This window comes from Kitasatospora sp. NEAU-CNBT7, from assembly GCF_057220535.1.
In genome coordinates, this window is record NZ_JBXQQB010000025.1 from 1 (window position 1) to 56,787 (window position 56,787).

Here is a 56,787-nt window from a genome sequence, read left to right on the forward strand (position 1 = left end):
GGGGTGGAGTTGACCGGTACTAATAGGCCGAGGGCTTGTCCTCAGTTGCTCGCGTCCACTGTGTTGTTCTGAAACAACGACCCCACACCGCAGGTTGCGTGGTGTGGTGCGGTTGACAGTTTCATAGTGTTTCGGTGGTCATAGCGTGAGGGAAACGCCCGGTTACATTCCGAACCCGGAAGCTAAGCCTCATAGCGCCGATGGTACTGCAGGGGGGACCCTGTGGGAGAGTAGGACGCCGCCGAACAATTTTTCAGTAGAAGCCCCTCCGGGTGTCCCGGAGGGGCTTCTCGCATTTCCGGGCCATTGCTGCGAAATGGGCTCCCTGCGGGTCGGTGAGCCGGGCGGTGCGGCCGAGGCCGGGGCTCTGCCTGGCCGCTTCCCGCAGAACGGCGCCGAGTCGCAGTGCCCGGTCGATGAGACCGTCGAGGTCGTCGACCTCCAGGTACGGCAGCCAGTGGGAGCCCAGGCCGGTGGCGGCTTCGGTGGCGTGCAGCTGCCGGATGCCGCCGGTGCTCTCCTGCGGGCCGGCCGCGAGCACCGTGTAGGTTCCGCCCTCGAACGGGATGTCCTGGCCGGTCCAGCCGAGGGCCGCGCAGTAGAAGGCCTTGGCTGCGGTGGTGTCGACGCTGAGGAGTTCGGTCCAGGGCCGGGCGGCGGGGGTCGGGTCGTCGGTCCCGGGGTGGTGCTCCACGGTGAACTCGGCGCCGGTCGGGTCGCCGAAGAGGCCGGCGCGGACGGTGCCGCCGGCGGCTCGGATGCCCCGGGTGACGGTGTCCGGGTCAGGGGTCAGGAAGGCCGGTGTCCAGGCCGCAGCGGCGTGCCCGGCCGGGGTCGGCCGGATGGCCGGCGGGGCGCGGTGGCGGCCGAGCAGGACGCCGTAGAAGGCGGCGGAGGCGGCCGGGTCGGGACTGCGCAGGACCGGCGGGCCCAGGGTGACCATGGCGGGTGCTCCCTTGCGGGGTGGCTGGGCGGCGACCGGGCGGTGACCGGGCATCGGGCGGGCGTTGGGCGGGTGGGTTCCTCCTGCATCGTCGGTCGGGTTGATCGCCGTGGCCACCGCTGTCGGCGCGGGGAGGTACGGTGCGTAGCGGACGGTCACCAGTAGCGAGAGGGGGCCCAGTGGCCACGCAGCAGCGGCAGGCGGCGCAGCCGCAGGGCGGTCGGGCCTCGGGTCAGGGTCCTGGCCAGGTTCCGGGTCAGGCCCAGGTCCAGCGTCAGCTGGCGCAGGTGGACGGCGTGCTGGAGCGGATCACCTATGCCAACGAGGAGACCGGCTACACGGTCGCCCGGGTGGACACGGGCCGTGGGGCGAACGATCTGCTGACGGTGGTCGGTGCGCTGCTGGGGGCGCAGCCGGGGGAGTCGCTGCGGCTGTTCGGGCGGTGGGGGTCGCATCCGCAGTACGGCAAGCAGTTCACTGTGGAGAACTACACGACGGTGCTGCCGGCGACGGTGCAGGGTATCCAGCGGTATCTCGGGTCGGGGCTGATCAAGGGGATCGGGCCGCGGTTCGCGGAGCGGATCGTGGCGCAGTTCGGGGTGGACACGCTCGAGGTGATCGAGCAGGAGCCGGGCCGGCTGATCGAGGTGCCGGGGCTGGGGCCGAAGCGGACCAGGATGATCGCGGCTGCCTGGGAGGAGCAGAAGGCGATCAAGGAGGTGATGGTCTTCCTGCAGGGGGTGGGGGTGTCGACCTCGCTGGCGGTGCGGATCTACAAGAAGTACGGCGACTCCTCGATCGGTGTGGTGAAGAACGAGCCGTACCGGCTGGCGGCCGATGTCTGGGGCATCGGGTTCCTGACGGCGGACCGGATCGCGCAGGCGGTGGGGATCCCGCACGACAGTCCCGAGCGGGTGAAGGCGGGCCTGCAGTACGCGCTGTCGCAGAGCAGTGATCAGGGGAACTGCTATCTGCCCGAGGAGCGGCTGATCGCGGACGGGGTGAAGCTGCTGCAGGTGGACGTCGGGTTGGTGATCGACTGTCTGGCGGAGCTGGTGGCCGAGGAGGGGGTGGTCAGGGAGCGGGTGCCGGGGGCGGAGGGGCAGCCGGTGACGGCGGTGTACCTGGTGCCGTTCCACCGGGCGGAGGTGTCGTTGGCCAACCAGGTGCTGCGGTTGCTGCGGGCGGAGTCGGACCGGATGCCGGGGTTCGCGGAGGTGGACTGGGAGGCGGCGCTCGGCTGGCTGGCGAAGCGGACGGGGGCCGATCTGGCGCCGGAGCAGCGGGAGTCGGTGCGGTTGGCGCTGACGGAGAAGGTCGCGGTGCTGACGGGTGGGCCGGGCTGCGGGAAGTCGTTCACGGTGAAGTCGATCGTGACGTTGGCGCTGGCGAAGAAGGCGAAGGTGGTGCTGGCGGCGCCGACCGGGCGGGCGGCGAAGCGGCTGGCGGAGCTGACGGGTGCGGAGGCGTCCACGGTTCACCGGTTGTTGGAGCTGCGGCCGGGTGGGGACGCGGCGTACGACCGGGACCGGCCGTTGGACGCGGACCTGGTGGTGGTGGACGAGGCGTCGATGCTGGACCTGATCCTGGCGAACAAGCTGGTGAAGGCGGTGGCGCCGGGTGCGCACCTGCTGTTCGTGGGGGATGTGGACCAGTTGCCGTCGGTGGGGGCGGGTGAGGTGCTGCGGGATCTGCTGGCGCCGGGCGGTCCGGTGCCGTCGGTGCGGTTGACCAGGATCTTCCGGCAGGCGCAGCAGTCGGGGGTGGTGACGAACGCGCACCGGATCAACGAGGGGCTGGTGCCGGTCACGGACGGGTTGCCGGACTTCTTCCTGTTCGCGGAGGACGACACCGAGCGGGCGGCGGGGTTGACGGTGGACGTGGTGGCGCGGCGGATCCCGCAGCGGTTCGGGCTGGATCCGCGGCGGGACGTCCAGGTGCTGGCGCCGATGCACCGGGGGCCCGCGGGGGCGGGGAATCTGAACACGCTGCTGCAGGCGGCGGTGACGCCGGCCCGGGAGGGGTTGGCGGAGCGGCGGTTCGGCGGGCGGACGTTCCGGGTGGGGGACAAGGTCACCCAGATCCGCAACAACTACGAGAAGGGGCTGAACGGCGTCTTCAACGGCACGGTGGGGGTGGTGACCTCGTTGAGCGTGGAGGAGCAGCGGCTGACGGTGCTGACCGACGAGGACGAGGAGGTGCCGTACGACTTCGACGAGCTGGACGAGCTGGCGCACGCGTACGCGGTGACGATCCACCGTTCGCAGGGCAGTGAGTATCCGGCGGTGGTGATTCCCGTCACTACGTCGGCGTGGACGATGCTGCAGCGAAATCTGCTCTACACCGCCGTGACGCGGGCGAAACGACTGGTTGTGCTGGTGGGGTCGCGCAGGGCGATCGGTCAGGCGGTTCGGGCCGTCAGTGCAGGTCGGCGCCATTCGGCTCTGGACCACCGGTTGGCAACTGGATGATCGCCCAAGGGTCGGGTACGGTCGGAGGTTGTCTTGACGTGAAGAGATTTAGGGCGGAACCTGGTCTGGTGCCGATCTTGTCCGGTTCGTACCGGCTGCGGCGACAGCTTTTGTAGGACGGGCCCCTTTCCGGCCCACCCCGGGTGCGCGGCCATCCTCCGGATGGGGGATCGTAGAGACGGTCAGGCACTCGGATGAGGATTCATTTCGTCGGTGAGGAAGACGTGAGCGACAAATCGGTAGTACTGCGGTACCAGGACGACGAGTTCGAGTACCCCGTCGTCGAGAGCACTGCGGGCAACGCCGGCTTCGACATCTCGAAGCTGCTCCCGCAGACCGGTCTGGTCACCCTGGACAACGGCTTCGGCAACACCGCTGCGTACAAGTCGGCGATCACCTTCGTCGACGGTGACAACGGCATCCTCCGCTACCGCGGCTACCCGATCGAGCAGCTCGCCGAGCGCGGCAACTTCGTCGAGACGGCGTACCTGCTGATCAACGGTGAGCTGCCGACCGAGGGCGAGCTCTCGGTCTTCACCAACGAGATCACCCAGCACACCCTGCTGCACGAGGACGTCAAGCGCTTCTACCAGGGCTTCCCGCGGGACGCCCACCCGATGGCGATGCTGTCCTCGGTGGTGGGCGCGCTCTCCACGTTCTACCCGGAGAGCCACAACCCGTTCGACGCGGCCCAGCGCCACCTGTCGACGGTCCGCCTGCTGGCGAAGCTGCCGACCATCGCGGCGTACGCGTACAAGAAGGCGATGGGCCAGCCCTTCGTCTACCCGCGCAACGACCTGAGCTACGTGGAGAACTTCCTCCGGATGACCTTCGCGGTCCCCGCCGAGGACTACGAGCTCAACCCGGTGATCGTCAACGCGCTGGACAAGCTGCTGATCCTGCACGCGGACCACGAGCAGAACTGCTCGACGTCCACGGTGCGCCTGGTCGGTTCCAGCCACGCCAACCTGTTCGCCTCGATCTCGGCTGGCATCTCGGCGCTGTGGGGTCCGCTGCACGGCGGCGCCAACCAGGCCGTGCTGGAGATGCTGGACCAGATCAAGAAGGACGGCGGCGACGTCGACGCCTTCATCCGCAAGGTCAAGAACCGCGAGGACGGCGTGAAGCTCATGGGCTTCGGTCACCGCGTGTACAAGGCCTTCGACCCGCGTGCGGCGCTGGTCAAGGAGCTGGCGCACGAGGTGCTCGGCCAGCTGGGCAAGTCCGACGAGCTGCTGGACATCGCGCTCAAGCTGGAGGAGCACGCGCTCAGCGACGACTTCTTCGTCTCGCGCAAGCTCTACCCGAACGTGGACTTCTACACCGGTCTGATCTACCGCGCGATGGGCTTCCCGACCAGCATGTTCACCGTGCTGTTCGCGCTCGGCCGGCTGCCGGGCTGGATCGCCCACTGGCACGAGATGATCAACGACCCGACCAGCCGGATCGGCCGTCCGCGGCAGATCTACACCGGCACCGCGATCCGCGACTACGTGCCGCTCGACGCCCGCTGAGCGAGGCGTCGCCCCCGGGAGTGACGAAGGGCCCGGCCGCCTGGTGCGGCCGGGCCCTTCGGCGTCCTCGGGCGGTGTGTGGGCCGCCCGGGGCGCAAGCTGCGCGCACGACGCCCGGGAGTGACCGGGGCCCGGAGACGGCCGCTCAAAGCGTCCCGGACCTGGTCGTACCCCGGCGTCGTGCGCCAAGGCCGTCGATGTCGGTCGATGGTCGGTCGATGCCGACGGCCGTCCCGGGGCCCGCCGGAGCCCCGTCGGCGGCAGAGGCCGAGGGCGGGCACGGTGGTTCCACCGGTCCCGCGCACCGAAAGCTGCCGCGCTGTACAAGGTAAGACGTAACTGGGGGCGCAAAGTTACGGGTAGAGGGTGTGAGTTGGCTCTCGCCACGCTCCGTGTGCGCCTGGTGCCACCCCTCGGGCCGCCCCCGGTGTCCCCGTTCGGGCGGGCCGTTCCGGCGGCCCTTATCACACCCTACGTCGGGCGCGCTGTGTCACCCTCCTCGCAGTCATGGCAACCCAGCGTGATAGGAATCGGACCATTCCGGACGGACCGCCCCGCAAGTGCGGCGGAGCGGTGGCTGGGCAGGGAGGGTGTTGCGCAGATGACCAGGAACGTCGTGGTGACCGGTGGTGGCACCGGTATCGGGTACGAGGTGGCTCGGCGGTTCGCCCAGGCGGGCGAAGAGGTGGTGATCGTCGGGCGGCGGCGGGCGGTGCTGGAACGGGCCGCGGCCGAACTCGGCCCCCGGGTGACCCCGGTGGTGTGCGACCTCGCCGACCCGGACGCGGTGGAGGCCGTGCTGCCGTCGCTGCCGGAGCGGATCGACGTCCTGGTGAACAACGCCGGCAGCCGGGAGACCGTGATCGGCGCCGGGCCGCACGCGGTGCTGGCCCGCTGGCGCGGGGACTTCGAGCGCAACGTGCTCACCGTGGTGATGCTCACCGAGTCGATCCGCGACCGCCTCACCCCGGGCTCCGGCCGGGTGGTCACGGTCAGCTCGATCGCCGCGCTGCGCGGAGCCGGCTCGTACGGGGCGGCCAAGGCCTCGCTGCACGCCTGGAACCACTTCCTGGCGGCCCAGCTCGGTCCCTCCGGCATCACCGCCAACATCGTGGCCCCGGGGACCGTGTCGGGCACCGAGTTCTTCGGGCCGCGGCTGGACGAGGCGGAGGTCTCCCGGCGGGCGGCCCGCACCCTGGTCGGCCGGATCGGCGAGTCCGGCGAGGTCGCGTCGGCGGTCTACTTCCTGGCCTCGCCGGACGCCGGGTTCATCACCGGCGAGATCCTGCACTGCAACGGCGGCGAGCTGCTCGGACGGTGACGCCGTCCGGGGCCGCCCGCCGCCGCAGGTGCGGGGCGGCGGGTCAGGAGGCCCGGAAGTTGCGCAGTCGCAGGCTGTTGGTGACCACGAAGACCGAGGAGAAGGCCATCGTGGCGGCGGCCACCACCGGGTTGAGCAGCCCGGCCGCGGCGAGCGGGATCGCGGCCACGTTGTAGGCGAAGGCCCAGAACAGGTTGCCCTTGATGGTGGCCAGGGTGCGGCGGGCGAGCCGGATCGCGTCGGCGGCCGAGCGCAGGTCGCCGCGGACCAGGGTCAGGTCGCCGGCCTCGATCGCCGCGTCCGTCCCGGTGCCCATGGCGAGGCCCAGATCGGCCTGGGCGAGTGCGGCGGCGTCGTTGACGCCGTCGCCGACCATCGCCACCGAGTGGCCCTGCGCCTGCAGCCGCCGGACCTCGGCGACCTTCTGCTCCGGCAGGACCTCGGCCAGGACGTCCTGGGGGGCGATCCCGACCTCGGCGGCGACCGATGCCGCGACCGCCCGGTTGTCACCGGTCAGCAGGACCGGGCGCAGGCCCAGCGCGCGCAGTTCTGCGACGGCCGCGGCGCTGGTCGGCTTCACGGTGTCGGCGATCTCCAGGACGGCCCGGGCGGCGCCGTCCCAGCCGACCGCGACGGCGGTCCGGCCGGCGGCCTCGGCCGCGCGCACGGCCTCGGCCAGGGCGGGCGGCAGCGGGTGTCCGCGGTCGGCCAGCAGGGCCGGCCGGCCGACCAGGACGGCGTGCCCGTCCACCTGGCCCCGCACGCCGAGCCCGGGGGTGTTCTCGAAGCCGTCGACGACGGGCAGGGCACCCAGCCGTTCTTCGGCGGCGCCCGCCACGGCCGCCGCTATCGGGTGCTCGGAGGCGTGCTCCAGCGCGCCGGCCAGGCGCAGCGCCTCGGCCTCGCCGGTGCCGTCCGCGGTGTGCACCGCGACCAGCGACATCCGGCCGGTGGTGACGGTGCCGGTCTTGTCCAGGACGACGGTGTCCACCCGGCGGGTGGTCTCCAGGACCTCGGGGCCCTTGATCAGGATGCCCAGCTGGGCGCCCCGGCCGGTGCCGACCATGAGCGCGGTCGGGGTGGCCAGGCCCAGGGCGCACGGGCAGGCGATGATCAGTACCGCGACGGCGGCGGTGAACGCCCCGGTGGGGCTGCCGCCGGCCAGCAGGTGGGTGACCAGGGCGGCGAGCGCGATCAGGACCACCACCGGGACGAAGACCGCGGAGATCCGGTCGGCCAGCCGCTGGGCGGCGGCCTTCCCGTTCTGCGCCTCCTCGACCAGGCGGGCCATCCGGGCGAGCTGGGTGTCGGCGCCGACCCTGGTGGCCTCGACCACCAGCCGCCCGCCCGCGTTGACGGTGGCTCCGGTGACCGGGTCGCCGGCCGTGACCTCGACCGGGACGGACTCGCCGGTGAGCATCGAGGCGTCGACCGCGGAGGCGCCCTCGACCACCGTGCCGTCGGTGGCGATCTTCTCGCCGGGCCGGACCACGAAGCGGGTGCCGACCGTGAGCCGGGAGACCGGGAGCCGGACCTCGCGGCCGTCCCGGAGCACCGCGACGTCCTTGGCGCCGAGGTCGAGCAGGGCGTGCAGGGCCGCCCCGGCCCGGCGCCTGGAGCGCGCCTCCAGCCAGCGGCCGAGCAGGATCAGCACGGTGACGGCGGCGGCGGTCTCCAGGTAGAGCGTGCTCGACGCGTCCTCGCCGCCGACCGCCAGGGTGAAGCCGTGCCGCATGCCCGGCATCCCGGCGTGGCCGAGGAACAGCGCCCACACGGACCAGCCGAACGCGGCCAGGGTGCCGAGCGAGACCAGGGTGTCCATGGTGGCGGCGCCGTGCCGGAGGTTGGTCCAGGCGGCGCGGTGGAACGGCAGGCCGCCGTGGACGACGACCGGGCCGGTGAGGGCGAAGGCCAGCCACTGCCAGTTGTCGAACTGCAGGGCGGGGACCATCGAGAGCAGGACCACCGGGACCGCCAGCGCGGCGCTGACCAGCAGCCGTTCGCGGAGCGGATCGGGCTCGGCGGCGGGCCGCCCGGTGGCGGCGGCCTGCCCGGGGGCCGGGTGCGCGGCCGGTTCGGGCGGCAGCGGGGGCGGGGGCGGGGGGAGCTCCGCCGTGTAGCCGGTCCGCTCCACGGTGGCGATCAGGTCGGCCACGCTCACCGCCGGGCCGAAGTCGACCCGGGCCCGTTCGGTGGCGAAGTTCACCGTGGCCTCGACGCCGTCCATCCGGTTGAGCTTCTTCTCGATCCGCGCCGCGCAGGAGGCGCAGGTCATCCCGCCGATCGACAGTTCCACCCGCTCGGCGGCGGGGGCTATGCCCTGGGTGGTGCTCATGGCTCGGTCTGCTCCGATCGGAAGAGCCGGTGAGGGGGGAAGGCCGGGGGCGGGGCGGCCGCGGTCCACCGGGACCGCCCCGCGGCGGGACTCAGACCGCCTCGCCGACCAGCGCGAACCCGGCCTCGTCGATGGCGGCCCGGAGCTGCTCCTCGGCCAGCGGCGCCGCCGCCGACACGGTCACCGTGCCGGCCTTGGCGTCCGCGGCGACCTCGGTGACCCCGGGCAGGACGGAGACCTCGGCGCTCACCGACTTCTCGCAGTGGCCGCAGCTCATGCCGGTGACGGTGTAGGTGATGGTGCTGGACACGGGGACCTCCGGAAGTGGGGCGGCGCGGGCGGCCGCCCGCTGGTCTGACTGCGCACGTATCGTCCGACTGATCGTCCGACCGCTCACAACACCATACCCCCCTGGGGTATTCCGGGGCGGGGTGGTGGCGGGGTGGTGACTGTGCTCTGCATCGCAGCATGGCTGCCGCCGGCCGCAACTCCGGCACCGGATCGCGGGGATTCGCCCGTTCTGGTGCCCGGTCGGCCGAGCGGCCCAACCGGAGCCGCCGGCCGCCCACGCCCCCGCCTGACCGGCCGCCTGCCCGCCCGCCGGGACGCGGCGCGGGGGGCCGAGCTGTCCGATATGTTCGAAAGGTGTCCTGGAACAGCCGCGGCAGGCCCGACCTGCCCAGAGCCGGCGCGGTGCCGCAGTCCCGCCGCAGCCGGGCGCTGCTCGCCACCGACCTGCAGGACCTCTCGTTCCGGCGCCGGGCCGCGCCCGCCGCACTCGCCATCCTGATCGTCACACTGGCCGACTTCCTCTCCGGCCAGGACCGCTACCTCGCCCCGCTCATGGTCGTCGTCCCCTCCATCGCCGGTCTCACCCTGCGGCCGGTGGAGCTGCTGTCGGTCTGCGCGGTCGGCCTGGCCGCACTGATCGGCCTGAGCTACTACGACCAGGTGGCCGACCTCAACGACGGCCGCTTCCTGTTCGGCGCGATGCTCAGCTACTTCGCCCTCACCGCCTTCAGCGCCTGGGTGGCGAGCCTGCGGATGCGCCGCGCGGCGGCGTTCGCGGCCGTCAGCTCGGTCGCCGAGGCCGCACAGCGCGCGCTGCTGCGCCAGCCCGAACCCGCCGTCGGACCGCTGCGCCTCGCCGTCCGGTACGTCTCCGCGGCGGACGCCGCCCGGATCGGCGGTGACCTGTACTCGGTGCTGGAGACACCGAACGGCACCCGGGTGCTGGTGGGCGACGTCCGGGGCAAGGGGCTGGGCGCGGTGCAGACCGCGGCCGTGGTGCTCGGCGCGTTCCGCGAGGCGGCCTACGACGAGCGGCGGCTGCCCGAGGTCGCGGCCCGGATCGAGGCCAGCGTGCAGCGGCACGTGCCGGACGGGGAGTTCACCACCGCGCTGTTCGCCGAGTTCGGCGAGGGGGAGCAGGTCGAACTGCTGCACTTCGGGCACGTACCGCCGATCCGGGTCGGGCGGGACGGCGCGGTGACGGTGCTGGAGGCCGCCGACCCGTGGGTGCCGCTCGGGCTCGGCAGCCTGGCGGTCGGCGAGCCGGCGGCGATGCGGGTGGCGTTCGGCGCGAGCGACGTCCTGGTGCTGTACACCGACGGGGTGGTGGAGGCCAGGCACCACCGCACGGGTGACTTCTACCCGCTGGCCGAGCGGGTCGGCGCGCTGGTGTCGGGGGCCGCCCGCTCCCCGGCCGAACTGGAGTCGGCGGTCGGCCGGGTCTACGCCGACCTGCTGGTGCACACCGGCGGTGAGCTCGGGGACGACGCGCTGCTGATGCTGATCAGCCGCGCCGACGGGGACGGCCCCGGGCGCCCCGGCCGGTCCGGCTGACCTGCCCGGTCCGGCGCACCCGCTCCGGCTCATCCGCTCCGGCTCAGCCGGGCGGCCCGGCCGGTCGGGCCCCGGCGGCGGTGGCCAGTGCCCGCAGCAGCAGTGCGGTGGACTGGGCGCCCGGATCGCGGTGGCCGGTGCTGCGCGGGCCGAGGTAGGAGGCCCGGCCCTTGCGGGCCTGGAGGGGTTCGGTGGCGGCGGCGCCCTGTTCGGCGGCCCGGGCGGCGGCCTCGGCGGCCTGCGGCAGTCCCCGGCCGGCGGCGGCCCGGAACGCCTCCACCGCCGGGGCCAGCGCGTCCACCATGGTCTTGTCGCCGGGGACGGCCCCGCCCAGCCCCTGCACCGCCGCCAGCCCGGCGGCCAGCGCCCCGGCCAGCTGGGCGGCGTCCGCCGGCCCGTCGGGCAGCGCCGCGCCCATCGCCCGCAGCGCGCTGCCGTACAGCGGGCCGCTGGCGCCGCCGACCGTCGAGATCAGCGTGGTCCCGGCGGTGCGCAGCAGGTCGCGGGGGCTGTCCTGATCGGTGCTGTCCGGTTCGGTGCTGTCCCGATCGGTGCTGTCCGGTTCGGTGCCGGGTGGTCCCGGATCCGCGGTGGGGTCGGGGAGCAGCAGGCGGACGGCGGTGAAGCCGCGGCGCAGGTTGCTGCCGTGGTCGCCGTCGCCGATCGCCGAGTCGAGGGCGGTCAGCTCCTGTTCGTGCTCCTCGACGGCTCGGGCGGCGGCCGCCAGCCAGGCGGCGGCGAGGGCGGTGTCCAGGGTGCCCGAGGTGCCCGGGCCGTCCGGGCCGGGTCGGGTGTTCATCTGGGGTCTCCTCGGCGGTCGGGGGCGGTTCGGGCGGGTGGGCCGGCTGTCAGGACCAGCGCAGGGCCGGGGTGGCCACCGGGGCGTCCCACAGGTCCAGCAGTTCGTCGTCGGCCCGGGCCAGGGTGAGGGAGAACCCGGCCATGTCCAGGCTGGTGACGTAGTTGCCGACCAGGTTGCGGGCGATCTGCAGGCCGTGCCCGGCGAGCCGGGCGTGCACCTCGCCGAAGACCAGGTACAGCTCCAGCAGCGGGGTCGCCCCCAGGCCGTTCACCAGGGCGATCAGCCGGTCGCCGGCGGCCAGGTCGCGGTGGTCGGCGAGGATGGTGTCGACCACCTCGGCGGCCAGGTCGCGGGCGGGGCGCAGCGGCTCGCGGCGGCGGCCCGGTTCGCCGTGGATGCCGACGCCGACCTCGATCGCGTCCTCGGGCAGGTCGAAGCCTGGGCGCCCGGCGGCGGGCACGGTGGCGGCGGTGAGGGCGATGGCGAACGAGCGGGAGGCGGCGTTCACCCGGGTGGCGAGGGCGGCGACCTCGTCCAGGCCGGCGCCGCGTTCGGCGAGGGCCCCGGCGGCCTTCTCGACCAGGACGGTGGCGCCGGTGCCGCGGCGCCCGGCCGTCCAGGTGGAGTCCTCGACGGCGACGTCGTCGTCGACCAGGACGGTGCGGACCTCGATGCCCTGCTCGGCGGCGAGTTCGGCGGCGAGCCGGAAGTTCATCACGTCGCCGGTGTAGTTCTTGACCACCAGCAGGACGCCGCGGCCGCGGTCGACGGTGCGGACGGCGGTGAGCACCTGGTCGGGGACGGGGGAGGTGAAGATCTCGCCGGGGCAGGCCGCGTCCAGCATGCCGGGGCCGACGAAGCCGGCGTGCAGCGGTTCGTGGCCGGAGCCGCCGCCGGAGACCAGGGCGACCTTCGGGGGGCCGGTCCGGTCCGCCCTGGCGATCACCCGCGCGGTCAGGTCGACGGCGAGGCCGGGGTGGGCGGCGGCGAACCCGGCCAGTGCGTCCGGCAGGACCGTCGCCGGGTCGTTGATCAGCTTCTTCACGGTGGTGGCTCCCCTCGGCGGGTCCCGCGGGCCCTCGGGTCGACGGTACGCCGGGCCCGCCCGCCGTCGTGCCCGACTGCCCGGCGTGGCCCGGAGCGAACCCGAACGGCCGCAGCGCCGGGCGGAGTTACGCTCGGTCCATGGATGTTGCGGTGGCGGTCGTCCTGGTCTCGCACAGCGTCGCGCTCGCCGGGGGGCTGCGCGAGCTGCTGGCCGAGCTGGGCGGCGGGCGGGTGACCGTGCTGGTGGCGGCGGGTACGGCGGACGGCGGCCTCGGTACGGGGTACGAGCTGATCGCCGAGGCGGTGCGGGCGGCGGACGGCGGCGCCGGGGTGGTGCTGGTGCCGGACCTCGGCAGTTCGGTGCTGACCGCGCGTGCGGTGCTGGCCGACCGGCCGGGCGGCGGGGCGGTGCTGGTGGACGCGCCGTTCGTGGAGGGCGCGGTGGCGGCGGTGGTGACGGCGTCCACGGGCGCGGGGCTGGCCGAGGTGGCGGCGGCCGCCGAACAGGCCTGGCACCACCGCAAGTTCTGACGCCGGGACGGGGGCGGCCCGGCGGGACCGGCTACTTGGCGTCGGCGTAGCGCTCGACCACGGCGGTGCTGAGCGGGAAGCGGACCGGGGTGTCGCCGAACACCAGCACCCGGGCCTCCTCGCCGGCCTCGCCGACCGCCGCCGCGACCTGGTCCGCGAGGTCGAGCGGGGTGTGCACCATGACCTCGTCGTGCTGGAAGAACACCAGGTGCGGGCGGTCCTCGCCGCTGCTCAGCGCGGTCAGCCGGCGGCGTAGCGATGCCAGCAGGGCCAGCGCCCAGTCGGCGCCGCTGGCCTGGATGACGAAGTTGCGGGTGAAGCGGCCGCGGGCGCGGGCCGAGCGGCCCCCGGTGTCGGCCGCCGTCTCGGGCGCCTCGGTGAGGTCGAGCCAGGCCGCGGACGGCGGCGGGCAGGCGCGGCCGAGCCTGGAGTGCACGACGCCGCCGTCCTCGCCGGTGCGGGCGGCGGCCTCGACGTACCCCATTGCGGCCGGGTAGCGGCGGCGCAGGGTGGCCAGCAGCGGGCCGATGTCGCCGCTGGTCTGGCCGTACATGGCGCCGAGCAGGCCGAGTTTGGCCTTCTCCCGGTCGCCCTGGAAGGCGGTGGCGGCGAGCGCCTGGTACAGGTCGCCGCCGGCGGCGCTGCGGGCGAGACCGGCGTCCTGGGAGAGTGCGGCGAGCACCCGCGGTTCGAGCTGGGCGGCGTCGGCGACGACCAGGGCCCAGCCGGGGTCGGCGACCACGGCGCCGCGCAGCACCCGCGGGATCTGCAGCGCGCCGCCGCCGCGGCTGGCCCAGCGTCCCGAGACCACGCCGCCGACCACGTACTCGGGCCGGAACCGGCCGCCGCGCGCCCAGGTGTCCTGCCAGGCCCAGCCGTGGGCGGCGTGCAGCCGGGAGAGCTCCTTGTAGCGGATCATCAGGGCCGCCGCGGGGTGGTCCACCGAGCGCAGCTCCCAGCTGCGGGTGGAGCTCAGCTGGATGCCCTGGTCGGCGAAGGCGCGCAGGACCTGGGTGTGCGAGTCGGGGTTGAACGGGCGGGCGCCGAGGGCGTGCTGGAGTTCGACGGTGAGTTCGGCCAGCCGTTTGGGCGGGGTGCCGGGGATGGCCGGACGCGGGCCGAGCAGGTCGGTGAGCAGCAGGTCGTGGACGTCGGCGCGCCAGGGCAGGCCGTCGTACGCCATCTCGGCGGCCAGCAGGGCGCCGGCGGATTCGGCGGCGGTCAGCAGCCGGAAGCGGGCGCGGGCGGCGGGGTCGGCGATGGCGGCGATCCGGCGCTGCTGCTCGGCGTGGACGGCCACCACGGCGGCCAGCTGGTCGGTGCCCGGGGGGAGTTGGAGGCGGTCGGGGGCGAACAGGCTGTCCTGGTCGTCGACGGCGGCCTCGGGGAGGTCGGCGGGGACGGGCCGGCGGTTCAGCCTGGCCCAGGCGGCGCCGAGCGAGCGGGGCGCGCCCCAGTGGCCTTCGTGGCCGAGCAGCAGGGCCTCGGTGAGCCGAAGGTCGTGGCAGCGGGCGAGGCGCAGCGGCAGCAGCGGGGTGTAGCCGCTGTCGGCGGCGGCCCAGACCCAGCGGGGCTGCCCGGTGGCCTCGACCGCGGCCACGGCGGTGGCGAGGGCGGGGTGGTGGACCGGCGGGCCGAGCGGGGTGCCGGTGTCGTCGAGTGGCTGCAGGCGGCCGCCGGGGCCGTGCGGGTCGGGTGCGAGGGCGTAGCGGGGTGCGCTGGGTGGTGGTGCGGCGGGGGTGGCGGGGGTGGCCATCGGCGTTGCCTCCTCTCGTGGGCGGGGTGCGGGTGGTCCGCGGGGCGGGTCCGACGGTAGCGGGTGGGTCGGACAGTGGCGGGCAGGCCCGGTTCGGGCGGTTCGGGCGGGCGGTTCGGTCGGTCGGTCGTGGTCGGTCGTGGTCGGGCGGCCGGTCGGTCGTGGTCGGCCCGCCGGTCGCGGTCCGCTCAGCGGGCGGTCGCGGCGAGGCCCGCGATCAGGGCGCCCAGGGCGAGGTCGAAGCGGGCCTGGTGGTCGGCCGGGGTGCCGAGGCCGTCGGCGACGGCGGCGGCCAGGGTGGGGAAGCCGGTCAGGTCGGGGGCGGGCGCGGGCTCCTCGGGGTGGCCGGGGGTGGTGGCGGCCTCGGCGAGGCAGTGGCCGATCACGAAGGTGGCGACGGCGTTGACGATCCGCAGCGTGAGGAGCGGGGCCAGGCCGGCCCGGCCGAGTGCGGCGGCGGTCTGCTCGACCGCCCGCAGGGCGTCGGGGGAGCCGACCGGCCGGGTGGCGACCAGTGGGATCACCCCGGGGTGGCGCAGCAGTTCGGCGCGGAACGCGACCGCGAAGGCGCGCAGTCGGGCGGGCCAGTGCGCGGGGTCGGCGGCGGGGTCGTAGGCGGCCGGGTCGTAGGTGGCGGGGTGGTCGTCGGCGGTGGGGCTCTCGGCGGGGTCGTCGGCACCGGCCGGGAGTCCGGGCCGGACCGCGGCGACCACCAGTTCGACCAGGCCGTCCAGCAGGGCGCTCTTGTTGGGGACGTAGTGGTAGAGCGTCATGGCCTCGACGCCGAGTTCGGTGCCGAGCCGGCGCATCGAGAGCCGCTCGACGCCTTCGCGGTCGGCGAGTTCGAGCGCGGCCCGGAGCACCTTGGTGCGGTCGAGCCCGGCGCGCCTGGCGGTCGCTGCCATGGTGGTCCCCTTGACTTTCTTACGGCGTAAGAGCACAGTACTGCGCGACGGCACTCTTACACTGTAAGAAAGAGCGTGGAACGATGGGTACCGAGCAGAACAAGCGGGTGGTCGCCGGTTTCTTCACGGCGGTGAACGAGTACCGGATCGACGATCTCGGGGACTACCTGGCGGCCGACGTGATCGACCACAACAAGATCATCCACGGTGAGCCGGACGAGCCGGGCGCCGCCTTCGCCGCGATCGAGACCCAGCTGACGGCGCTCGCGCCGTACCGGGCCGAGATCGACCGGCTGACCGCCGAGGGCGACACGGTGGTCGCCCGGATCACCCAGAGCGGTGTCAGCTCCGGCGCGCACCCGCGGATGCCGAGGCCGACCGGCCGCTCCTTCCGCAACGAGGCGATCTTCGAGTTCACCGTGCGGGACGGCCGGATCAGCGAGATCCGGGGCGTCTCCGACCGCCTCGGCCTCTTCCTCCAACTCGGCTGGGACTGGCCCGCCGTCGACTGACGGGGTATCGGAAAATCGACGGTAGGCAGTGCGGACACCACCGCGTAGGGTCGGTCGAATGAGTCTCAACCCCTTCTTCGAGCCCAGCACCCTGGACTACGAACTGCCGCCCTTCGCCGAGATCCGGGAAGAGCACTACGCGCCCGCCTTCGAGCGCGGCATGGCCGACCAGCTCGCCGAGATCGCGGCGATCACCGCCGATCCGCGGCCGGCCGACTTCGAGAACACCGTGGTGGCGCTGGAGCGCTCCGGCGCGCTGCTGCGCCGGGTCGTGCTGGTCTTCTTCAACCAGTCCGGCTCCGACGCCACCGCCGCCGTGCAGGAGCTGGACGCCGAGATCAGCCCCCGGCTGGCCGCACACGACGACGCGATCCAGCTCGACCAGGCCCTGTTCGCCCGGCTCGACACCCTCCACCGGCAGCGGGAGACGCTCGGGCTCGACGCCCAGTCGCTGCGGCTGCTGGAGCGCCACCACACCCGGCTGGTCCGGGCCGGCGCCCGGCTCGGCCCGGACGAGCAGCGGCGGCTGCGCGAGATCAACACCGAACTCGCCTCCGGCGCGGCCGCCTTCCGCAAGAACCTGCGCGCCGCCGACAAGGAGCGGGCGATCGTGCTGGACCGGGCCGAGGACCTGGCGGGCCTGTCCGAGGACGCCGTCGCCGCGGCCGCCGAGAACGGCCGCGCGCTCGGCCTGGACGGCCGGTACGTGCTCAGCCTGAAGAACTTCACCAACCAGCCCGAGCTCGCCCAGCTCACCGACCGCGCGCTGCGCGAACGGCTGCTGGCCGCGGCCCTCGGCCGGGCCGCCGACACCAACGGCCCGCTGGCGATCCGGCTGGCCGGCCTGCGGGCCGAGCGCGCCGCCCTGCTCGGCCACCCGACCTTCGCCGACCACGTGATCGCCGACGAGACGGCCGGCACGGTGGCCGCCGTCGAGGCGCTGCTCGCCCGGGTGGTGGCGCCCGCCGTCGCCAACGCCGAGCGCGAGCGGGCCGAACTCGCCGCGGCCGCCGCGGCCGACGGGATCACCGACCTCGGCGCGCACGACTGGGCCTACTACGCCGAGAAGGTCCAGCAGTCCACCTACCGGCTGGACGCCTCGGCGCTGCGCCCGTACCTGGAGCTGGAGCGGGTGCTGCACGACGGTGTGTTCTTCGCCGCCGAGCTCGCCTACGGCCTGACCTTCACCGAGCGCACCGACCTGACGGCGTACCACCCCGACGCCCGGACCTTCGAGGTCTTCGAGGCGGACGGCACCCCGCTCGGCCTGTTCCTCGCCGACTTCCACGCCCGCGACACCAAGCGCGGCGGCGCCTGGATGAACGAACTGGTCCAGCAGTCGGAGCTGCTGGGCAAGCGCCCGGTGGTGGTCAACAACCTCAACATCGCCAAGCCCGCGCCCGGCGAGCCCGCGCTGCTCAGCTGGGACGAGGTGCGCACGCTGTTCCACGAGTTCGGGCACGCGCTGCACGGCCTGTTCTCGGCGGTCCGCTACCCGCTGTTCTCCGGCACCGAGGTGCCGCGCGACTTCGTCGAGTTCCCCTCGCAGGTCAACGAGGTGTGGATGACCTGGCCCGAGGTGCTGGCCAACTACGCCCGGCACCACCGCACCGGCGAGCCGCTGCCCGCCGAGCTGGTGGAGCGGCTGGAGGCCGCCGGGACCTTCGGCCAGGGCTTCCGCACCGTCGAGTACCTCGCGGCGGCCGTGCTCGACCTGGCCTGGCACACCGTGCCCGCCGGGGTGGAGATCGCCGACGCCGAGGAGTTCGAGGCCGCCGCGCTGGCCAAGGCCGGCCTGGACGTGCCCGGCATCCCGCCGCGCTACCGCACCACCTACTTCAGCCACTCCTTCTCGGACGGCTACAGCGCCGGCTACTACGCCTACCTGTGGTCCGAGGTGCTCGACGCCGACACCGTCGAGTGGTTCCGCAGCAACGGCCGCAGCGTGCGCGACAGCGGCGAGGTGTTCCGGGCCGAGCTGCTCTCCCGGGGCGGCAGCCGCGACGCGCTCGAGTGCTTCCGGGCCGTGGTCGGCCGCGAGCCCGACACCACGCCGCTGCTGGCCCGCCGCGGACTGCTCTGAACCCTGGCCGCCGCCGGCCGCTCCTGGCCGCCGGCCTCGCCGGCGGCCCTCAGCGCGGGGCGACCGTCACCGTGACGGTCGCCCCCGCCGGGGCGGCGGGCAGCCGGATCCGGGCCACCCCGGCCCGGTCCCCGTCGGGCTGCCGGACGTCCACCACCGCCGCCCGGACCCCGCCGACCGTGACCCGCACCCCCCGGGGGTACCCGGTGCGCGGCAGCACCAGCTCGCTCACCCCGCCGCCCCGGCCCGAGGTGAAGGTCAGCGTCCACACCGCACCGTCCGCCCGCTCGGCCACCGGCCGCCCGGCCAGCGCGGCCGGGTACGGGCCGAACGCGGGCTCCTCGCCGGGGGCCGGGCGCCCGTCCGGCCCCAGGGCGCAGTACCCGCCCGAACCCCGGCACCAGTACCACATCGTCCAGCCCGCGGCGAAGCCCGACATCGCGGCGACCTGGCGGCGCACCAGCTCGGCATTGCCCGGCGTCCGGGCGTCCGGCGGGCCCCACTCGCCGACCAGCACCGGCAGCCGGTGGGCCGCCGGGTAGCCGGTGATCGCGGCGGTGTAGTTCTCGATGAAGCCGCCGGCCGGGTCCCAGTCGTGGCCGCCCTCGACCGCGGTGTCGTAGAAGTGCGGTGCGTAGCCCAGCCGGTCCGGTCCCGGACGCGGGTCCGCGAGGGCCGGCAGCCGGGTCGGCACGCCTTGGCCGACCAGCACTGTCGGCTCCACGAACAGCCACGAGCGGGTGTCCGCCCGGCGGATCGCGGCGATCAGCCGCTGGTACATCGCGGGCAGCCGGCCCTGCTCCAGCTCGGCGGCGGAGGCCGCCAGCACGGCCGGGTCGGTGGGGTCCCCGTCGACCGGCCCGAACGGCTCGTTGAACAGGTCGTACCCCAGCAGGGAGCGGTGGCCCCGCAGTTCGGTGGCGATCCGGGTGTAGAACTCGCCCTGCAGCCGCCGCAGGTCGGCGTCGTCGTACAGGTGCCGGAAGGCGGCCTGCACGGCGGGCTGGAAGTAGCCGGCGAACCAGTCGTCGGGGTCCTCGACGAAGGGCAGCCCGTCGTCCCGGGTGGCCCAGAGCGGGACGCCGCGGTCGCCGCCGCCGAACTTCGGCCCGTAGACGTCCTGGTGGAAGTCGACGACGGCCAGCAGTCCGTAGTGCTCGGCCCGGTCGAGCAGCCGGTGCAGCTTCGCCAGCTCGGCCCGGTCGTAGCGGCCCCGTTCCGGTTCCAGTCTGGTCCAGGAGACCGCCACCCGGACCAGGGTGAAGCCGTGCGCGGCGATCGAGCGCAGGTCGTCCTCGGTGGTCTCGCCGTACTTGTCGATGTTGAAGCCGCGCAGCTGGAGCACCCGGCCGCGGTCGTCGGTGAACAGGGTGCGGCCGCCGGAGTCGGTGACGGTCCCGGTGGGGAACGCGGCGCGGACGGCGGCCGGGCTCCCCGCCGAGGCGGCGGTGGCGGCGGTGGCCGTGGCCGTGGTGGCGGTTGTGGTCAGCAGGGCCGCGATGGCCAGCGACAGGGCGGCGGCGAGACGGCGGACGCGCACGGGTCACCTCGGGCGGGGGCGCAGGGATGGTGGCGGTGCGCGCCGATCCTGCCCCACCGCCCTGCCCCGCACAAGAGGTGAGCATGACTCATGTTCAGTTGATCTCCGCTGGTGGCGGGCGGGTCACTCCTCCGGCGCGGCCGCCGGCCCGGGCTGCGGCGGCGTGAGGACGGCCTGCAGGGGCAGGTCGGCGGCCGCCGCCAGCCGGCCCCACAGCAGGTCGGCCAGGGCCTGCACCATCCGGGCCCGGGGGCAGGGCCGCTGCTCCAGCCACCAGTCACCCGCCGCCAGCACCATCCCGGTGACGGCCCGGCCCCAGACCTCGGAGAGCAGCGGGCCGTCGGCGCCGAGGTCGACCTGGGTCTGCACGGCCCGGGTGATCTCCTCGGCGATCTGCCGCAGGGCCGGTGCCAGCGCCCGGCCCGCACCGGTGGGGTCGCCGGCCTCCGGGTGGGTCAGCAGCCGGTAGACCTGCGGGCGGGACTCGATCGCGGCCAGGTAGGTGTCGAGCACGTGCTCCACCCGGTCCCGGCGCTCCAGCGGCTCGTTCAGCGCGGCGCGCACCGCGGCCAGCAGACCGCTGGTGTGACGCTCGGTCAGTGCGGTGATCAGGCCGTTCCGGTCGCCGAAGTGCCGGTACAGGATCGGCTTGGTGATGCCCGCCTCGGCCGCGATCGCGTTCATGCTCGCGCCGGGGCCCTCGCGCTGGACGACCCGGTCGGCCGCGTTGAGCAACTGCTCGCGGCGGAGCTCTCCGGCGGGCTGGGCGGGGGGCGTCGGCACGGCGCTGACTCCTGCGGTCGAGGGGGCGGGGCGGGCGCCGGCCGGCGTCCACGGGCGTTGACAGGCGTTACCAATCAGTAGCAGACTCCCGTCATGTTACCCCGGGTAACACGCCGATGGCGTGGGCCCGGACGGCGCCCTGCCGACGCCGGGCCCGGGGACCCGTCCGGCCGACGGCCCGGCCCCGCACCCCGACCCGACCCTCGCCGCCGCGCCGCTGACACACCGTGCGCGAACCCGTTGACCGGAGGCACCATGAGCACCTTCTCCCTCGACCCGGGCCCGGACCAGCTGGCCGTCCGGGACTGGCTGCACGGCTTCGCCGCCGACGTGATGCGGCCGGCCGCAGCCGAGTGGGACGAGCGCGAGGAGACCCCCTGGCCGATCATCCAGGAGGCCGCCAAGATCGGGATCTACTCGCTGGACTTCTACGCCCAGCAGTACTTCGACCCGTCCGGCGTCGGCATCCCGATCGCGATGGAGGAGCTGTTCTGGGGCGACGCCGGTCTCGGCCTCGCCATCGTCGGCACCACCCTCGCCGCCGTCGCCGTGCTCGCCAACGGCACCGACGAGCAGATCGGCACCTGGGCCCCGCAGATGTTCGGCACCCCCGACGACGTCAAGCTGGCCGCCTTCTGCTCCTCCGAGCCGGACGCCGGCTCCGACGTCTCCGCCCTGCGCACCCGCGCGGTGTACCAGGAGGCCACCGACGAGTGGGTGCTGACCGGCACCAAGACCTGGGCCACCAACGGCGGCATCGCCGACGTGCACGTCATCGTCGCGACCGTCGACCCGGCCCTCGGGGCGCGCGGCCAGGCCTCGTTCATCGTCCCGCCCGGCACCCCCGGACTCTCCCAGGGCCAGAAGTTCAAGAAGCACGGCATCCGCGCCTCGCACACCGCCGAGGTCGTCCTCGACGACGTCAGGATCCCCGGCCACTGCCTGCTCGGCGGCAAGGAGAAGCTCGACGAGCGCCTCGCCCGGGCCCGCGAACGGGCCGCCGGCGCGGCCTCGGCGCGCGGGACCGGCGCGGCCGGGAAGAACGCGGCGATGGCCACCTTCGAGGCCTCCCGGCCGGCCGTCGGCGCCCAGGCCATCGGCATCGCCCGGGCCGCCTACGAGGTGGCGCTCGACTACGCCGGCACCCGGGTCCAGTTCGGCCGCCCGATCATCGACAACCAGGGTGTCGCCTTCCAGCTCGCCGACATGCGCACCCGGATCGACGCCGCCCGACTGCTGGTCTGGCGGGCCTCCTGGATGGCGGCCAACAACCAGCCGTTCACCGCCGCCGAGGGCTCGATGTCCAAGCTCTACGCCGGCGAGACCGCGAAGTGGGTGACCACCCAGGCGATGCAGATCCTCGGCGGGAACGGCTTCACCCGGGAGTACCCGGTCGAGCGGATGCACCGCGACAGCGCGATCTACACCGTCTTCGAGGGGACCAGCGAGATCCAGCGGCTGGTCATCGCCCGCGCGATCTCCGGGCAGCCGATCCGCTGACGGCCCGCCGGGGCGGCCGTACCCGCGGCGCCGTGCTGCGCGGCGCCCGTACGGCCGGTCGGCCGCCCGGCGGTTGGTGGGCCGCCGGGCGGGCGGTGGCCGTACGGCCGGCGGTCGGATCGTCGGCCGCCGTACGGCCGGTGGCTGGATCGTCGGCCGCCGTACGGCCGGTGGTCGGGTGGGCGGGCGGCCGGAAGGCCGGTCAGCGGGCGGCCCAGAAGGTGAGGCCGGCCGTCAGCCCCCCGACCACGGTGCCCGCCAGGGTCTGCGCGAGGGTGTGGTCCCGCAGCACCACCCGCGACCACCCGACCGCTCCGACCAGGGGGTACACCAGCAGCCACCAGGGGCCCAGGGCCAGCGCCACGCAGATGATCGCGCCGCTGGTCACCGCGGTGTGCACCGAGATCTTCCACCACACGGTGACCGCCAGCAGCGGCACCAGCGAGGCGAACATCGCCAGCACCATCGCCGTCAGATCGGCCGGTGCATCCACCAGGACCATCGTCACCAGGCTGGTGAGCACCGACAGCATCACGAACGGCAGCACCACCAGGCGGCGTTGCCGCCGCCCGACGTGCCGGTCCTCGATCCGGCCGGCGCGCATCCCGCGCCGGATGAACCAGGTCGGCAGCACGGCGGCGAACAGCGCGGCGAAGGCCGCCCAGCCGAGACCGGCCAGGCCGTACCGGACCACCCCGATCAGCGGCAGCACCGCGATGATGACGTTCTTCGGCTCCACGCCGTCGGTGATCCGCCGGGCCCAGCGCTGTGCCCCGGAGGCCGCGGGGGCCTCCTCGGGAACCTCGGACGGGGTGCCGGTGCCGGCCTGGGTCGCGGTGTCCATCGGGAGCCGTTCTGTGAGACGGGAGTGTCGCTCAGAATTGTGGCGCACGCCGTTCCAGGAAAGCGGCCAGTCCCTCCCGGACGTCCGGCGCCAGCCGGGACTTGCGCTCCCACGGCGCCACCGCCTCCCCGGCGAGCTCGGCCGGGACCGCCAGCGCGGCCTTCACCGCGCCGATCGTCTGCGGCGAACGCCGGCTCAGCAGAGCGGCGAACTCCCTTGCGCGGGAGTCCAGTTCGGCTGCCGGGTGGACCTCCTCGACCAGCCCGTACCGCTCCGCCCGCCCGGCCGGCACCAACTCCCCCGAGAACAGCAGGTACTTGGCACGGGCCGGCCCGACCAGCCGGGCCAGCCGGACGGTCGGCCCGGCCGGGTAGACCACGCCCAGCTTGGCCGGGGTGATGCCGAACCGGGCGTCCTCGGCCGCCAGCCGCAGATCGCAGGCGACCGCCAGCTGGCAGCCGCCGCCCACACAGGCGCCGTGCACCACCGCGATGGTGGGGTGCGGGAAGGCCGCCAGCGCGTCCTCGGCCGCGACGTTGTCGGCGTGGTAGGCGTCGGCCCGGTCCGGATCCCCGTACACCGAGGCGAGTTCGGTGATGTCGGCACCGGCCGAGAACGTCCCGGCCGCACCGGTGAGCAGCAGCGCGCGGACCCCCGGGTGGGCGGCCAGCCGGTCCAGGACCCGCGGAATCGCCCGCCACATCGCCAGGGTGACGGCGTTGCGGCGCTCCGGGCGGTCCAGCACCAGGGTGGCGACGGCGCCGTCCACCTCGGCGCGCAGGCCCTCCACTCCGGTGTCGACCGGCTCGACCATCACTGCCTCCATGGGGGCTGGGGTGCTGGGGTGCTGAGGTGCAGGGGTGCTGAGGTGCAGGGGTACTGGGGGTGCTGGGGTGCTCGCCGGGGCGTGGGCGGCCCGCCACCCGCGGATCACCCTCGCACAGCGGGCTCGCCCCGGACCACGGCGATCCCTGTGATCTGCGCCAACCGCCGGCTCCTGACCGCCGGCTCCTGACCGCTGACCGTGACCGGTGGCCGCTGACCGTCGGCCGCGACTGTCGGCCGTGACCGCTGGCCGTGACCGCAGGCCGGGACGGCTGACCGTCGGGCGACTGCCGGTCGGCGGGGGCAGGTGTCGGCCTCAGCCGGTCGGGTCGGGCGAGCCGGCGTCCTCGGCCGGCCGGCGCCACTCGTGGGCCAGCAGCGACCAGATCTCGTAGTCCTGGCGGACGCCGTTGTGCAGCGAGTACTCCCGCAGCACGCCCTCGAGCCGCATCCCCATCCGCTCGGCCACCGCGCGGCTGCGGGTGTTGCCGCTGGCGGCCCACCACTCGACCCGGTGCATGCCGCGCTCGACCAGCGCGTAGTCGATCAGGTGCCGGACGGCCGCGCCGATCAGGCCGCGCCCCTGACCGGCCGGTTCGGCCCAGACCCCGATCTCGCAGTTGCCGGTGGTGGCGTCGAAGCGCGGGAACATCACGCCGCCGACCAGCGTCCCGGCCAGCCAGATGCCGTGGATCCGGCCGCTGTCGGAGGCCTGCCGGTCCGCGTAGGACTGGAGGGTGGCGCGGGCCGAGTCGAGGTCGGTCGAGCGCGCGGCCCAGGGGATCCAGGGGTCCACGATGACGCGGGCCCGGTCGATGTGGTCGAGGAACTCGGCGGCCTGCCAGGGCTCCAGCGGGCGGAGCTCGGCGTCCTCGGTGAGCGGTACGGCGTACACGGCGGCCTCCGGCCGGACAGGGGGATCGAGAGCGCTGCCAGCGTACATAACAAACGTTTGGTAGGTAGCATGTCCGGCATGACGCCAGCGCGTGGAGACCACGAAGCCCGCCGGGCCGACGTCTCGGAGGCGGTCTGGCGGGTGCTCGCCGAGGGCGGCTTCGGCGCTCTGACCCTGCGGGCGGTGGCCGCCGAGATGGGGGCCTCCACCGGCCTGCTCACCCACTACTTCCCCAACAAGCGGGCCTTGGTCCGGCACGCACTGGAGGTGCTGGACCGCCGCTCCGCCGACCGGCCGCGGCCGGCCGCCGAACGGGCCGGCGCGGGACTGGCGATGCTGCGGGCCGTCCTGCTCGACATCCTGCCGCTCTCCGCGCAGAGCGCCGCGGACAACCGGATCTGGGTGGGCTCCTGGGACGTGGCGCTGTCCGACCCCGAGCTGGCGGCCGAGCACGCGGAACGCTACCGGCGGGCCCGGCGGGTGATGGCGGAGCACGTCGCGGACGCCCGGCGGCTCGGTGAACTGCCGCCGGGGCGGGCGCCGCAGGAGGTGGCGGCGGCCGCGCAGAGCTTCGTCCTCGGGCTGGTGGTGCAGGCGCTGTTCGCGCCGCAGGAGTACCCGGCGCGGCGGCAGGTCGAGCTGGTGGACCTCTATCTGGACGGCCTCGCGGCGGCGCCGGCCCGGCCGGGTGGGACCCCTGCGGCGGATGGGCCGGCCGCCGTGCGTGATAGCGGCGGCGGGCGATAGCGCCGGGCGATTCCGGCGGTTCTGTGCAGGCGAGGTGCCCCCAGCAGGATTCGAACCTGCGACCTACCGCTTAGAAGGCGGGTGCTCTATCCGCTGAGCTATGGGGGCCGGGCGGGGTGACGGGCCGGGAAAACCGGTCGTCGACTGCGCTGAGTGAGGGACCGAGGACGCATTGTGGCGGCCGCGAGCAGGTCTCTCGGGTGCCCGGCGGGCGGGCGTCACCCGACCCCTGGCCGGGGGCTGGATGTTCCGGGACAGGATACGGGTGTCGGGATCCTCCACCGGGCGTTCAGGTGTCGGGTCGGGTGTGTCGGCCTTGGTGGAGCCGTCCGATAATCGCAGGTAGCAGCCGGACGTGCAGCGCCCTGGGGGGCCCTGGAGCCGGACGTTGTGCAGTCGTTACGGGGCTGCCTCCCCACCCGTTATGGATTCGGTGCGGAGAATACCCGGCGGTCATGTCGGGTGGGGGCCGGATTTGGGTTACTTCGGTCGGATGACATGCCCTGGACGCCCGCCCGGCCACTCGTTCGGGTCCTGGCGGGATGTGCGGTTTGCGTGATTCGTTGTCATGTCCGCGTAGGTCGAGAGTTCCCGAGTCAATTGAATTCAGGGGGGAATTCACTCGGCCGAGGTATTCGGGTTATCCACAGGCGGGAGTTTTCCACAGGAATTCGGATGCTCCTGGCGCAAGGTTGCCGCGGATTGCACTCTCATCCACGGCGGATTGTCCCGGGAATGCTCGCGGGGGATTCCGTACGGGCCCGGCCGTCCGGTGGATCCGCTCGGCCGCGGTGGGCGGGCAGTGTCCCGGGAGGCGTCCCGGGCCGACTGTCCGCGGGTTGCTGAATGGCCGTCAGCGGGTGGGGCTGCCATATGGAGGACGGGCCGGCCGGTGGGCGGCCGGGCCGGAGAGTGGGAGGGCGAGACCGTGAACGAGACCCTGGTGACCATGGTCGGCAACGTTGCCTCGGTGGTCAGCTACGCGCAGACGGCCGCCGGCGTGCCGGTCGCCAACTTCCGGCTGGCGGCCACCGAGCGCCGCTTCGACCGCGGCAGCGGCGACTGGGTGGACGGCGACACCAGCTGGGTGACGGTGGTCGCCTGGCGCTGGCTGGCCACCAACCTGGTCAGCTCGGTGAGCAAGGGGGATCCGGTGGTGGTCAGTGGCCGGCTGCGGGTCAGGGAGTGGGAGGACGAGGAGCGGCGGCGCGCGGTGGTCGAGATCGACGCCCGGGTGGTCGGCCACGACCTGTCCCGTGGCACCTCGGCGTTCCGGCGGGCGGTGCAGGCCAGGCCGGAGCTGGTGGCGGCCTCGGCGGGTCTGCCGGCCCGCGGCGGACGGCCCGAACTCCCGCCCGCCGTGGCGTCGCTGGAGGAGGCGGTGCCGGGCTGGATCGTCGAGGCGGTGCGGGCGCGTGGAGGTGCCGATCCGGGCGATGTGTCCGCTACGGCCGAAGTGCCCCGTGTGGGTGATGTGGGCGATGTGGGCGGTTCGGTGGGGGAGTTGGCCGGCGGTGGAGGTGGCGGGTGAGGCCGGTGGTGGAGTTGTGTCGGCGAGGGGGGTACTTGTCGACTAAGGTTCAAAACTGATCGATATCCCGGCACTTCGCGGGGTGCCGAGTGCAGAGTTCGGCTACTCCCGGAATCGCCGTGACATTCTGTCGAAGCGTCAACAACTGTCGATGATCAGCTGTTTGATAACGATATAGCCACGGAACTGTCCTGGTTTGCTACACGGGTTTGAACGACCCGGCCGGTCAATAGGATGCGTCTGGTCCACACAGGTGCTGTGGCGTCACAGGGGGCGCCGCATTGCAGGGGCGACCGGCTACCAGGGCGGTCAGGCCCGAAGGGATCAACACATGTTCCACAAGCAGGGGCGGGCTCTCTCCCGTATGGCGACTGTCATGCTCGCATCGAGCCTGGCCGTGGCCGGAAGCGCCTTCGCAGCGGGCGCGGCACCGGCTGCCGACGGAGAGTCGGGTTCGGGGATCACCGCAACGATCCAGCCGACCATGCTGAGCGGTCCTGTGCAGGTCGATGCCAACCACAAGATCGACGGTGGCCTCTTCACGCTGCTCACGGCCGACGGCAAGAAGATCCAGACCTACTGCATCGACGTCGACCACGGTGTCGACATCAAGGGCAACATCAAGTACCAGGAGTCGGACTGGTCCTCCAGCTCCCTGGGTGCCCCGGGCAAGGCCGAGGCGGCGGGCAAGATCCGCTGGATCCTCGAGCACTCCTACCCGAAGCTCGACATCGACGCGATCAAGAAGGCCGCCGGCATCACCGGTGACCTCGAGAAGGAGGACGCCGCCGCCGGTACCCAGGCCGCGATCTGGCGCTTCTCCGACAACAAGACCTCGGCCACCCCGCTGGACCCGGAGGCCAAGCAGCTCACCGAGTACCTCGCGGGTTCCGCCAACACCGGCATGCCCGAGCCCAAGCCGTCGCTGGACCTCGACCCCGCTTCGGTGAACGGCAAGTCGGGCACCAAGCTCGGCCCGTTCACGCTGAACAGCAGCGCCGAGTCGGTCAAGCTCTCGCTCTCCGACGACGCCTCCGGCGGCAAGGTCAAGCTGCTCGACAAGGACGGCAAGGCCGTCACCACCCTCAACGGCCCGATCGCCAAGGACACCCAGCTCTTCCTGGACGTCCCGGCGGGCACCGCGGCCGGTTCCGCGAAGGTGAACGCCACGGCGACCACCGTCGTGCAGACCGGCCGGGTCTTCCTGAGCGTGGGCTACACCCCGGAGAAGCACAGCCAGAGCATGATCCTCGCGGGTTCCGAGGAGGTCACGGTGGCCAAGACCGCCCAGGCCACCTGGACCCAGGCGAAGGGCCCGCAGCTGTCGGCCTCCGCGAAGATCGACTGCGCCAAGAACGGCGTCCAGGTCACCGTCACCAACGGCGGTGACGAGTCCGCCGACGTGACCGTCGCGCCCGGCAAGACCGTCAAGGTCGAGGCCGGCAAGACCGAGACCGTCCTGGTCCCGGTCGCCGAGGACGCGTCCTACAGCATCAAGGTGACCGGCCCGAACTTCACCAAGGAGTTCACCGGCGTCCTCGACTGCAAGGTCTCCAGCACCACCGGTGGCGGCACCGGCGGCCAGACCCCGTCGGCCTCGCCGTCCACCCCGGCCGGCAACGCCACCACCGGCGGCCCGAACCTGGCCTCCACCGGTGGCGGTAGCGGCACCGGGATCCTGGCCGGCGTGGCCGGTGCCCTGGTCGTCGCCGGCGCCGGTGCGGTGTTCGCCCTGCGCCGCCGCGGCCGCCACAGCCGCAACGCCGCCTGACCCCACCTCCGGGGCCCACGCCCCTGAGGACTGAGGTCCGAGCAACCAGGACGGTCCCGTCCCCCGCACCGAGCGGGGGGCGGGACCGTCCGCCGTCTGCCCCGCAGCAGGCTGCCGGGGCAGCCAGGGCCCGTCGGACCGGCCGCGCCGGCGGAGCCCCCCGTGGTGCCGCCGCCCCGAGCCCCGTACGCGGTCCTGGTGGCCGCTACGGCCCCTTCTCTCTCCCGCTCGGCCCCTTTCCGGCCCGGCTCTTGCGTGCTCCGTGCCCCGTGCCCCACCCGCGGCCACGCTGCGCCGATCTTCGCTCGGGGGGTTCCGGGGGAGTACCGGCTCCGGGGGAGCGCGGGGAGAGTTCCGGCGGCGTTCCCGCAGAGTTCCCGCGGGGTTCCGGGGTGCCCGCCCCCGGTCCGGTGGCGTCGCCGGGGCCGCCCGCCGGGGCCCGGCCGTCAGTGCGGCCCCGCCCGGTGCGGCACAATGGAAGGCTGCAAGCCGATTACTCACGACGACGCCGGAGCGATCTCACGTGGCGGAATACATCTACACCATGCGCAAGGTGCGCAAGGCACACGGCGACAAGGTCATCCTTGACGACGTGACGCTCAGCTTCCTCCCCGGGGCGAAGATCGGCGTCGTCGGCCCCAACGGCGCCGGTAAGTCGACCGTGCTGCGGATGATGGCGGGCCTGGACCAGCCGTCCAACGGCGATGCCTTCCTCTCGCCGGGCTTCACCGTCGGCATGCTCCAGCAGGAGCCCCCGCTCGACGAGTCCAAGACCGTCCTGGAGAACGTCGAGGACGGCGTCAAGGAGATCAAGGGCAAGCTCAACCGGTTCAACGAGATCGCCGAGCTGATGGCGACCGACTACTCGGACGAGCTGCTCGAGGAGATGGGCCGGCTCCAGGAGGACCTGGACCACGCCAACGCCTGGGACCTCGACGCCCAGCTCGAGCAGGCCATGGACGCGCTGGGCTGCCCGCCCGGCGACTGGCCGGTCACCAAGCTCTCCGGTGGTGAGCGCCGCCGGGTGGCGCTGTGCAAGCTGCTGCTCGAGGCCCCGGACCTGCTGCTGCTCGACGAGCCCACCAACCACCTCGACGCCGAGTCGGTGAACTGGCTGGAGCAGCACCTGGAGAAGTACGCGGGCACCGTCGTCGCCGTCACCCACGACCGGTACTTCCTGGACAACGTCGCCCAGTGGATCCTGGAGCTCGACCGCGGCCGCGCCTACCCGTACGAGGGCAACTACTCCACGTACCTGGAGACCAAGCAGTCCCGTCTCAAGGTCGAGGGCCAGAAGGACGCCAAGCGCGCCAAGCGGCTCAAGGACGAGCTCGAGTGGGTCCGCTCCAACGCCAAGGGCCGGCAGGCCAAGTCCAAGGCCCGGCTCGCCCGGTACGAGGAGATGGCGGCCGAGGCCGACAAGATGCGGAAGCTGGACTTCGAGGAGATCCAGATCCCGCCGGGCCCGCGCCTGGGCAGCATCGTCATCGAGGTCAACAACCTCTCCAAGGGCTTCGGCGAGAAGCTCCTGATCGACGACCTGAGCTTCACCCTCCCGCGCAACGGCATCGTCGGCGTGATCGGCCCGAACGGCGCCGGCAAGACCACGCTGTTCAAGATGCTCCAGGACCTGGAGACCCCGGACGGCGGCACGGTCAAGGTCGGCGAGACCGTCAAGATCAGCTACGTCGACCAGAGCCGCGCCAACATCGACCCGAAGAAGACCCTGTGGGAGGTCGTCTCCGACGGCCTCGACTGGATCAACGTCGGCCAGGTCGAGATGCCGTCCCGCGCCTACGTCTCGGCGTTCGGCTTCAAGGGCCCGGACCAGCAGAAGCCGGCCGGGGTGCTCTCCGGTGGTGAGCGCAACCGCCTGAACCTGGCGCTCACCCTCAAGCAGGGCGGCAACCTGCTGCTCCTCGACGAGCCCACCAACGACCTCGACGTCGAGACCCTCTCCTCGCTGGAGAACGCGCTGCTGGAGTTCCCGGGCTGCGCCGTGGTCATCTCCCACGACCGCTGGTTCCTGGACCGGGTGGCCACCCACATCCTCGCCTACGAGGGCGAGAGCAAGTGGTTCTGGTTCGAGGGCAACTTCGAGTCCTACGAGAAGAACAAGATCGAGCGGCTGGGCGCGGACGCCGCCCGTCCGCACCGGGCCACCTACAAGAAGCTGACCCGGGGCTAGACAGCCGGCCCGCCGGCCGTCCGGATCCGGACGGCCGGCGGCAACGCCGACGCAACAACGGCCCGGCATGCTGCCCGTGCGGCGCCCTGCCGGGCCGCCGCCCGTGAGCCGCGAGGCTGTGCGGACGGCAGACGGGGCCGGGTTGCCGGCCCTTCGATCGGAGGAGATTCACCGTGGCCCGCCACATCTACGCCTGCCCCATGAGGTGGTCCGACATGGACGCCTTCGGCCACGTGAACAACGTGGTCTTCCTGCGCTACCTGGAGGAGGCGCGGATCGACTTCATGTTCCACCGGGCCGCCGAGGCCGGTGCGGGCGAGTTCGCGGGCGGTTCCGTGGTGGCCCGGCACGAGATCGACTACAAGCGTCCGCTGACCCACCGGGCTGCCCCGGTGACGGTGGAGACCTGGGTGACCCAGATCGGCGGCGCCTCGCTGACGGTCGCGTACGAGATCAAGGACGTCGCCGAGGACGGCACCGAGACGGTGTACGTCAAGGCCTCGACCGTCGTCGTCCCGTACAACCTGGCCGAGGGGCGGCCGCGCCGGATCAGCGCGGTGGAGCGTGAGTTCCTCAGCCGCTACACCGACGACGCCGACCGGGCCGACAGCGCGGACGGCGCCGGTGACGCTGATGCCGCACGGCAGGTCCGGGCCGGCGAGCGCGTCCCGGCCGGCCGGGGCGTCCAGGGTGAGGCGACCGGTACCGTCAGGGCCGTCGCGGCCGTCTGATGCGGGCAGCGGTGTGCGGACCGGCTCCGCGGCGGCAGCGCCGCACCGGTTCCGCGCCCGGCCGCCAGACCCCGTGCGCTCCGAGCACCCCGTGGGCACCGGGTACCCCGTGCGCACCGAGCACCCCGCGATCCGAGTGAGCTGACCTGCGTTGACCACCACCACCCGCCTGAGACTCGTCGACACCGGTGAGGCCGCCGACCTGGCCGCCTTCCTGGTCCGGCTGCTGCGCTTCGACCGGGCGGCCGCCGTCCGGCTGCAGGCGGTGGCCGCGGCGGGCGGGACCGGCGGCGAGGGTGTGCTGGCGGTGTTCGGACGCCTCCCGCTGGGCGGCTCGGGGGTGCTCGCCATCCGTACGGCCCGGCTGGCGGAGCTGGACACCCCGGTCGACGTGACGGTGTCGGCGGGCCTGCTGCTGGAGCAGGTGGACGAGACGGACGGCTCGTTCGCCGTGCCCGCGCCGGTGACCGGCCCGGCCTGGGCGGGCCTGCTCCCGCCGCGGACCGGCTGGCAGCCGGCCGGGGAGCCGTCCGCGCACCTGGTGTACCCCGAACTGATGGCGGCGGTAAGGGAGTTCAAGGAGCGCAGCGAGCAGGTTCCGGCGCACCACCGGACCCGGCAGGTGCTCGACCAGCTGGCCGACGAGATCTGGACCCGGCCGCTCGGCGCAGCGCCCGAGCTGCCGCTGCGGGCGGCGCACGCGGCCTATGTGATCGGTTTCCTGAAGCCCGGTGCGCCGCTCACGGTGCACCGGGCGGGCAGCTGGCTGCGGTTGAGCGCCCCGGCCGGTTCGGTCGTGGTGCGGCGGGTCGCCGCGCCCGGTGCCGGGCTGGGCCTGAGCCCGCTGATCTGACTGCGGCGGGCCGGTCGGCACGGGGCAGGCGGTCGCCGCCCCGGCCCGTCTGCCCGGCGTGCCCGTCCCGGCCCGTCCCGCCCGGCGTGTGGGTCCAGGGTCATCCGGCCCGGCCCGTCGGGCCTGGGTCAGCCGGCCGTGTTGATCATCGACGCGGCGGCGTAGGTCAGGTAGTCCCACAGCTGCCGTTCGGCCTCGGCGGGCAGCTCCAGCGAGTCCAGCGCCGTCCGCATGTGCCCCAGCCACGCGTCGTGGGCGGCCCGGTCGACGGCGAACGGTGCGTGGCGCATCCGCAGCCGCGGGTGGCCGCGCTGCTCGCTGTAGGTGCGCGGCCCGCCCCAGTACTGCATCAGGAACAGCGCGAAGCGCTCCTCGGCCGGCCCGAGGTCCTCCTCGGGGTACATCGGCCGCAGCAGTTCGTCCTGGGCGACGCCCTGGTAGAAGCGGTGGACCAGCAGCCGGAAGGTCTGCTCCCCGCCGACCGCCTGGTAGAAGGTCTCCTCGCTGAGCGTCTCGCGCCGGATCTCGTTCACCCGACCATGGTCCCAGACGGCCCCGGGGGCCGTACACCGGGACTTCCGGCGTACGACCCCCGGGCGGGGCCCCTCGGGACGCCCCTCGGGACGCCCCTCGGGAGGGCCGTCGGGACAGGCCGTCGGGACAGGTCGGCGGGACCGGCCGTTACGCGTCGTCCCAGTTGAAGAAGCGCCACGCGATGGCGCACATCACGGCGGAGAAGGCGAGCAGTCCGCCCATCGACGGCAGGACGTCCATCACGCCGCCGCCCCGGCTGAGCACCGCCTGCGCGGAGGTCACCAGGTAGCGCAGCGGCAGGAAGTGCGAGACGGTCGTGAGCCAGCCCGGGGCGCCGTCGAGCGGGATGAACGCGCCGCCGAGGAACGACATCGGCAGGATGATCATCTGGTTGATGCCGTTGGCCGCCTCCTCGCTCTTGGCGGCGGCGCCGGTGACCAGGCCGATCGACATGAAGGCGATGGTCGCGCACAGCACCAGCGGTACCACCAGCCACCAGTTGCCGGTGAGCTTCAGCCCGAAGAACGGCGTGGTGGCCACCGCGAGGAAGATCGCGGTCTGGGCGAGGGCGATGGCCAGGCTGACCGCCACCCGGGCGCCGACCACGGTGCCCGGTGAGACCGGGGCCAGCCGCAGCCGCCGCAGCACCCGCTTCTTGCGCCAGCTCACCAGGGTGAACGAGGCGCCGTAGACCGCGCCGGTGGCGATCGCCCAGCCGAGCAGGCCTGGCGTCAGGTACTGGATCGGCTTGAGCGACTCGTCCTCGACCTGGCTGGGCACCAGGGTGAAGACCGGCGCCTTCCCGGAGGCCGCCTGGTTGGCGCCCTGCACCAGCGAGTTGACGATGCCCTGGACGCTGCCGGCCTTGACCTGGTCGGTGGCGCTGTAGCGGAGGTTGACCGTGCCGTCGGCGCCCTCGCTGAGCACGCCGTCGAGGTCGCCCTTGCGGAGCTTCTCCAGCGCGGCCTGCTCGTCGTCGGCCCGGCTGATGGTGAGGACCTTCTCGAGCTCGGCCCGGCCCTCGCCCTGCACCGAGTCGAGGACCCGGACCTGGCCGACCTCGGCCACCTTCACGTGCGGGGCGCCGGTGTTCTTGAACAGCGCGCCGAACATCAGCAGGAACATCAGCGGCATCAGCAGCACGAAGAACAGCGCGCCGCGGTCGCGGACGAAGCCGAGCAGCATCACCCGGGTCAGGCCGGCGAAGGCGCTGACCCGTTCGGTCCCGGCGCTCTCGCTGCCGGACTCCGGCCGGCGTACGGGGGTGGAGGTGGTGCTCATGCGCGGTACTCCCGTCCGGTCAGCTGGAGGAAGACGTCCTCCAGGGTGGCTCCGCGCACTTCCAGGCCGCGCAGGGCGTTCTGCTCGGCCAGCACCGAGAGGACCGGCGCGGGCAGCCGGGTGGAGAGCGAGAGGGTCGCGCCGTCGTCCTCCAGCCCGGTGATCTCGGCCCCGGCGGCGGCGAACAGTTCGCGGGCCCGCGCGGCGGTGAGCTGTCCGGACTCGACGCCGACCCGGACGGTGTCGTCGATCTCGCGGACCAGCGCGGCCGGGGTGCCGGTCTTCAGCACCTTGCCGTGGTCCATCACCGAGACCCGGTCGCAGAGCACCTCGGCCTCGTCCAGGTAGTGGGTGGTGAGCACCACGGTGCGACCCTCGGCGTTGATGTCGCGCAGCAGGTCCCAGAGGTTGCGGCGGGCCTGCGGGTCGAGGCCGGTGGTGGGCTCGTCCAGGAACACCAGTTCGGGGTCGTGGACGAGGGCGCAGGCGATGGACAGGCGCTGCGCCTGGCCGCCGGACATCTTGTCGGTGAGCACCCCGGCCGAGTCGGTCAGGCCGACCCGCTCCAGCATGGCGTCGGCACGCTTGGGCCCGATGCCGTAGAAGGAGGCGAAGGTGCGGATGGTCTCACGGGCCGTCAGCTTCACGAAGAAGGCCGAGGCCTGGAACTGCACGCCGATCCTGGGCAGCAGTGCGGTGTTGCGCGGCCAGGGTGCGAGGCCGAGCAGTTCGACCCGTCCCTCGTCCGGCTCGCGGATCCCTTCCAGGATCTCCAGCGTGGTGGTCTTGCCGGCCCCGTTCGGGCCGAGAATGCCGTAGAACTCGCCAGTCGCGACGGAGAGTGACACTCCGTCGACAGCCTGGACATCCCCGTACCGCTTCCGGATCCCGTCAGCGGATATTGCTTCAGTCATGACTCCAGACCCTAGGGCCAGGTGTGGAGATCTTGACAGGTGCTTGGGCAAAGCATGAGAAAAACCCGCGGCCCCGGTGGAGCCGGAGGGCTCCGCCGGGGCCGGGAGGTCCGGTTCAGGCGCTGCGGTGCACCGTGATGGTGGTCCAGGCGCCGATGTGGATCCGGTCGCCGTCGTTCAGCGGGATCGCGGTGTGCGGCGGCACCGGGTCGGGGCTGCCGTTGACGGTGGTGCCGTTGGTGGAGTCCTGGTCGACCAGCACCCAGCTGCCGTCCGCCTGCTCGGCGAGCATGGCGTGGTTGTGCGAGGCACCCGGGTCCTCCGGGGCGACCGACAGGTCGATCTCCGGCACGGTGCCGCGGTGCTGGCTGCGCCGGCCGATCCGCAGCTGGCCGCGGCCGGTCAGCGGGATCCGCCGGTCGGGGCAGTACGGCGGGAAGAACAGCCCGGCCGCCTCGGGCCCGCTGCGGATCATCATGTCGGTGAAGTACTCGCGGTCGGCGCTCACCACCGCGATCCAGTTGGTGCGTACCGGCGCCGCGGGCGGGGTCTGGCCGGGCGTCCGGCCCGGCGCGCCGTCGCCGCCGGGCGGGGCGAGCCGGAACGAGGTGCCGAGGTCGTCACCGGGCTGGGCGTAGACCGGTCCGCTGCGCTCGTAGCCGTCCTGGTCCGGGAACGGCTGCGAGGGCTGGGCCGGCGCCGAGGGGCGGGAGGGTGCCGGGGGCGGCGGCGGGGCCTTCTCGAACGACTGCGGTTCGAACGGCTGTCCTTCGAACGGCTGCGGCTCGTAGCCGCCCTGCTCGAAGCCACCCTGTTCGTAGCCGCCGGGCTCGTAGCCGCCGGGTTCGGCGGGGCGTCCCTGCCCGTGGCCGCCGCGCTCGGGACCGCCGCGCTCGTAGCCGCCCTGTTCGAAGCCGCCGCGCTCGTAGGGCTGCTCGAACGGCTGCTGGTACGGCTGCTCGTACGACTGCTGGCCGTAGGCCGGTGGCGGGTAGCCGTAGCCCGGGCGGCTGCCCGGCTCGGCCGGGCGCTGCGGGGGCTGGGGCGCCTGCTGCTGGGAGTGCTGCGAGTGCTGGGGCGGCTGGTGCAGGTGGTGCGGCGGTGCGGGCGGGGACGGCGGCGGGGGAGCGGCGGGCCCGGCCTGCGGGTGCGACGGGGCCGGCGGCCGGCCGGCGGCCGGCAGCTGGTAGTCGTAGCCGCACTCCTCGCAGTACCGCCCGGTCTGCGGGGTCCGGCAGATCGGGCAGGTCACCAGGTCCGCGGTGAAGTCGGGCCCGGCCGGGGACGGCGAGACCATGGTCGGCGAGCCGTACGGCTGCCCGGGCGGCGGTGGCGGCGGCGGCGGGGCGCCGTACGGGCCCGCGGGGGCGGCCGGGGCCGGCGGCGGTCCGGGCGGTCCGGCGAACGACCCGGACCCGGCCGGGCTGCCGGGGACGGCCAGGCCGGGCGGCGGAGTCATCGGGAAGCCGCAGAAGTCGCACCAGTCCTCGGCCTGCGACTCATGGCCCCTAGGGCAGATCGGCATCAGTTCCCCCACTTGTCCAGCTGGTCGGCCCCGGGCGGTGGCCGGTCAGGTCTCGGTCGGTCGATTATTTCGTGACCCGGACGGTCTTGGTCGACCGGGTCTCGAGTGTCATCGAATCGGCCTCGCTCACATCCTTGCGGAACCGAACGGTACCTTCCTTCGCGTCGACGACGTCGACGACCTTCTGGAGCAGCTTCAGGGTTCCCTCGTTCCCCGTCCGGTGCGCCAGCCGGACGGCGGCGCCCAGCTTGGCGGTGGCCCGGTCGACGTCCCCGGCGCGGTGGGCGGCCAGGCCCTCCTGGATGGAGTCGGCCAGCTCGGCCTGGCCGGTGTAGTGCGCGACCTGGGAGTTGATCCGGGTGGAGGAGGCCAGGTCGTCCGTCCAGACGGCCTTGACCAGGCCCTGGGAGAGCACCTCGGGCGTGGCCTCGCCGGGCCGGGGCAGCACCAGGCTGATCCGGGCGGCGAGCATCTCGTTGCCGACCGCGGCGGCCGGGACCTCGATGCAGACGTGGTAGTCGCGGCTCTCGTCGCCCCAGGAGCCGGTCGGGTAGTCGCCGGCCCGCGGGCCGGCCTCGGTCCGCCGGCCGGTGAGGTCCTCGACGCTGGGGGCGACCTGCTTGACGTACTTGACCACCGCGTTGGCGGGGGTCCAGACCCGCAGGGCGACGTCGGCGACCTGCTTGCCCATGGCGGTGGACATCATCGCCCGGAAGTCGTCGGCCAGGCCGTTCGGCTCCGCGACGATGTCCACCGTGCCGAGCAGCGCGGAGGAGATCCGGCGCAGCTCGGCGACCTCCCAGTCGGTGCCGACGCCGCGGCAGTCGGCGGTGAAGTACCCGGTGGCGAGGTCGAGGGCGCGCTGCAGTTCGGCGGGCTTCTCGTGCTCGTTGCGGCCGTCGGTGAGCAGGATGGCGTGCCGGATGGCGAGGTCGGGGCGGCTGGTGAAGAGCGCGTGGGCCTTGGTCAGCCAGGTGCCGATGGCGGTGCCGCCGGCCGCCTTGAGCTTGCGCAGCGCCAGCTTGGCCTCCTGCCGGGTGTGCGGTCCGGCCTCCGCGAGGGTGCCGTCGCCCGGGTAGACCTCGGTGGCCTCGTGGGTGCCGGCGACCACCGCGAAGGCGACGCCGTCGCGCAGGGTGTCGATCGCGGCGGCGGTGGCCTCGCGGGCGTTCTTGGCCTTGGCCGCCGGGTAGTCCATCGAGCCGGAGCAGTCGACCATCAGCACCACGCCGGCGGCGGGTCCGTCGCCGGGCGTCAGCGGGCGCCCGCCCGAGGTGCCGCCGCCGGTGGCGGTCACCGTGACGATCGCGTTGACCTCCCGGGCGCCCTCGGCGAGGTACTCGTTCTGGAAGATGTCGACGTCGAACCGGGGTGCGGTGGGCCTGGACAGACTTGCCATGACTGAGAGCTCCTGTCGAGCGGTCAGATGAGTGGTGGTCAGTCGGTGCTGGGTGCGTAGGCGGGCATCGGCGGGGCGGCCGGGGCGGCCGGCGGGGCGGGCGGTGCGGCCGGGGCCGGCGGGGCGGCGGAGGCGGTGGCGGCCGGGGCGGCGGCCGTCACCCGCGGCAGGTCCGGGAGGGTGTCGTCGTGCCGGGGCAGCTGGACCGGCAGGTCGAGCATGGTGGCCTCGTACTCCTCGGCCTCCTCCGGGCGGGCCTTCGGGGTGATCGGCAGCACGGCGACGGTGATGTTGTCGTGGCCGCCCGCCGCGACCGCGAAGTCCACCAGCGACCGGGCGGTGGCCAGCGGCTCGGTCCGGGCGTCGCGGCGGACGAAGGTGGCCAGGTCGGTGGCGGCCTCGGCGTAGTTCCACAGGCCGTCGGTGCAGATCAGCACCACCCCGGGGACGTGCGGGGTGAAGCTGACGGTGTGCGGGTCGAGGTCCTCGGCGTCGGCGCCGAGCCAGCCGGTGATGGCGTGGGCCCGCGGGTCGGCGTACGCCTCGGCCTCGGCCATCAGCCCGGCGGAGACCATCCGGGCGGCCCAGGAGTCGTCCTCGGTGAGCCGGTAGGGCTCGGCGGCGTCGCGGTCGTCCGGGATCCAGTAGGCGCGGGTGTCGCCGACCCAGCCGATGGTGACCACGCCGGCCGCCGAGACGGCGCTGACGTAGGTGCAGGCGGGGGCGTTGAGGTGGCCGCCGGGGCGTTCCGGCGGGGTGCCGTCGTAGGCCAGGTCGGTGACGGCGCGGGCCGCGGCGGCGATGGCGCCGCGCATCGCCCGGGTCGGGTCCTCGCCGTGCTCCAGCGCGGTCAGCAGCGACTCGGAGGCGGCGTCGACGGCGGTGGCGGAGGCCTCGTCGGGGCGGGCCGAGGAGGAGACGCCGTCGCAGACCACGGCGATCACGGCGGGCGCGCCGTCGGGCAGGGCGGTGCCGGCCACCGCGAACGCGTCCTCGTTGCGGTGGTGGCGCAGGCCGCGGTCGGAGACCCCGGCGACGCCGGTCAGCGCCCGTTCCTGGTGGTCGCGGGGGCGCGGCTGGACCTTGCCGCAGGCCTCGCAGTAGCCGTCGGCGGCGAGTTCGGCGGCGCCGCAGTGGACGCACCCGTGGGCCGCCGGTGCGGCGGCGGGTGCGTCGAGCACGGTCGGCGGTCCGTTCAGGTTCGCGCCGCAGGCCCCGCAGAACGCGTCCTGAGGGTCCATCGGTTCGGCACAGCTGGGGCACCTGGTCTGCTGCGGCATTGCGTCACACCCACGTCCGGGGGCGGGCCCGGTTCGCCCGCTCCACCATCTCGATCCTTGTTTCGGCCCGGTCGGACAACCGCGCCAACACCCGGTAGGAGTGTTCCAGAGCGAAGCGCAGTTCCCGTTCCGCGGGGGCATGTCCGAGGACCTCGGGCCCGCCCTCGGGTCCGTCGCCCGCCTTTCCGGCCAGTACCCACTGCAGGGCGGTGTCCAGCACCTCGACCGCGAGTTCGGCGCGGCGCCGGGCGTCCAGGGTGAGCGCGCCCAGCTGGTCGGAGCAGCGGCCCAGTTCGGGGCCGAGGTGCTCGGCGGCCGTGCGGCCCCGCAGTCTGGCCCGGACGGTGCCGATCCGGGCCGCGGTGAAGTGCGCGGAGGACTCCGGCACGGTCTCCAGGGCGCGGACCGCGCCGTCCCGGTCGCTGGCCGCGAGCCGGACCCGGGCCAGGCCGAAGGCGGCGCTGACGTAGCTGCGGTCGGTGGCGCCGACCAGCCGGTAGAACTCGGCGGCGTCCTCGCCGTGGCCGAGCAGTTCGGCGCAGACGGCGAGGGCCAGCTTGGGCGCGCTCTCGCCGGGGAAGGCGTCGTAGAGCGCGTCGAAGGACTCGGCGGCCGCCTCGGTGCGGCCGGCGGCCAGGTCGGTCAGGCCGCGGTACCAGACCACCCGCCAGTCCTCGGGGTGCTCGGCGGCCAGGGTGTCCAGGGTCCGTGCGGCGGCGGCGGGGTCGCCGAGTTCGAGTTCGGCGCGCAGGGCCCGCAGCCGCAGTTCGACCGAGGGGGCGGGGGCGGCGCGCAGGGTGGTGAGCACCTCGGCGGGGCCGCCGGCGGTCAGCGCGGCGAGGAAGCCGGCGCCGGGGTCGGCGGGGTCGACCCGGGGGACCGGCAGGGTCAGCGCGGCCTGTACCGGGTCGAGCGGCTGTTCGGTCAGTTCGCTGTCCAGCAGGCGCAGTTCCGGGCCGAACAGGGTGGAGGCGGCGGGTCGCGGGCGGCCGTCCTTGAGGCTGAGCACCTCGCGCAGGACGCCGGTCAGCTGGTCGGCCATCTCGGCGGCGGAGCCGAACCGGCGGGCCGGGTCCGGGTCGGTGGCGCGGACCAGCAGGCGGTAGAAGGACTCGTACTCGGCGAGGACGGCCACCTCCTCCGGGCCGGGCAGCTCGTACCGGTGGGTGGTGGCGTAGTGCGGGAAGTCGAAGGTGAGCACGGCCAGCGTGCGGGCCACCGTGTAGAGGTCGGAGGCGGGGGTCGGGCCGTCGGTGCCGATCTCCGGGGCCTGGTAGCCGACGGTGCCGTAGATCGGGCCGTCGTCGTCGGAGCGGCGGACCGCACCCATGTCGATGATCTTGAGCGAGTCCTCGCTCTGGATCACGTTGTCGACCTTGAAGTCGCAGTAGACCAGTCCGCGGCTGTGCAGGTAGCCGAGCGCGGGCAGGGCCTCCAGCGCGTACGCGATGGCCTGCTCGACCGGCAGCGGGTCGCGCCGGCCGTCCGGGGTGCGGCGCTCGTTGGCGATGTCCTTGAGGGACTTGCCGCCGACGTACTCCATCACGATGTAGCCGTCGGTGGAGCCGGTCCGGGTGTCCGGGTGCTCGACGAAGTTGATGATGCGCACGATGTTGGGGTGGTCCACCTCGGCGAGGAAGCGCCGTTCGGCGACCGCGACCGCCAGCGCGTCCTCGTCGCCGGTGTCCAGCAGGCCCTTGAGCACGACCCACTTGTCGTTCACCCGGCGGTCGACCGCCAGGTAGATCCAGCCCAGCCCGCCGTGCGCGAGGCAGCCGAGCACCTCGTACTGGCCGCCGACCAGGTCGCCGCGGACCAGCTTGGGGGTGAACGAGTACGCGGTGCCGCACTTGGTGCAGAAGCCGTCCGGGCGGCCGGGCCGGCCGTCCTTCTCCCGGCCGACCGGGCTCTCGCACTTGCTGCAGTAGCGCTTGCGCTCGGGTACCCCGGGGTCGGCCAGCACCGCGGAGGCCGGGTCCGGCGCGGGCACCGGCGGGACGGCCACCAGGCCGGCGCCGAGGTTGCCGCGCCGGGCGGTGCCGCCGGTGCTGCCGGAGCTGCGCACCGAGACGGCGGAGCCGCGGCCGGTGCGGGCCGAGGAGCGGTGCGAACGGGAGCGGCCGGACATCGTGCGCACCGAGCCGGAACGGGACACCCCGGACCCGGACCGGGCGGCGGGTACCGCGGCGGGTCCGGCCGGGGCGGCCTGCGCGGCCAGGCCGCACTCGTCGCAGTAGCCGTCCGGGTCGATCGTGCCCGCGCAGCCGTCCCGCCCGCACGCCCCGCCCGGTGCGGCCGGCGCCGCAGCGGCCGCCGCAGGGACTGCCGCCGCCGGTGCGGCGGCCGGGCGCGGGCTGAGCCCGCACTCGGTGCAGTACCCGTCGGCGTCGATCTCGCCGGTGCCGGAGCACTCCGGCCGTGTGCACATCTCAGCAGCCATCAGAACCGTTCCCCCTGACCGTGTCTCATCCCTGTCCACCGGGCCGTGCGTCCTGCGGCCCGCCCGCCGGGCCGGCGGCCTCCGGCGGCCGCAGCGCCTGTTGGAAGCGCGCCACCGCCTCCGCCCCCGCCCGCAGGTCGCAGGGCGCGCTCCACAGCAGCCACCTGGCCTTCTCGAAGCGCTCCACCACCTCCGGGTCCTCGGCGAGGCCGAGCCGGGCGGCCATCGCCTTGTACGCCTCCAGCCGGCCGCGCAGCTCGGCCCGGACCGCCAGCGGCTGGGCGACCTCGGTGAGCGCCTGCCGGGCCCGGTTCAGCTCCTTGGCGGCGGCGTCCTCCAGGGCGTCCAGCAGCGGACCGAGCCGGTACCACTGGCCGGTCTGCTGGCACTCCACCGCGTGCCGGATCCGTTCGCGCATCGCCGAGGCCGGTCCGGGCACGGGCGGCACCTCGGTGGCCGCGATCTTGGCCAGCACCTCGCCGCGGGCCCGCCGGGCCTCGGCCAGCGTCGCGTCCGCGCGCTGCAGCAGGTCGGCGATCTGCTGCAGCCGCTCGTGCGACTCGTCGCGCAGCCGCAGCAGCCCCTCCAGCTCGACCCGGACGTCGTCCAGTGCCCGCCCGGCCCGGTCGAAGCGCTCGGTGTCCACCGTGCCGCCGGGGGCGGCGAACGCCGTCCCGTCGGGCACCGTGCCGCGCTGGGCCGGGACCCGGACCGGCCGCCACAGCGCCAGCGGGTCGGCCCGTACCTCGTCGCGCAGCGCGGTCAGGTCGGCGGCCAGGGCGTCCAGGTCGTCGGCGAGCGGGTGGCCGCCGGGGCGTACGCCGACCGAGACGGCGAGCATCTGCACCCGGCGCAGCTCGGCCAGCAGCAGGTCGATCCGGGCGGGCAGCGCGGACCACACCGCGTCGGCGGCGTCCACCACCTCCAGCACCGTCTCGTACCAGCCGTTCATCCGGGTCATCAGCTCGGCCAGGGTGACCTGTTCGGCCAGTCGCACCGGGCCGCCGAGCAGGCCGGCCGGCTCCGGCAGCCGGCCGCCGGAGACGGTCACCGCGGGGCCGGTGAGCAGTTCGGTGAGCTGGGCCAGTTCGGCGCCGCCGGGCCGGTTGCGGCGGGCCCGGACCGCGCGGGCCGAGGCCAGTGCCTCCGAGTAGCGGTCGAACAGCGCCCACAGCTGTCCGAGGCCCTGCCCGGCGACCGACCAGCGCTCGGCGGTGCGCCCGCTCAGCTCGGCGCCCTCCAGCAGCCGGCGGCCCGGGTGGTCCTGGAGGGCGAGCAGCGCGGACTCGACCGCGTCGCGCTCGGCGCCCAGCCGGGCCAGCGCACGGTCCACCTCCTCCCGGCTCATCGCCGGGCCGGCCGATCCTGCCACGCGGGGTCCTTCCTCTCTGCCTCGTCGGGCAGCGCGGTTGACGGGGCGGCCGGCTGTCCGTCGCTCCGGCCGGTGCCGGCGGCGGGCCGCCCGGCGGCCAGTCTTCCGGATGGCGCCGCTCCGGTCGACGCCGGTGCCGTCACCGGCGCCGGCCGGACGGGTGCCGGCTACTGCTTGAACTCGTACGGGTCGGGCGAGGTGCCCATCGATCCGGCCAGCCAGTGGTCGTAGCTGCGCCGCCAGCCGCCGTCGGCCTTGTAGTCGAGCAGCGCCTGGTTGACCCAGGCGACCAGGTCGGGGTCGGCCTGGTTGACCACCACGCCCATCCAGCCGGCCAGCAGGGTCTCGCCGACCACCTCGACGGTCGGGTCCTGGGCGGCCTGGGCGGCGGCCAGGACGGCGTCGGTCAGGGTCGCGTCCACCTTGCCGAGCTGCATCAGCACCAGGCAGTCCAGCTGGTTCTCGACCACGGTGACCTCCGAGGCCCCGTGCCGGTTGGTCTTGAGCTCGGTGTCGGAGGAGGACGAGGCCGCGGTGCAGACCCGCTTGCCCTTCAGCCCCTGGTCGACCGAGGTGGCCTTGGCGGACTTCGGGACCACCAGCCGCTGTCCGGCGGCGAAGTAGGGCTTGGAGAAGGCCACCTCCTGCATCCGGGCGCAGGTGATGGTGGTGGTGCGGATGACCAGGTCCACCTCGCCGGCCTTGACCGCGTCGATCCGGCGGGCGGTCGGGACGGCCTTGAAGGTGATCTTGTCGGGGTCGCCCAGCAGGGACTTGGCGATGGCGTGCGCCAGGTCGATGTCGAAGCCCTCGATGGTGCCGGTCTGCGGGTTGCGGTAGCCCCAGTGGTAGCTGTTCTGGTCGACGCCGACCACCAGGGTGCCGCGTTCCCGGATCTTCTTGATCTTCGGGCCGCCGGGGTCCTTCGCCGGGGGCACGCTCCTGGTCGTGTCGCAGGTGTCCGCCGCCGGCGCCAGCTCCGGCGCCCGGGCGGCGGTCACCGGACCGGCGCCGCCGGCCGCCCCCGCCGAACCGCCCGCGCCGAGCACCCCGGCCGCCAGCGCGACCGCGGCCACCAGGGCCCTGGCCCGTACCGTGCGCATCATCGTCCCCACCCCCTAGCGGTAGTCGGCCAGTCGGCGGCCGATGCCCCGGAACACGCCCGCGGCGCAGGCGACGGCGAGGACCGCGGCCCCCACCGCCAGTGCGGCGAGTTCGGTGTCGACCCCGTCGACCGCCGTCCTGAACGCGGCCTGCTCGACCGCCGCGGCCTGTCCCAATTGCTGTTCCAGCGCCTCGAACGCGGCCTGCGCCGAGTCGCTCCGGCCCGCCCCCACGGTGCCCTGCAGGGCGGCGTCGTAGTCGCCCGCGGCCTCCTTGCCGGCCGCCTGCCCGTGCCGGGCCTGCCAGGTGTCGAGCTGCTTGCGGGCCTCGTCCAGCGGGCCCGCCGCGCCGGCCGGGGCGAGCTGCCGGGCGCGGCCGAGGGCGCCCCCGGTCCGGTCCGGCTGCTCGCGCCCGCCGGCCAGGTCGGTGAGGACGGTGTCCCACTGCGCGGTGTACTTGTCGCTGGATCCGCGCGAGACCAGGTTGAGGTTCTCCGCGGCGCGGGCCTGGAGCACCTCGGTCCTGGCCTGGTCGAGGGCGCGCAGCGGCTGCGCGCCGGCGGTGCGGCTGTCGGCCAGCGAGGAGGCGGCCGACAGGCCGCCGGCCAGCAGCCAGAGCGTGGCGGCCAGCATCGCTGCGCTCGCCGCGACCAGCCCGGGGTTGAACACCCGGTTGGTGCGCCGCAGCAGCAGCACCTGGTGGCGCAGCAGCGCCGCGAGCGTCAGCACGGCGAGGGCGAACGCCGCCCACGGCACCGACCGGGCGTCGTCGTAGTCGGCGTCCAGCCGGGCGGATTCGGCGGCCACCAGCTTCTGCGCGTTCGGCAGCATGGTGTCCTGCATCAGGCCCGAGGCGTACCGCAGGTAGGCGCCGCCGAGCGGCAGGCCCTGCCGGTCGTTGGCCCGGGCGGTCTCCACCAGCCCGGCGTACTGCGGGAGTTGCTGGTTCAGTTCGGAGATCCAGCGCTGGGTGTCGGCCGAGTCGCCGCCGTGGGCGGCGGCCTGGGCGAGCAGCCGGGCGGCGGTCGCCAGGTCGTCCTGGTAGCGCTGGCGGACGGCCGGCGGCTCGTTGCCCGCCAGCAGGAAGCCGGTGGCCGCGGTGGTGTCGGCGTCCGCCAGTGACCGGTAGATCTCCGCCGTGTCCTGGCTCAACGGCCCGCTGCGGTGGGCCACCTGGCCCGCGGCGGTGGAGCGGTCGGCGACCTGCCAGGCGGTCACCAGGCCGAACAGCAGGGCCAGCGTGGCCAGGACCGCCGCGGCCAGCCGCAGCCGCCCCGGCGGGGTGTCCACCGCCTGCCGCAGGAACCCGAGCCGGCCGGGCCCGCGTTCCGTCGTGCCGGGCTCCGCCACCTGCGCGGACGCCCGTTCCCCCGAGATCACTGGTGTCGCCACCGCCCCGCCCTCCCCTGTGGCCGCCCCGCGAGCGGGGCCCGACCCGATGCCAGCAGTATGTCTGCGGGCACCGACGAGTACACCTGAGTTGTGCCGGACTTGAGCTTCGGACCGGTCCGCCCGCCGTTCGGGCCGCCGGACCGGGTCCGCTGCCGCTCCGCCTGCTGTCGACGCGGTGCCACCCCCCGGTGGTTCCGCCCCCTGGCCATCGCCCCTCCCTCGGCGCCCCCCGTAGCATGGGGCGCATGCAACTGATCGGTACCGTCGCCGCTGACCGCCCGCTGCTCGTCGTCGCAGTCCAGGAGGAGGCGGCCTACCTCGACGGCCGCTTCCCGGTCCTGCTCACCGGGATGGGGAAGATCAACGCGACCGCCGCGCTGGCGACCGTGCTGGCCCGCGGCGACCGCCCGTCCGAGATCGTCAACCTCGGTACCGCCGGTGCGCTGAAGTCCGGCTGGGCGGGCACCCACCAGGTGGCCCGGGTGCTGCAGCACGACCTCGACGCCCGGGTGCTGCGGCAGCTGACCGGCCGCAGCTTCGGCGGCCCGATCGAGCTCGGCGACGGTCCGGGCCCGGTGCTCGCCACCGGTGACCTGTTCGTCTCCGACCCCGAGGCCCGCGACCGGCTGGCGCAGAGCGCCGACCTGGTCGACATGGAGGGCTACGCGCTGGCCAACGTGGCCGAGCGGGCCGGGGTGCCGATCCGGCTGATCAAGCACGTCAGCGACGAGGCCGGCGCGGGCGCCGACCGGACCTGGCGCGAGTCGGTGGACGCCTGCGCGAAGATCCTCGCCGACTGGGCCCACACCCGGCTCTGACCGGCGGCCGGCCGGGCGCCCCGGGGCGCCCGGCCGGGTCCGGCTCAGGCCGCGATCTGCTCGCCGGTCAGCGCCGGGACGAACTGGTCCAGTTCGGCCCGCCAGTAGCGGGCGACGTTCAGCCGGGTCGGCTTCTGGTCGCCCGGGAAGCTGAACCGCAGCGAGCTCCACAGGGTCCGCCGGCGCACGTCGGAGACCAGCCCGCGGGCCTGCTCCAGCGGGATGACGTGGACCAGCTCCTTGGGCTTGTTGGCCAGCCGGCCCGCCCGGTGCACCACGACCACGCGCTCGGTCAGCGTGACGAAGTAGTACTTCACGAAGAACTGGCCGATCAGGCCCAGCTCGTTCATGATCCACGGGCTCGGCCCGGTGATGGTGTGGAAGGTGACCACGGGGCGGTCGTTCGGCTCGATCGCTGCGATCGCCTGGGCGACCTGCTCCTGCATGGTGGACTTGCGGATCGCCATCTGGCGTGTGCTCCTGGGCTGTTCGGGCACCGGAGGCGGTGCTGCTCGGAGCGGGGACAGTACCGGTGGTCGAACACCTGCCTCAACGGCCAAAGCGGGCATCTTGCCGGAACATCCAAAATTCATCCGGCCGCAACCGGGCGGTGGGGTGTCACCCACCGTCCCGGGTGCGGCCGGACGGACCCGCGCGGCGCCTCCCGGCGGACCGTCAGCCGAGCGTGACCGGCTGCGCGGCGGCCGCCGCCAGCACCGCCCCGGTGGTGACCACCTTGGCGAACCGCATGGTGTGCAGCGCGGCCGCGGTGGCCCGGGAGAGCTCGGCGGCCGGGATCGACTCGCCGTCCGGGCCGGCCATCGCGAAGGTGTGCATCGCGTCGATCGGGAAGACCACGTCGTAGCCGAGGTTGCCGCCCATCCGCGCGGTGGTCTCGTTGCAGACGTTGGTCATGATCCCGATCATGACCAGCTGGGTGGCGCCCCGCGCCCCGAGCCAGGCGTGCAGGTCCGGCGTGCCGTAGAAGGCGCTGTTCACGGTCTTGGTGACGTGCAGGTCCGGGGTGACCGCGGCCGCCACCGGCTTCAGCTCGTAGCCCGGCGTCCCGGGGGTGAGCGGGCCGCTCGCGGAACGGTGCTGCACCGTCACCACCGGACGCCCGGTCGCCTGCCAGACCTCGATCAGCTCGCCGATCCGCTGCTCGGCCTCCGGGTTGTCCCGCTCGCCCCAGTACTCGTACTCCTCGAAGCCCTGCTGGACGTCGATCACCACCAGGACGGCGTCGGCGGCGAGTTCGAGCGGGGCGTTGAATGCGCTGGTGTTCGTCATGGCTCCATCCTGCGGGCGGTGCCCGCCCCGCCGTGATGGGCAGAAACGACTACCATCGATATGATCCTGCCATGCGCACCGTGGGCTGTCCGATCTTCGACGGGGTACGGGCCTTCGACTACGCCGTGATCGGCGAGGTCTGGTCCAACCGGCTCTCCCCGGCCGGCCTGCCCGTCTTCGACCTGCGGGTCTGCGGGCCCGACCGGCGGCCGGTCCGGCTCGGCGGCGGCCTCGAACGCCGGCCGGACGACGCATTCCCCGGCCTGCTCGACTGCGACCTGATCGTCGTCCCCGGCGTCACCGACCCGTTCGCCCCCGCCGACCCCCGGCTGCTCGACGTGCTGCGCGAAGCCCACGCCCGGGGCATCCCGGTCGCCTCGCTGTGCGCGGGCGCGTTCGTCCTCGCCGAGGCCGGACTGCTGGACGGCCGCCGGGCCACCACCCACTGGTGGCTCACCGACGACCTCGCCCGGCTCCACCCGGCGGTGAACGTCGACCCCGAGGTGCTGTTCACCGGCGACGGCGAGGTCTGGACCTCGGCCGGCGTCGCCGCCGGCATCGACCTGTGCCTGCACCTGGTGCGCACCGCCCACGGCCAGCAGACCGCCGCCGCCATCGCCCGCTCGATGGTCACGGCCCCGTTCCGCTCCGGCGGGCAGGCCCAGTTCATCCCCTCCCCGGTCCCGGTGGCCGACGCCGACGACCCGCTCGCGGCCGTGCGCACCACCGTCCTCGGCGGCCTCGACACCCCCTGGACGGTGGCCCGGATGGCCCGCCTCGCGGTGATGTCGGAACGCACCTTCGCCCGCCGCTTCGCCGCCGCCACCGGCAGCCCCCCGCTGCGCTGGCTGCTGGAGCAGCGGGTACTGGCCGCCCAGCGGCTCCTGGAGGAGAGCGACCTGCCGGTCGACGAGATCGCCGTCCGCTGCGGCTTCGGCTCCGCCGTCTCGCTGCGCCCGGTGTTCACCCGCCGGGTCGGCCTCGCCCCGCGGGAGTACCGGCGCTCCTTCCGCGGCCGCGACCAGGCCTGACCCGGGCCTGACCCGGGCCTGACCCGGGAGGATCCGGGCCTGACCCGGGAGGACCCGGGACGACCCCGCCGGGGGCGCCGGCAGGCTGCCCGCCCCGCCCCGCCCCGCACGGCCGGGTGCGTGTGCGTGGGCGTGCTGCGCCCGGGGTTGCGGCCCGAGCCGGTCACGTCGCGCATCGCGGCCGCCACCCGCTCCGGCCCAGGGCCGGGCCGTCCGGCAACGGCGTCCCGGACGGAAGCCGGCTGCGTCCGGCGGGCCCGGCCGTGCGCGTCGGCCGCCGGCCCGCGGTGCCGCGGGGAGTGCCGGGGCGGACAGGCACCCGCCGCCGGCGCCGGGGGTGTGCGGACCCCGGTGGCGCCGGCGGCGGGTGGTTCGGGTGGGTGGTCCGGGTCGGGGCCGCGGACCACCCCGGTTCAGGCGGCGACCGGGCTGGTGCTCGGGTACGCGGCCCGCAGCCGGTGCTGGACCTCGGGGCCCGCGCCGAGGTGGTCGAGGCCGAGCAGGGCGGCGCCCAGGACCGGCGGGGCGACCACGATCCGGGTCTCGGCGAGCGGGGCGGCCGCGGCCAGCCGGGCCGTCAGGTTGTCGATCAGCAGCGGGTGGCGGGCGGCCAGCACGCCGCCGCCGAGCACCACAGGGGTGGGCTCGCCCAGCAGGTCGAGCCGGGTGAGGGCGACGACGGCGAGCCGGGCGATCTCGTCGGCCTGGCGGTCGACCAGGTCGAGCGAGGTCCGGTCGCCGGCCTCCGCGGCGGCGAACAGCACCCGGACGATCTCGTGCAGCCGCCCCCGGTCCAGTCCGCCGAGGTGCATGGTCTCGGCGACGGCGGTGGCGCTCGGCAGCCCGAAGTGCCGGGCGATGGCGCCGGCCAGCGCGGTGGGCCCGCCGCGGCCGTCCTCGGCGCGGGTGGCGTGCCACATCGCCTCGGCGGCCAGCCCGCCGCCGCCGCCCCAGTCGCCGGTGAGGTGGCCGAGCGCGGGGAAGCGGGCGGTGCGCCCGTCCGGCAGCAGGCCGACGCAGTTGATGCCGGCGCCGCAGACCACGGCGACCCCGCGCGGGCCGTCGGTGCCGGCCCGCAGCAGGCCGAAGGTGTCGTTGGCGACGTGGCCGGTCAGCCCCCAGCGCCGGGCCTCGATGGCGGCGTGCAGCCGCTGCTCCTCGATCGGCAGGTCGGCGTTGGCCAGGCAGGCGCTGACGTGCGTGGTGAACGGGGTGCCCGGGCTCAGCCCGGCCTGCAGGGCGGCCTCCTCGACCAGCGGGGCGAGCCCGTCGACGGCCTGTTCGGCGCCGTCGAGCTGGGGCTGGAAGCCGCCGCCGCGGGCCGAGCCGAGGACGGTGCCGTCCGCGGCGACCAGCGCGACGTCGGTCTTGCTGTTCCCGGCGTCGATGGCGAGGACGCCGGGGAGCTGTTCCTCCTGACGGTGGTTCATCGGTTCCCCCCGGGGTGGTGCGCGGTGGTCATCTGCCCTCACGCCCAGCTCAGGTGGGAGCGGTTGTGGGCGATCAGCCGGTCGGTGAGCCGCTCGGCCAGGTCGAACTGCCCCACCAGCGGGTGGGCGAGCAGCGCGTCGAAGACCCGGTCGCGGCCGCCCTCGAGCGCGGCGTCCAGGGCGAGCCGCTCGTACGCGGTGACGCCCGCGATCAGGCCGGCGTAGAGCGGTTCGACCGGTCGCTGGGGGAGCGGGCGCACGCCGGTGGGGCCGACCTCGGCGGGGACCTCGATCACCGCGTCGTCGGGCAGGAACGGCAGGATGCCGTCGTTGCGGGTGTTGACGACCTGGACGCTGGTGCCGCCGTCGGTGCCGAGCAGGGCGGAGATCAGCTGGACGGCGGCCTCGGAGTAGAACGCGCCGCCGCGCTTGCCGAGCAGTTCGGGCTTGGTGTCCAGGGCCGGGTCGGCGTACATCTCCAGCAGCTGCCGTTCGATGGCCGCGACCTCGGCCGCGCGCGAGCCCGTGGCCTTGAGCTCCTCCACCACCTGGTCGTGCTGGTAGAAGTAGCGCAGGTAGTACGAGGGCACCACGCCGAGGCGGCGGATCACCGGCAGCGGCAGGTGCAGGTCCTCGGCGATCTGCCCGCCGAAGCCGGCCAGCAGGTCGGGCAGCACCTCGCGGCCGGCGGTCGCGCCCGGCGCGTCCAGCAGGGTGACGCCGCGCTCCCAGGTGAGGTGGTTGAGCCCGACGTGGTCCAGGCGCACCAGCTCCGGGTCCACGCCCAGGTGGGCGGCGAACTTCCGCTGGAAGCCGATGGCGACGTTGCACAGGCCGACGGCCTTGTGGCCGGCCTGCTGAAGGGCCCGGGTGACGATGCCGACCGGGTTGGTGAAGTCGACGATCCACGCGTCGGGGCTGGCCCGGCGGACCTGCTCGGCGATGTCGAGCACCACCGGGACCGTGCGCAGCGCCTTGGCGAGGCCGCCGGCGCCGGTGGTCTCCTGGCCGACGCAGCCGCACTCCAGCGGCCAGGTCTCGTCCTCGTTGCGGGCGGCCTGCCCGCCGACCCGCAGTTGCAGCAGGACGGCGTCGGCGCCCTGGACCCCGGCGGCGACCTCGGTGGCGGTGCTCACCCGGGCGTCGTGGCCCTGCTTGGCGAAGATCCGGCGGGCCAGGCCCGCGATCAGCTCCAGCCGGTCGGCGGCCGGGTCGATCAGGACGAGTTCGCCGACCGGGAGGGTGTCCCTCAGCCGGGCGAAGCCGTCGATCAGCTCCGGGGTGTACGTGGAACCGCCGCCGACGATTGCCAACTTCAGTGCGGACATCAGCCCTTGACCCCTGTCAGTGTGACGCCTTCGATGAAGGCCTTCTGCGCGAAGAAGAACAGCACGAGCACCGGGGCCGTCACGAGCAGCGTGGCGGCCATGGTGAGGTTCCAGTTGGTGTGGTGGGCGCCCTTGAACGACTCCAGGCCGTAGCTGAGCGTCCAGGCGCCGGCGTTCTCGCTGGCGTAGATCTGCGGGCCGAAGTAGTCGTTCCAGCAGTAGAAGAACTGGAACAGCGCGACCGCCGCGATGGCGGGCTTCGCCATCGGCAGCACCACCCGCAGCAGGGTCCGCAGGTCGCCGCAGCCGTCGATCCGGGCGGCCTCCAGGTACTCCTTGGGGATGGTCAGCAGGAACTGCCGGAGCAGGAAGATGGAGAACGCGTCGCCGAAGGCCATCGGGATGATCAGCGGCCAGAGCGAGCCGGTCAGGTGCAGCTGCTTGGCCCAGAACAGGTACATCGGGATGACGGTGACCTGCGGGGGCAGCATCATCATCGAGATGACCGCCATCAGGGCCAGGTTGCGGCCGCGGAAGCGGAACTTGGCCAGCGCGTAGGCGACCGGGAGGCTGGAGAGCACGGTCAGCGCGGTGCCGGCGGCGGCGTACAGCAGGGTGTTGCGCCACCAGGTGAGGAAGCCCGGGGTCTGCCAGACCTTGCTGTAGTTGCCCCAGTGCCACTCGGTGGGCCACAGGTCGGCGGTGAGCGCCTGCCGGTCCGACATCACCGAGGTGAGCAGCACGAAGACGAAGGGCAGCAGGAAGAACAGCGCGGCGGCGATGGCGAGCGAGTGCACGGCCACCCAGTGCAGGGCGGCGCGGCGCCGGGCCGCCTTGGCGGCGGTGGACCCGGCCCGGACGGGCAGGCGCACGGCGGAAGTGAGGGTCATGGCTCAGTCCTCGTCGATGAAGCCGGACTTGCGGCGCAGCAGCAGCGACGTGAAGGCCATCGAGATGGCGAACAGGATCACGGCGACCACGCAGGCCGAGCCGGTGTCGAAGCGCTGGAAGCCGAGGTTGTAGACCATCTGCGGCAGGGTCCAGGTGGATCCGTGCGGGTAGCCGGGTTCGAACTGCTGGCCGGAGCCGCCGATCACGCCGCTGGCGACCTTCCCGGCGACGATCGCCTGGGTGTAGTACTGCATGGTCTGGATGACGCCGGTGACCACGGCGAACATGACGATCGGCGAGATGTTCGGGAAGGTCACGTAGCGGAACTTCTGCAGCGGCCCGGCGCCGTCGAGTTCGGCGGCCTCGTACTGCTCCCTGGGGACGTCCAGCAGCGCGGCCATGAAGATCACCATCAGGTCGCCGATGCCCCACATGGCGAGCATGGTCAGGGCGGGCTTGGACCAGCCGGGATCGGTGAACCAGCCGGGCTGGGGCAGTCCGAGTTCGCCGAGCAGGTGGTTGACCGGCCCGGTGCCGGGGTTGAGCAGGAAGGCGAAGGCCATCGTGGCGGCCACCGGCGGGGCCAGGTACGGCAGGTAGAAGGCGGTCCGGAAGAACCCGGCGCCGGTCTTCACCTTGGTGATCAGCAGGCCGATGCCGAGGCCGAAGGCGACCCGCAGGGTGACCATCACCAGGACCAGCCAGAGCGTGTTGCCCAGGCCCGTCCAGAACGACGGGTAGTGGTTCAGGACGTAGTCCCAGTTCTTCAGGCCGTTGAAGGTCGGGGCCGTGAAGCCGTCGTACTTCATGAAGGAGAAGTAGACGGTGGAGACCAGCGGGTAGGCGAAGAAGACGCCGAAGCCGATCAGCCAGGGGGAGAGGAAGGCGGCGGTGCGGGCCGCCTCCCGGCGGCGCTTGGTGCGCAGCGCCGCCGGGACGGGGGTACCGGCGGTGGCCATCGGGGTCACTTCGCCTGGTCGATCGCGGCGTCGATCTCCTTGGCCGTGGCGGCCAGGCCGGCCTTCAGGTCGGTCTGCCTGCCGGCCTCGAACTCGTAGCCGAGGTTCTGCATGGACACCTGGTAGGCGCCGCCGTTGACGCTGGCGGGGGTGGTGCCGGAGTTCGGGTTCTTGGCGATGTCGATGAAGGTGCGGAAGTTGGCGTCGGCGTCCAGCTTCGGCGAGTTCAGCGCCGCGAGGGTGCTGGGCACGTTGTGGATGGCGTTGGCGAAGGAGACCACCGCGTCGGTGTCGGTGGTCAGGTACTTCACCAGCTCCCAGGAGGCGGTCTGCTTCTTGCTGCCCTTGGCGATGCCGATGATGGTGCCGGTCTGGTAGCCGCGGCCGTAGCTGGCGGCCTGGTCGTCGGGCACCGGGAACGGTGCGGTGGCCCACTCGAAGTCGGGCTTGTCCTCGGCGAGGGAGGCGGTGCGCCACTCGCCGTCGATGGCCATCGCCACCTGGCCGGTGGTGAAGGGGTTCTTGGCGCTGAACTCGTCGCCGAAGCCGGTGCGGTACTTCTCCAGCTTGTCGAAGCCGCCCAGCTTGTCGACCAGCCCCTTCTGCCAGGTGTACATCGCGGCGACCTTGGGGTCGGTGGCGATGTCGGACCTGCCGTCGGCGCCGAAGTAGCCGGGGCCGTACTGGCCGAGGAAGTGCGAGGGGGTGGACTCGTAGCCGTGGTAGTTCGGCATGAAGCCGAGCTGCTTGAAGCCGTCGCCGTCGGCCACGGTCAGTTTGACGGCGTCGGCCTCGAACTCGCTGAAGGTCTTCGGCGGCGCGGTGATCCCGGCCGCGGCGAAGGCGGTCTTGTTGTAGTACAGGCCGTAGGCGTCGCCGAGCAGCGGCAGCGAGCACTGGTTGCCCTGGAACCGGCTGTACTGGAGCATCGCGGCCGGGAAGGTGGTGGCCGGGTCGATGCCGTCCTTCTGCAGCATCGGCTTGAGGTCCGCCCAGACCCCGGCCGAGCAGAACTTGCCGACGTTGTCGGTGGTGAACGAGGAGACCACGTCGGGGGCGGCGTCGCCGCCGGCCCGCAGCGCCTGCTCGCTCTTGTCGTCGGCGATGTTGCCGACCACCTTGACGTGGATGTTCGGGTGCAGCTTCTCGAAGGCGGCCACGTTGTCGGCGATCGCCTTGACCTCGTTGTCCTGGCTCCAGCCGTGCCAGAAGGTGATGGTCACGTCCTGGCCGGCGGCCGAACCGTCCTGGCCGCCGGCCGCGTTGGTGCCGGTGCAGGCGGTGGCGAGCAGGGCCAGGCAGGCGGTGGAGGTCAGGGCGGCGAGCGCGCGGCGCGTTCTGCGGGTGATGTCCACTGGTGGGTTCTCCTGGAGGTACGGGGGCAGGCGGCATGGCCCGTCGGCCCGTGCGTGGGGGTGCCTTCGGTGGTGGTCGGGTGGGCCGCGGCCCCGAGGGGGAGCCGCGGCGGCTGCGGCTTCATGGCTGGTCGGCGGTGGCCCGGGGTCAGTGCGTCGAGAAGGCGGCGTCCCGGGCGGTGGCGAGGGCGAGTTGCAGGGCGCCGTGCAGGACGGGGGAGCCGGGGACGCCGCTGGAACGCACCTCCGGCCGGGGGATGGAGATCCTGGCGAGCGACTCCTGGACCAGCTCGCGCAGCCGTTCGCCGCCGGCCGTCGGGATGCCGCCGGCCAGCACCAGCAGCTCGGGGTCGACCACGGAGACGATGGCGGCGAGGCCGACCGCGAGCCGGTCGGCGAGGACGGCCAGGAACTCCTCGCCGCCGGGCGTCCCCGGCGCCAGGGCGACCGCGGCCTCCGCGGTCGGTGCGCCCAGCCCGTGCTCGCGGGCCAGCGCCAGGACGGCGGGGGCGCCGGCCAGTTCCTGGAAGCCGCCGGAGTTCTTGCGGCGGACGTCGTGGACGACCGGGGAGCCGGGCACCGGCATGTAGCCGACCTCGCCGGCGCCGCCGGTGAAGCCGCGGTGCAGCCGGCCGGCGATCACGATCGCGGCGCCGATGCCCTCCTCGGCCCAGAGCAGTACGAAGTCCTCGCTGCCGCGGGCGGCGCCGGCGGCCTGTTCGGCGATGGCGGCCAGGTTGACGTCGTTCTCGATGGTGACCGGCGCGCCGATCGCCCCGGTGAGTTCCGCGACCAGCCGCGGTGAGTGCCAGCCCGGCAGGTGGGAGGCGTACCGCAGCTTGCCGGTGACCGGGTCGAGTGCGCCGCCGATGCCGAGCACCACCTGGTGCAGGCTGCCCTCGGCGAGCCCGGCCGCGGCCACGGTGCGGGCGAGTGCCTCGGCGACCCGCGGCACGGTCCCGGCGGCGGGCCAGCCCTTGGTGGGCACCTGCTGCTCGGCCAGCGTGTTGCCGGTGATGTCGGCGACCGCGATCCGGATGTGGGTGGTGGTCACGTCCAGCCCGGCGACGTATCCGGCGGCCGGGTTGACCTGGTACAGCTGCGCGTTCGGCCCGGGGCCGCCGGCGGTGGTGCCGACCGGGACGACCAGTCCGGCGGTCTCCAGCCGGGCCAGCAGCTGGGAGGCGGTGGGCTTGGACAGGCCGGTCAGGGTGCCGATCTGGGTGCGTGAGAGCGGGCCGTTGGCCAGCAGCAGTTCGAGCGCGGCGCGGTCGTTGATGGCGCGCAGCAGGCTGGGGGTGCCGGCCAGCGGCGAGCGGGAGCGGGTGTTGTCGGTCACGGCCCGATCCTCCTCTGCCGACGGGGGGCTGTGCTGCCCGGGGCTGGTTGCCAGGTGAACTGTTAGGAAAGTTTCCAATTCCTTGGGAGGACCGTAGATCCCGGCCCGGCCGGGTGTCAATGGCCCTGCCGCGCCCGATCCGCGAACGTGCCCGGAAAAGCCCGGAGCCCCGCTCCCCACGAGGGGGAACGGGGCTCCGGGCCGACGGCCCGCGGCGCTCAGCCGCCCGCGGGCGCGGCGCCGTCCGGCGCCTGCGGCGGGATCGGCTTGGCCGCCAGCGACCGCAGCGAGCCCGGGTCGGCCAGCACCGACGGCGGCAGGATGTCCACGGCCGGCGCGGCCGCGGCCACGGCCGCCGGCGCCGGCTCCTCCTTCAGCTTCACCCCCGCGAGGTCGAACGCCGCCTTCAGCCGCAGCCGCAGCGTGCGCGAGATCAGCGCCGCGTTCCCCGGCGAGCAGCGCGCCTCCAGCCGCAGCACCACCGAGTCCGCCGCCACCGACTCCACGCCCAGCACCTTCACCCGGCCCCAGATCAGCTCGTCGAACGGGGACTCCTTGGTCAGCTGCGCCGCGGTCTCGGCGATCAGCGCCTCGACCCGCTCCAGGTCCTCCCGGTAGCCGACCTGGACGTCCACGGCGGCGGTCGCCCAGCCCTGGCTCATGTTGGCGATCCGCTTCACCTCGCCGTTGCGGATGTACCAGATCTCGCCGCCGGTGCCGCGCAGCTTGGTCACCCGCAGGCCGACCTCCAGCACCGTGCCGGTGGCCACCCCGGTGTCGATCTCGTCCCCGACGCCGTACTGGTCCTCCATGATCATGAAGACCCCGGACAG

The 56,787-nt window shown here is 73.9% G+C and carries 46 protein-coding genes, 1 tRNA gene, 1 rRNA gene and 1 pseudogene (1 of these 49 only partly in view); 17 read left to right on the top strand and 32 right to left on the bottom strand.

What is annotated here, in order from left to right; all coding sequences use genetic code 11:
* Positions 1–130: 130 nt before the first annotated feature.
* Positions 131–247 (top strand): 5S ribosomal RNA (gene rrf, locus AC2TEW_RS27090).
* 6 nt (positions 248–253) lie between these two features.
* Here rrf and AC2TEW_RS27095 read toward each other — a convergent pair.
* Positions 254–1,102: a VOC family protein gene (locus tag AC2TEW_RS27095; protein WP_484625983.1), complete on the bottom strand. Its 849-nt coding sequence runs from the start codon at positions 1,100–1,102 to the stop codon at positions 254–256.
* A gap of 119 nt (positions 1,103–1,221) precedes the next feature.
* Here AC2TEW_RS27095 and recD2 point away from each other — a divergent pair, with 119 nt between their 5' ends.
* From recD2 to AC2TEW_RS27110, 3 genes are all read left to right on the top strand, one after another.
* Positions 1,222–3,414: an SF1B family DNA helicase RecD2 gene (recD2, locus tag AC2TEW_RS27100; RefSeq protein WP_484626070.1), complete on the top strand. Its 2,193-nt coding sequence runs from the start codon at positions 1,222–1,224 to the stop codon at positions 3,412–3,414.
* A 224-nt stretch (positions 3,415–3,638) separates the two neighbouring features.
* Entirely contained in the window at positions 3,639–4,928 is a 1,290-nt protein-coding gene (locus AC2TEW_RS27105) for a citrate synthase (protein WP_484625984.1), read from the top strand.
* A 601-nt stretch (positions 4,929–5,529) separates the two neighbouring features.
* Entirely contained in the window at positions 5,530–6,249 is a 720-nt protein-coding gene (locus AC2TEW_RS27110; protein ID WP_051811481.1) for an SDR family NAD(P)-dependent oxidoreductase, read from the top strand.
* 43 nt (positions 6,250–6,292) lie between these two features.
* On the opposite strand, the gene AC2TEW_RS27115 is transcribed toward AC2TEW_RS27110, so the two are convergent.
* Together AC2TEW_RS27115 and AC2TEW_RS27120 are read right to left on the bottom strand one after the other, a co-directional pair.
* On the bottom strand, positions 6,293–8,584 hold the full coding sequence (locus AC2TEW_RS27115; protein WP_484625985.1) for a heavy metal translocating P-type ATPase: 2,292 nt from the start codon (positions 8,582–8,584) through the stop codon (positions 6,293–6,295).
* Between the two features lie 91 nt (positions 8,585–8,675).
* Positions 8,676–8,894, bottom strand: a complete 219-nt coding sequence (locus AC2TEW_RS27120; RefSeq protein WP_484625986.1) for a heavy-metal-associated domain-containing protein — start codon at positions 8,892–8,894, stop codon at positions 8,676–8,678.
* A 335-nt stretch (positions 8,895–9,229) separates the two neighbouring features.
* Here AC2TEW_RS27120 and AC2TEW_RS27125 point away from each other — a divergent pair, with 335 nt between their 5' ends.
* Positions 9,230–10,429: a PP2C family protein-serine/threonine phosphatase gene (locus AC2TEW_RS27125; protein ID WP_484625987.1), complete on the top strand. Its 1,200-nt coding sequence runs from the start codon at positions 9,230–9,232 to the stop codon at positions 10,427–10,429.
* A gap of 43 nt (positions 10,430–10,472) precedes the next feature.
* Here AC2TEW_RS27125 and dhaL read toward each other — a convergent pair whose 3' ends face one another.
* Entirely contained in the window at positions 10,473–11,228 is a 756-nt protein-coding gene (dhaL, locus tag AC2TEW_RS27130) for a dihydroxyacetone kinase subunit DhaL (protein ID WP_484625988.1), read from the bottom strand.
* Positions 11,229–11,277: 49 nt separating this feature from the next.
* Entirely contained in the window at positions 11,278–12,276 is a 999-nt protein-coding gene (gene dhaK, locus AC2TEW_RS27135; protein ID WP_484625989.1) for a dihydroxyacetone kinase subunit DhaK, read from the bottom strand.
* A 140-nt stretch (positions 12,277–12,416) separates the two neighbouring features.
* Here dhaK and AC2TEW_RS27140 point away from each other — a divergent pair, with 140 nt between their 5' ends.
* Positions 12,417–12,809: a PTS-dependent dihydroxyacetone kinase phosphotransferase subunit DhaM gene (locus tag AC2TEW_RS27140; RefSeq protein WP_484625990.1), complete on the top strand. Its 393-nt coding sequence runs from the start codon at positions 12,417–12,419 to the stop codon at positions 12,807–12,809.
* 31 nt (positions 12,810–12,840) lie between these two features.
* On the opposite strand, the gene AC2TEW_RS27145 is transcribed toward AC2TEW_RS27140, so the two are convergent.
* Together AC2TEW_RS27145 and AC2TEW_RS27150 are read right to left on the bottom strand one after the other, a co-directional pair.
* Complete coding sequence (locus AC2TEW_RS27145; RefSeq protein ID WP_484625991.1) at positions 12,841–14,565, bottom strand: bifunctional 3'-5' exonuclease/DNA polymerase; 1,725 nt, start codon at positions 14,563–14,565, stop codon at positions 12,841–12,843.
* Positions 14,566–14,753: 188 nt separating this feature from the next.
* Entirely contained in the window at positions 14,754–15,470 is a 717-nt protein-coding gene (locus tag AC2TEW_RS27150; protein WP_484625992.1) for a TetR/AcrR family transcriptional regulator C-terminal domain-containing protein, read from the bottom strand.
* 83 nt (positions 15,471–15,553) lie between these two features.
* Between AC2TEW_RS27150 and AC2TEW_RS27155 the strand changes: the two genes are divergently transcribed.
* The gene (locus AC2TEW_RS27155) at positions 15,554–15,982 is read left to right on the top strand and encodes an ester cyclase (protein ID WP_484625993.1); all 429 of its coding nucleotides are present in this window, start codon (positions 15,554–15,556) and stop codon (positions 15,980–15,982) included.
* A gap of 58 nt (positions 15,983–16,040) precedes the next feature.
* The gene (locus tag AC2TEW_RS27160) at positions 16,041–18,065 is read left to right on the top strand and encodes a M3 family metallopeptidase (protein ID WP_484625994.1); all 2,025 of its coding nucleotides are present in this window, start codon (positions 16,041–16,043) and stop codon (positions 18,063–18,065) included.
* 49 nt (positions 18,066–18,114) lie between these two features.
* On the opposite strand, the gene AC2TEW_RS27165 is transcribed toward AC2TEW_RS27160, so the two are convergent.
* On the bottom strand, positions 18,115–19,605 hold the full coding sequence (locus AC2TEW_RS27165) for a cellulase family glycosylhydrolase (RefSeq protein ID WP_484625995.1): 1,491 nt from the start codon (positions 19,603–19,605) through the stop codon (positions 18,115–18,117).
* Between the two features lie 123 nt (positions 19,606–19,728).
* The gene (locus tag AC2TEW_RS27170) at positions 19,729–20,388 is read right to left on the bottom strand and encodes a TetR family transcriptional regulator (RefSeq protein WP_484625996.1); all 660 of its coding nucleotides are present in this window, start codon (positions 20,386–20,388) and stop codon (positions 19,729–19,731) included.
* Positions 20,389–20,643: 255 nt separating this feature from the next.
* Here AC2TEW_RS27170 and AC2TEW_RS27175 point away from each other — a divergent pair, with 255 nt between their 5' ends.
* The gene (locus AC2TEW_RS27175) at positions 20,644–21,888 is read left to right on the top strand and encodes an acyl-CoA dehydrogenase family protein (RefSeq protein WP_484625997.1); all 1,245 of its coding nucleotides are present in this window, start codon (positions 20,644–20,646) and stop codon (positions 21,886–21,888) included.
* 202 nt (positions 21,889–22,090) lie between these two features.
* Here the strand turns inward: AC2TEW_RS27175 and AC2TEW_RS27180 are convergent, their stop codons facing one another.
* The 3 genes from AC2TEW_RS27180 to AC2TEW_RS27190 form a co-directional block, all read right to left on the bottom strand.
* Positions 22,091–22,732: a phosphatase PAP2 family protein gene (locus tag AC2TEW_RS27180; RefSeq protein WP_484625998.1), complete on the bottom strand. Its 642-nt coding sequence runs from the start codon at positions 22,730–22,732 to the stop codon at positions 22,091–22,093.
* Between the two features lie 31 nt (positions 22,733–22,763).
* On the bottom strand, positions 22,764–23,558 hold the full coding sequence (locus tag AC2TEW_RS27185; RefSeq protein WP_484625999.1) for an enoyl-CoA hydratase/isomerase family protein: 795 nt from the start codon (positions 23,556–23,558) through the stop codon (positions 22,764–22,766).
* A gap of 315 nt (positions 23,559–23,873) precedes the next feature.
* Complete coding sequence (locus tag AC2TEW_RS27190; protein WP_484626000.1) at positions 23,874–24,452, bottom strand: GNAT family N-acetyltransferase; 579 nt, start codon at positions 24,450–24,452, stop codon at positions 23,874–23,876.
* A 78-nt stretch (positions 24,453–24,530) separates the two neighbouring features.
* On the opposite strand from AC2TEW_RS27190, the gene AC2TEW_RS27195 reads away from it, so the two are divergent.
* On the top strand, positions 24,531–25,199 hold the full coding sequence (locus AC2TEW_RS27195; RefSeq protein WP_484626001.1) for a TetR/AcrR family transcriptional regulator: 669 nt from the start codon (positions 24,531–24,533) through the stop codon (positions 25,197–25,199).
* A 35-nt stretch (positions 25,200–25,234) separates the two neighbouring features.
* Here the strand turns inward: AC2TEW_RS27195 and AC2TEW_RS27200 are convergent.
* Positions 25,235–25,307 (bottom strand) — tRNA-Arg (locus tag AC2TEW_RS27200).
* Positions 25,308–26,127: 820 nt separating this feature from the next.
* Here AC2TEW_RS27200 and AC2TEW_RS27205 point away from each other — a divergent pair.
* The 5 genes and pseudogenes from AC2TEW_RS27205 (at position 26,128) to AC2TEW_RS27225 (ending at position 32,273) form a co-directional block, all read left to right on the top strand.
* Entirely contained in the window at positions 26,128–26,730 is a 603-nt protein-coding gene (locus tag AC2TEW_RS27205) for a single-stranded DNA-binding protein (protein ID WP_484626002.1), read from the top strand.
* Between the two features lie 484 nt (positions 26,731–27,214).
* Positions 27,215–28,501 (top strand): Cys-Gln thioester bond-forming surface protein, encoded by a 1,287-nt coding sequence (locus AC2TEW_RS27210; protein WP_484626003.1) that lies wholly within the window; start codon positions 27,215–27,217, stop codon positions 28,499–28,501.
* Between the two features lie 523 nt (positions 28,502–29,024).
* Positions 29,025–30,689, top strand: coding sequence for an energy-dependent translational throttle protein EttA (gene ettA, locus AC2TEW_RS27215; RefSeq protein ID WP_484626004.1), 1,665 nt, complete (start codon positions 29,025–29,027; stop codon positions 30,687–30,689).
* Positions 30,690–30,862: 173 nt separating this feature from the next.
* Positions 30,863–31,285 (top strand): annotated as a pseudogene (locus AC2TEW_RS27220) (acyl-CoA thioesterase); the annotation flags it as partial.
* A gap of 286 nt (positions 31,286–31,571) precedes the next feature.
* Entirely contained in the window at positions 31,572–32,273 is a 702-nt protein-coding gene (locus tag AC2TEW_RS27225; RefSeq protein ID WP_484626005.1) for a DUF8010 domain-containing protein, read from the top strand.
* Between the two features lie 128 nt (positions 32,274–32,401).
* On the opposite strand, the gene AC2TEW_RS27230 is transcribed toward AC2TEW_RS27225, so the two are convergent.
* From AC2TEW_RS27230 to AC2TEW_RS27275, 10 genes are all read right to left on the bottom strand, one after another.
* Positions 32,402–32,806 carry a globin gene (locus tag AC2TEW_RS27230; RefSeq protein ID WP_033819220.1) on the bottom strand — a complete coding sequence of 135 codons (405 nt, stop codon included), beginning with the start codon at positions 32,804–32,806 and terminating at the stop codon, positions 32,402–32,404.
* A gap of 148 nt (positions 32,807–32,954) precedes the next feature.
* Complete coding sequence (locus AC2TEW_RS27235) at positions 32,955–34,088, bottom strand: ABC transporter permease (RefSeq protein WP_484626006.1); 1,134 nt, start codon at positions 34,086–34,088, stop codon at positions 32,955–32,957.
* The gene (locus AC2TEW_RS27240; RefSeq protein ID WP_484626007.1) at positions 34,085–34,936 is read right to left on the bottom strand and encodes an ABC transporter ATP-binding protein; all 852 of its coding nucleotides are present in this window, start codon (positions 34,934–34,936) and stop codon (positions 34,085–34,087) included. The genes AC2TEW_RS27235 and AC2TEW_RS27240 overlap by 4 nt, the downstream gene beginning before the upstream one ends.
* 181 nt (positions 34,937–35,117) lie before the next feature.
* Positions 35,118–36,527: an FHA domain-containing protein gene (locus AC2TEW_RS27245; RefSeq protein WP_484626008.1), complete on the bottom strand. Its 1,410-nt coding sequence runs from the start codon at positions 36,525–36,527 to the stop codon at positions 35,118–35,120.
* Positions 36,528–36,591: 64 nt separating this feature from the next.
* A complete protein-coding gene (locus AC2TEW_RS27250; protein ID WP_484626009.1) occupies positions 36,592–37,926 on the bottom strand; it encodes a vWA domain-containing protein in 1,335 nt (444 codons plus the stop codon).
* A 38-nt stretch (positions 37,927–37,964) separates the two neighbouring features.
* Positions 37,965–39,167, bottom strand: coding sequence for a PP2C family protein-serine/threonine phosphatase (locus AC2TEW_RS27255; RefSeq protein ID WP_484626010.1), 1,203 nt, complete (start codon positions 39,165–39,167; stop codon positions 37,965–37,967).
* Positions 39,168–39,210: 43 nt separating this feature from the next.
* Positions 39,211–41,646 (bottom strand): serine/threonine-protein kinase, encoded by a 2,436-nt coding sequence (locus AC2TEW_RS27260; protein ID WP_484626011.1) that lies wholly within the window; start codon positions 41,644–41,646, stop codon positions 39,211–39,213.
* Positions 41,647–41,671: 25 nt separating this feature from the next.
* Entirely contained in the window at positions 41,672–42,994 is a 1,323-nt protein-coding gene (locus tag AC2TEW_RS27265; RefSeq protein WP_484626071.1) for a hypothetical protein, read from the bottom strand.
* A gap of 191 nt (positions 42,995–43,185) precedes the next feature.
* On the bottom strand, positions 43,186–44,124 hold the full coding sequence (locus AC2TEW_RS27270) for a glutamate ABC transporter substrate-binding protein (protein ID WP_484626012.1): 939 nt from the start codon (positions 44,122–44,124) through the stop codon (positions 43,186–43,188).
* Between the two features lie 12 nt (positions 44,125–44,136).
* Positions 44,137–45,513, bottom strand: coding sequence for a GlnX family signal transduction membrane protein (locus AC2TEW_RS27275; protein WP_484626013.1), 1,377 nt, complete (start codon positions 45,511–45,513; stop codon positions 44,137–44,139).
* A gap of 245 nt (positions 45,514–45,758) precedes the next feature.
* Here AC2TEW_RS27275 and AC2TEW_RS27280 point away from each other — a divergent pair, with 245 nt between their 5' ends.
* Entirely contained in the window at positions 45,759–46,331 is a 573-nt protein-coding gene (locus AC2TEW_RS27280; protein WP_484626014.1) for a nucleosidase, read from the top strand.
* A gap of 44 nt (positions 46,332–46,375) precedes the next feature.
* On the opposite strand, the gene AC2TEW_RS27285 is transcribed toward AC2TEW_RS27280, so the two are convergent.
* Entirely contained in the window at positions 46,376–46,798 is a 423-nt protein-coding gene (locus AC2TEW_RS27285; protein ID WP_484626015.1) for a hypothetical protein, read from the bottom strand.
* Positions 46,799–47,006: 208 nt separating this feature from the next.
* Positions 47,007–47,621 (bottom strand): cysteine hydrolase family protein, encoded by a 615-nt coding sequence (locus AC2TEW_RS27290; RefSeq protein WP_484626016.1) that lies wholly within the window; start codon positions 47,619–47,621, stop codon positions 47,007–47,009.
* A gap of 71 nt (positions 47,622–47,692) precedes the next feature.
* On the opposite strand from AC2TEW_RS27290, the gene AC2TEW_RS27295 reads away from it, so the two are divergent.
* On the top strand, positions 47,693–48,652 hold the full coding sequence (locus AC2TEW_RS27295; RefSeq protein WP_484626017.1) for a GlxA family transcriptional regulator: 960 nt from the start codon (positions 47,693–47,695) through the stop codon (positions 48,650–48,652).
* A gap of 413 nt (positions 48,653–49,065) precedes the next feature.
* On the opposite strand, the gene AC2TEW_RS27300 is transcribed toward AC2TEW_RS27295, so the two are convergent.
* The 7 genes from AC2TEW_RS27300 to AC2TEW_RS27330 all read right to left on the bottom strand — a co-directional run.
* Positions 49,066–50,082 (bottom strand): N-acetylglucosamine kinase, encoded by a 1,017-nt coding sequence (locus tag AC2TEW_RS27300; protein ID WP_484626018.1) that lies wholly within the window; start codon positions 50,080–50,082, stop codon positions 49,066–49,068.
* Between the two features lie 38 nt (positions 50,083–50,120).
* Complete coding sequence (locus tag AC2TEW_RS27305) at positions 50,121–51,401, bottom strand: 6-phospho-beta-glucosidase (RefSeq protein WP_484626072.1); 1,281 nt, start codon at positions 51,399–51,401, stop codon at positions 50,121–50,123.
* Between the two features lie 8 nt (positions 51,402–51,409).
* Positions 51,410–52,300, bottom strand: a complete 891-nt coding sequence (locus AC2TEW_RS27310) for a carbohydrate ABC transporter permease (RefSeq protein WP_484626019.1) — start codon at positions 52,298–52,300, stop codon at positions 51,410–51,412.
* A gap of 3 nt (positions 52,301–52,303) precedes the next feature.
* A complete protein-coding gene (locus tag AC2TEW_RS27315; RefSeq protein ID WP_484626020.1) occupies positions 52,304–53,260 on the bottom strand; it encodes a carbohydrate ABC transporter permease in 957 nt (318 codons plus the stop codon).
* 5 nt (positions 53,261–53,265) lie between these two features.
* Positions 53,266–54,609: an extracellular solute-binding protein gene (locus AC2TEW_RS27320; protein ID WP_484626073.1), complete on the bottom strand. Its 1,344-nt coding sequence runs from the start codon at positions 54,607–54,609 to the stop codon at positions 53,266–53,268.
* 154 nt (positions 54,610–54,763) lie between these two features.
* Positions 54,764–55,954, bottom strand: coding sequence for an ROK family transcriptional regulator (locus tag AC2TEW_RS27325; RefSeq protein WP_484626021.1), 1,191 nt, complete (start codon positions 55,952–55,954; stop codon positions 54,764–54,766).
* A 218-nt stretch (positions 55,955–56,172) separates the two neighbouring features.
* Positions 56,173–56,787 carry the 3' portion of a mechanosensitive ion channel family protein gene (locus AC2TEW_RS27330; RefSeq protein ID WP_484626074.1) on the bottom strand. The gene runs 525 nt beyond the window's last position, so 615 of the gene's 1,140 nt are visible here — the last part of the coding sequence; the start codon falls outside the window, past its right edge — the gene reads right to left on this strand; it ends in the stop codon at positions 56,173–56,175.

What these genes read in the sequence shown, in the direction of transcription:
- AC2TEW_RS27310 (WP_484626019.1), bottom strand. Translation starts at nt 52,300, where the DNA reads ATGACCCTCACTTCCGCCGTGCGCCTGCCCGTCCGGGCCGGGTCCACC.
- dhaL (WP_484625988.1), bottom strand. Translation starts at nt 11,228, where the DNA reads ATGAACACCCGACCCGGCCCGGACGGCCCGGGCACCTCGGGCACCCTG.
- AC2TEW_RS27295 (WP_484626017.1), top strand. Translation starts at nt 47,693, where the DNA reads ATGCGCACCGTGGGCTGTCCGATCTTCGACGGGGTACGGGCCTTCGAC.
- AC2TEW_RS27140 (WP_484625990.1), top strand. Translation starts at nt 12,417, where the DNA reads ATGGATGTTGCGGTGGCGGTCGTCCTGGTCTCGCACAGCGTCGCGCTC.
- AC2TEW_RS27300 (WP_484626018.1), bottom strand. Translation starts at nt 50,082, where the DNA reads ATGAACCACCGTCAGGAGGAACAGCTCCCCGGCGTCCTCGCCATCGAC.
- AC2TEW_RS27280 (WP_484626014.1), top strand. Translation starts at nt 45,759, where the DNA reads ATGCAACTGATCGGTACCGTCGCCGCTGACCGCCCGCTGCTCGTCGTC.
- AC2TEW_RS27195 (WP_484626001.1), top strand. Translation starts at nt 24,531, where the DNA reads ATGACGCCAGCGCGTGGAGACCACGAAGCCCGCCGGGCCGACGTCTCG.
- AC2TEW_RS27315 (WP_484626020.1), bottom strand. Translation starts at nt 53,260, where the DNA reads ATGGCCACCGCCGGTACCCCCGTCCCGGCGGCGCTGCGCACCAAGCGC.
- AC2TEW_RS27145 (WP_484625991.1), bottom strand. Translation starts at nt 14,565, where the DNA reads ATGGCCACCCCCGCCACCCCCGCCGCACCACCACCCAGCGCACCCCGC.
- AC2TEW_RS27265 (WP_484626071.1), bottom strand. Translation starts at nt 42,994, where the DNA reads ATGAGCCGGGAGGAGGTGGACCGTGCGCTGGCCCGGCTGGGCGCCGAG.
- AC2TEW_RS27115 (WP_484625985.1), bottom strand. Translation starts at nt 8,584, where the DNA reads ATGAGCACCACCCAGGGCATAGCCCCCGCCGCCGAGCGGGTGGAACTG.
- AC2TEW_RS27150 (WP_484625992.1), bottom strand. Translation starts at nt 15,470, where the DNA reads ATGGCAGCGACCGCCAGGCGCGCCGGGCTCGACCGCACCAAGGTGCTC.
- AC2TEW_RS27235 (WP_484626006.1), bottom strand. Translation starts at nt 34,088, where the DNA reads ATGAGCACCACCTCCACCCCCGTACGCCGGCCGGAGTCCGGCAGCGAG.
- AC2TEW_RS27270 (WP_484626012.1), bottom strand. Translation starts at nt 44,124, where the DNA reads ATGATGCGCACGGTACGGGCCAGGGCCCTGGTGGCCGCGGTCGCGCTG.
- AC2TEW_RS27180 (WP_484625998.1), bottom strand. Translation starts at nt 22,732, where the DNA reads ATGGACACCGCGACCCAGGCCGGCACCGGCACCCCGTCCGAGGTTCCC.
- AC2TEW_RS27285 (WP_484626015.1), bottom strand. Translation starts at nt 46,798, where the DNA reads ATGGCGATCCGCAAGTCCACCATGCAGGAGCAGGTCGCCCAGGCGATC.
- AC2TEW_RS27250 (WP_484626009.1), bottom strand. Translation starts at nt 37,926, where the DNA reads ATGGCAAGTCTGTCCAGGCCCACCGCACCCCGGTTCGACGTCGACATC.
- AC2TEW_RS27155 (WP_484625993.1), top strand. Translation starts at nt 15,554, where the DNA reads ATGGGTACCGAGCAGAACAAGCGGGTGGTCGCCGGTTTCTTCACGGCG.
- AC2TEW_RS27185 (WP_484625999.1), bottom strand. Translation starts at nt 23,558, where the DNA reads ATGGAGGCAGTGATGGTCGAGCCGGTCGACACCGGAGTGGAGGGCCTG.
- AC2TEW_RS27290 (WP_484626016.1), bottom strand. Translation starts at nt 47,621, where the DNA reads ATGACGAACACCAGCGCATTCAACGCCCCGCTCGAACTCGCCGCCGAC.
- AC2TEW_RS27210 (WP_484626003.1), top strand. Translation starts at nt 27,215, where the DNA reads ATGCTGAGCGGTCCTGTGCAGGTCGATGCCAACCACAAGATCGACGGT.
- AC2TEW_RS27110 (WP_051811481.1), top strand. Translation starts at nt 5,530, where the DNA reads ATGACCAGGAACGTCGTGGTGACCGGTGGTGGCACCGGTATCGGGTAC.
- AC2TEW_RS27245 (WP_484626008.1), bottom strand. Translation starts at nt 36,527, where the DNA reads ATGCCGATCTGCCCTAGGGGCCATGAGTCGCAGGCCGAGGACTGGTGC.
- AC2TEW_RS27255 (WP_484626010.1), bottom strand. Translation starts at nt 39,167, where the DNA reads ATGGACCCTCAGGACGCGTTCTGCGGGGCCTGCGGCGCGAACCTGAAC.
- AC2TEW_RS27175 (WP_484625997.1), top strand. Translation starts at nt 20,644, where the DNA reads ATGAGCACCTTCTCCCTCGACCCGGGCCCGGACCAGCTGGCCGTCCGG.
- AC2TEW_RS27260 (WP_484626011.1), bottom strand. Translation starts at nt 41,646, where the DNA reads ATGGCTGCTGAGATGTGCACACGGCCGGAGTGCTCCGGCACCGGCGAG.
- AC2TEW_RS27160 (WP_484625994.1), top strand. Translation starts at nt 16,041, where the DNA reads ATGAGTCTCAACCCCTTCTTCGAGCCCAGCACCCTGGACTACGAACTG.